Raw genomic sequence first — 56893 nt, 5'->3', positions numbered from 1 at the left:
TGCTTGCCAGATTATGCCTGCGGGGCGACACCCGCTCGGTCACAGCTGCAGGGGCTGCTGCTCGGGCAGCTCTACCGGCTGGATGAGTTCGGGCCCGTCGTTGCGGACGTTGCCGACGGCAGGTGAGACCACGTAGGGCTCCAGCCGTGCCTCCGGAATCTGGTCCAGGATCTTGCGCGCGGTGGCCGGGTCGTCGCTGGAGCAGTCCAGCCAGGCCGCCTGCAGCTCGGGCGGCACCAGCACCGGGTTGCGGTCATGGATCTCGCCGAGCAGGTCGGTGGCCTGCTGGGTGATGATCGTGCAGGACCACAGCCACCGGTTCGGGTCATCGTCTGCCAGCGCCGGGTCGCGCCACAGCTCGTAGAGCCCGGCCATCGCGAGCAACCGGCCGTCCGGGTCGTGCAGGAAGTACGGGACCTTGCCGTGGTCGGTCTTCTGCCACTCGTAGTAACCGGCCGCCGGCAGCAGGCACCGGCGGCGGGCCGCGGCCTTCTTGAACGCCGGCTTCTCGGTCACCGTCTCGATCCGGGCGTTGATCATCCGGGCGCCGCTCTTGGGGTCCTTGGACCAGCTGGGCACCAGACCCCACCGCAGCGTGCGGAGCTGGCGAACCGGCTTGTCCGGCTCGGCCTGCTCGGTGGGCTCCTTCGGGGGCCGCCGCAGGATAGCCCGCACCGGATCGGTGGGTGCGACATTCCAGGACGGCCGCAGCTCTTCGCCGACCACCTCCTCGACGTCGAACTCGGTGAGAAGGTCGGCCGTCGAGGCCGAGCTGACATAGCGTCCGCACATACTGCGATTGTGCCTGAAGGCACTGACAGCGACGCTGCCCGCGGCGGGCCCGGCAGCGAGCGGCCGCGACGGGGATCGGCCCGACAGCGCACTCCCTAAGCTGCACCCATGAACCGGACTGCGCAGACGCCTCGCGGTGACCGATGCCCCGCCTGAAGATCGCGACCCCGGTGGGAGAGTCGGTCGTCGACCTGGACCCGGCAGCCGAGGCCAGGACGGTGCTGGTGATCGGCCACGGCGCCGGCGGCTCGGTCGAGGCGCCCGACATCCTGGCGGTGCGCAAGGCCTGCCTGGCCGCCGGGATCAGCGTCGCGCGGGTGACCCAGCCCTATCGGGTGGCGGGCAAGAAGGCGGTGCCGCCGATCGGCACGCTGGATCAGGCCTGGCGAGCGGTGATCGCCTCGCTCGGCCGGCGCAAGGTGCTCACCGGCCTGGACTTCGTCTATGCCGGCCGCTCGTCCGGCGCCCGGGTCGCCTGCCGGTGCGCCGCCGACGAGCTGACCAGGCCGGCGCCGATCGGGGTGGTGGCATTGGCCTTTCCGCTGCACCCGCCAGGGCGCCCGGACAAGTCACGGCTGCCGGAGCTGGCAGCGACGCCGTGCCCGGTGCTGGTCGTGCAGGGCGTCAACGACCCGTTCGGAATGCCCGGACCAGGACCCGGCCGCACGGTCGAGCAGGTGCCCGGTGACCATGGGCTCAGACGCGAGACCGCCCGGATCGGCCAGCTGGTCGCGGACTGGATCAACACGCTGGGATGACACACGCTGGGAGGGCACCCATGAACGACACAGCCGGCATCGACGAATTCCTCGCCGCCCGCGACCTGCTGTTGAACGCCCGCGGGGACTACGCCACCGCCTACCGGCAGTTCAGCTGGCCTCGACCGGAGCGGTTCAACTGGGCCTTGGACTACTTCGACGGGGTGCTGGCCACCCAGCGGCCCGACCAGGACGCGTTGCGCTTGATCGAGGACGACGGCAGCCGGGCCGGCTACACCTTCGGGCAGCTGTCGCGGAGCTCGTCGCGGCTCGCCGGCTGGCTGGCCGCGAACGGGGTCAGCCGCGGCATGCGGGTGCTGCTGGTGCTGGGCAACCAGGTCGAGCTGTGGGAGTCGATGCTGGCCTGCATGAAGCTGGGCGCGGTGATCATCCCGGCCAGCACGCTGCTGTCACCGGCCGACCTGGCCGACCGGCTGGAGCGTGGCGCTGTCGGAGCGGTCATCAGCCGCTCGGATCTGACGGCCGGTTTCGGCTCGGCTCCGGCCGGCTGCGTCGCGGTGGCGGCGGGCGAGCCGGTCCCCGGGTGGCTGGACTACGCCGAGGCGGCCGGCTTCGACCAGCCGTACCAGCCTGACGTGCCGACGGTCGGGACGGACCCGCTGTTGCTCTACTTCACCTCGGGGACCACCGCCCAGCCCAAGCTTGTGGAGCACACCCATCTCAGCTATCCGGTCGGGCACCTGTCGACGATGTACTGGATCGGGCTGCGCCCCGGCGACGTCCACCTCAACGTCTCGTCGCCGGGCTGGGCCAAGCACGCCTGGTCCTGCTTCTTCGCGCCGTGGAACGCCGGGGCCACCGTGGTGCTGTTCAACTACGCCCGCTTCGATGCCGCCCGGCTGCTGGACGTGCTGGCCGAGGCCGGCGTGAGCACCTTCTGCGCGCCGCCGACGGTGTGGCGGATGCTGGTGCAGCAGGACCTGAGCAGGTGGCAGCTGTCGCTGCGCGAGGTCGTGGGCGCCGGCGAGCCGTTGAACTCCGAGGTGATCGAGCGGGTTCAACGCGCCTGGTCGCTGACCATCAGGGACGGCTTCGGCCAGACCGAGACCACCGCCCAGATCGGCAACCCGCCCGGCGAGCTGGTCAAGCCGGGATCGATGGGCCGGCCGCTGCCCGGCTACCGGGTGGTGCTGGCCGACCCGGTCACCGGCCAGCGGCTGCAAGCTGAGGGAGCATCGCAGCGAGGAACGAGCGAGGAGCGGACCGAAGTGGCAGCTCCAGCTGAGGGAGCATCGCAGCGAGGAACGAGCGACGAGCGGACCGAAGTGGCAGCTCCAGCTGAGGGTGAGATCTGCCTGGACCTGGCCGAGCGTCCGGTGGGGTTGATGGTGGGTTATCGGGACGACGCCGAGCGAAATGACACCGCGATGGCGCACGGGCTCTACCACACCGGCGATGTCGCCACGATCGATTCCGACGGCTACGTCACCTACGTCGGGCGAACCGATGACGTGTTCAAGTCCAGCGACTACCGGATCAGCCCGTTCGAGTTGGAGAGCGTGCTGGTCACGCATCCGGCGGTGGCCGAGGCGGCCGTGGTGCCCGCACCTGACCCGGTCCGGCTGTCGGTGCCCAAGGCCTACGTCACGCTGGCGGCGGGCTACTCGCCCTCGGCCGAGCTGGCCGGGCAGATCCTGGTGTTCTGCCGGGAGCAGCTGGCGCCGTACAAGCGGATCCGCCGGCTGGAGTTCGCCGAGCTGCCCAAGACGATCAGCGGCAAGATCCGCCGGGTGGACCTGCGCCGCGCGGAGGACGGCCGCGGCCAGCAGCGGGCGGCCGGGGAGTACCGCGAGGAGGATCTCAGCTCGTAGCGATCGGCGCGGTGCGCGCCCCGCTCAGCCGGAGCAGCTCGGCCGGGGGCAGCTGCACCTGCAGCCCGCGCTTGCCGGCCGAGACGTACACCGTGTCGAAGCCGGTCACCGACGAGTCCACCAGCACCGGCATCGGGCTCTTGTGCCCGAGCGGGCTGATCCCGCCGATGACGTAGCCGGTGGCTCGTTGGGCCTTGGCGGGGTCGGCCAGCTCGGCGCGCCGGCCACCGGCGGCGCTGGCCAGCGCCTTGAGGTCGAGCCGGCTGGCCACCGGGACGACCGCGCACACCAGCCGCCCGTCGACCGCCGCGATCAGGGTCTTGAACATCCGGCGCGGGTCGATGCCGAGCAGGGCGGCTGCCTCCTCGCCGTAGGAGCCGGCCCGGCTGTCGTGGGCGTAGGGGTGCAGGGTGTAGCTGATCCGGGCCCGGTCCAGCGCGACGGTCGCCGGTGTTCCACCACTCATGATCTCCAAGATCCTGCCATCCGGAGTGGCGCAAGCCCATCCGAAGTGAGCGGAAGCCCATCCGAAGTGAGCGGAAGCCCATCCGGAGTGAGCGGAAGCCCATCCGCGGTGGGTGGAAGTCGAGCGGACAGGAGCGGGGAGGAGAATGGGCGCCATGCGAGAGGTGCACACGTCCAGAGGCTCCGGCGAGCCGATCCGGTTGGGTCAGTTCCTGAAGCTGGCCGACGCGGTCGAGCTGGGCTCGGACGTCAAGTTGCTGCTCGGCGAGGGCAGTGTCAGGGTGAACGGCGAGGTCGAGACGCGACGGGGCCGGCAACTGTCACCTGGAGACGTGGTGAGCGTGCGCGGTGAGCAACTGGTTGTGCACTGACAGTTTGCAGTTGCCCGAAGTCGCCTGATAGCGGATGATCCCCCTGTAAAAGAAAGGCATTCTGCGTACTTAAAGGCCGGTCGCTGTCGACGGGCCACGGGGGATCGGACACGCACTTGACTCACAGTATCGGCTTGCCCTATTCCGGCGGCCTGGCGCGCGGTTGGGGACATTGGGCTCCGCAACTGCTCAGCGTCGCCATTCTGGGCGCCATCGCACTGGGAGTGCGGCCGGTGGCGCCGACGTTGCTGACGCTGCTCACCTCGCTGACGTTGCTGGTGTTCGTGGTGGTCACCTGGCTGTTCATGCGTCAGCACGATCGGCGGCTGTGCGAGCGCTGCGCGGCCTCGATGCCGCTGAACGCCGCCGAGCATGCCGCCCGGTACAGCCGCCGGTTCCGGCTGGCGCACGCCGGCAGCAATCCCTGGGTGATGGTTCCGTACCTGATCGTGCTGGTGGGCTCGAACTTTCTGACCAGCCCGGCCGGCCGGGTCGGCTGGGCGCTGGTCCAGTCCACGATGATCTACCTGATCATGGCCCACTGCAGCCACCGCCGATTGCAGCCCTGGTGCCCGCAATGCTCCGGCGGCGGTGGCGGCGAGCGGGACAACGTGGATGAACCCGACCTTCCGCGCGGAGATCGACTGCTGGTCTGAGCGCAGCCCGGCGCGCGGCGGCCACACCGGCGGGCGGGGATGGAATGGATGCAGCAAGAGTTGGGTTGCACACCACGAACCCCTGAGCCATGGGAGTCGAACCGCCGCCAAGGAGCAAGCCATGCTCGTAGTGGATCGCCCGCCGCCGGGCGTCCTATCTTCGGACACGCCACGCGCGGGCTTCGCCGCACCCGTAAGCTCACAGGTGCCGGTCTCCTTCGGTCCGGCGGTTCAGGCGAGGGGAACTGTGGTGGCTGAGGAGACTGTCGAGGCGCGCCGAGCTCGGTTCGAGCGTGACGCCCTGCCGTTCCTCGATCAGCTGTACGCCGCCGCGATGCGAATGACCCGCAATCCGGCCGACGCAGAGGACCTGGTCCAGGAGACGTTCGTCAAGGCGTTCGCGGCCTTCCACCAGTTCCACGAGGGCACCAACCTCAAGGCCTGGCTGTACCGGATCCTGACGAACTCGTTCATCAACACCTACCGCAAGAAGCAGCGCCAACCGCAGCAGTCCAACTCCGACACGATCGAGGACTGGCAGTTGCACGCGGCCGAATCGCACACCTCCAGCGGGTTGCGCTCGGCCGAGATGGAAGCCCTGGACCACCTGCCCGACTCCGACGTCAAGGACGCCTTGCAGTCCCTGCCCGAGGAGTTCCGGCTCGCGGTGTACCTCGCCGATGTCGAGGGTTTCGCCTACAAAGAGATCGCCGAGATCATGGACACGCCGATCGGCACTGTGATGTCGCGATTGCACCGCGGTCGCAAGCAGCTTCAGGTGTTGCTGGCTGACTACGCGCGTGATCGAGGGCTTGTCAAGACAGGAACCTCGACGTCCCAGAGCGCCGAAGGAGAACACGCATGACCGGCTTCGGTCCCGGTGGCATGGACTGTGAAGAAGTCCTCGCCGACGTCTACCTCTACCTCGATGACGAGACCGACGGCGAGGTGCGGCAGCGGATCCGCACCCACCTCGACGGCTGCGCGCCCTGCCTGCGCCAGTTCGGGCTCGAGCAGGACGTGAAGGTGCTGGTGGCTCGCAGTTGCGGCGGTGACGTGGCGCCGAGCAGTCTCAAGTCCCGGATCCGGATCCGGCTCCAGCAGGCGGCCATCGACGCCAGCCATCTGGAGTACCGCGCCGAGTGACAGCGCCGGCCCGCTGGCCGGACAGCACGACTGACACCAACGCCTGACTCCCGGGTTCTCACCCTGGAGTCAGGCGTTGGTGCTTGATGAGCAGGAGAGGGCCGCTAGCCGCGGACCCCGCCAGGCACCGGCAGGCCGCCGTCGGTGCCCGGCAGGTCGCTCACCTTCTTGGTGCTCTCGGAGTAGTAATCCTCATAGGTGGTCGCGTCGACGCCTTCGGGCGCTTTCATCGCCCGCAGCACGAAGGTCAGCAGCACGGTCACCACGATATTGAGCACCAGGGCGGACAGGGCGATGTAGACCCTGGTGTCGGTGAACGGGAAGGTCGCCAGCGAACCGCCGAAGTGCTCGGTGACAGCCGACTTCTGGTTGTAGGCCGCTACCGTTCCGTAGATCATGCCGACCGCCCAGCCGGCCAGCAGCGCCCACCGGTGCAACCATCGGGTGTAGAGCCCGACCACGATCGCCAGCAGCGTCTGCAGGATCCAGACCCCGCCGAGCAACTGCATGTTGATGGCGTTCTGCTTGTCCAGCAACAGCACGAAGATCAGCGCGCCGAACTTGACCACCAGTGAGGTGATCTTGGCGGCCTGCGCCTCCTGCTTGTGGGTCGCGTGGGGGACCAGGAACTCCTTGTAGATATTGCGGCTGAACATGTTGGCGGCAGCGATCGACATGATCGCCGCCGGCACCAGCGCGCCGATAGCGATAGCCGAATAGGCGATTCCGGCGAACCAGCTCGGGAACTCGTCGCGGAAGAAGTGCGGCACCGCCAGCTGCGGGTTCGGCTTTCCGTCGACTCCGATGACTGAGGTCCCGGATGCGATCGCGGCGTAGCCGAGCAAGGCCAGCATCGCCAGCAGCAGCGAGTAGGCAGGCAGGATCGTGGCGTTGCGGCGGATCACGTTGCGCGACTTGCCCGACAGGACCGCTGTCATCGAGTGCGGGTACATGAACAGCGCCAGCGCTGAACCCAGGGCGAGCGTGGCGTAGGCCCAGTAGTTGTTGCTGGCGGGGATGAACACCCCGGTGTTGACGCCGGCCGGGGTCTTGGTCGCCATCTTGGTTTCGGCCGCGTCGAACAGGGCGCCGTAGCCGACGTGCACCCCGACGTAGACCACGGCCACCGCGATCACCAGGTAGATCAAGCTGTCCTTGACGAAGGCGATGATCGCCGGCGCGCGCAAGCCGGAGGAGTAGGTGTAGGCGGCCAGCACCGCGAAGGCGATCAGCAGCGGCAGGTCGCGGACGAAGGCGTTGCCGCGGCCGCCCAGGCCGATGCTGTCGATGACCGCCTGAATACCCACCAACTGCAACGCGATGTAGGGCATCGTGGCGAGGATGCCGGTCAGCGCGACGGCCAGCGCCAGGAACCGGGAGTCGAACCGGCCCCGAACGAAGTCGGCGGCGGTGACGTAACCCTTGCTGTGCGAGACCGACCACATCCGCGGCATGAAGATGAACACGATCGGATAGATCATGACGGTGTAGGCGACCGCGAAGAACCCGGTGACGGCTCCGGTGGCGAACATCGCGGCCGGCACCGCGATGAACGTGTAGGCGGTGTAGAGGTCACCACCCAGCAGGAACCAGGTGATCACCGTTCCGAAGCTGCGTCCGCCCAGGCCCCACTCGTCCAGGCTGTGCGGGCTGTCGGCCTTTCGCCAGTTGGAGGCCCAGAATCCGCCGATGGTCACGACGATGAAGAAGAACAGCAGGACGCTGAGGGCTACGCCGTCCACCTTGTCGGCGGCCAGGGTCACGGTCTCGCCGGTCGCCAGGGTGCTCATCGGTTGCCTCGCCTGCGGTCACGCTCGATGACGTGAAAGGCGCCCGCGGTGCAGAACCCGCACACGATGACCCAGGCCATCTGGTACCAGTAGAAGAACGGGAAGCCCCACAGCTCGGGATCCTTGCGGGCATAGAGCGGCACCCAGAGCAGGGCGACGATCGGTAGGCCCAGCAGCACGCCGGCGGTGATCATGGTGCCGCGGGACAGGCGGTGCCTGGATGGTTGGGACAAGACAACCTCCTGGGAAGAACCGGTGACGATGTGATGCGGGGACACGTTCGCTTGCCGTTCGTCACGTTAATGGCAGCGGCCTTGCCGCGCGAGAGGTGACGCGTCGGCCGGGTTTCGGGCCGGTTGGCTCATCCAGGGACGGGCTGTGGCACTCTCAGCTCACCATGTCAGCATTGTCGGACCTGCTCGCCAGCCAGACGCAGCTGGACGAGCCCGAGACCGCCCATCTGCAGCAGCTGGTCGCCGAGTGGCAGCTGCTGTCGGATCTGTCCTTCGCCGACCTGCTGCTGTGGGTTCCCACCGCGACCGAGGGCGAGTTCCTGTGCGCTGCCCAGTGCCGGCCCACCACCGGCGCCACCGCCTACCTGCTGGACCGGGTCGGCGAACGGCTGGCCGGTACCCGCGCCGCGGCGCTGCAGGTCGCGCTGACCGAGGCCCGGATCTTCCGGGAGTCAGATCCCGACTGGGAAGGCGATACGCCTATCCGGCGGGAGGCGATTCCGATCCTGTTCAGGGACCGGCCGGTGGCGGTGCTCGGGCGCGACGGCAACCTGACCAGCCTGCGCAGCCCCAGCCAGCTCGAGCTCGCCTACCTGCAGAGCGCGGCCGACCTGGCGTCGATGGTGGCCACCGGCAAGTTCCCGGGCCCACCGAACGAACGCGAGGAAGGCTCGGGGCCACGGGTGGGCGACGGCATGGTGCGCCTGGACGCCGAGGGCAGGGTGCTCTATGCCAGCCCCAACGGCTCGTCGGCGTTCCGTCGGCTCGGTTTCGCCGGCAACCTGTTGGGCGCCGCATTCGCTGACGTGGTCACCGAATTGGCCCGGGATCCGTTCAAGGCGGCTGACCTCAACAAGATGACCGCCGAGGCGTTGGGCGGCATGCATCCGGTGAGCCGAGAACTCGACGGCGACGGCGCGATCGTGCAGTTCCGCGCGATTCCCCTGCATCCCCGCGGTGAATCACTCGGTGCGCTGGTGCTATTACAGGACGTGACCGAGCTGCGCCGTCGCGACCGGCAGATCCTGAGCAAGGACGCCACGATCCGCGAGATCCACCATCGGGTGAAGAACAACCTGCAGACTGTCGCGGCGCTGCTGCGGCTGCAGTCACGCCGAGTAGCCAATACCGAGGCCCGTACTGCGCTGGAGGAATCGATGCGCCGGGTGTCCTCGATCGCGCTGGTGCACGAGACGCTGTCCTCGGCGATCGATGAAGAGGTCGCCTTCGACGAGGTGGTCGGCCGGCTGCTGTCGATGCTGGGCGAGGTGGCAGGCTCCGGCACTCGGGTGCTGGTGCAGCGGATCGGTAGTTTCGGTCAGCTGCCCGCCGAGTTGGCGACACCGTTGGTGATGGTGCTCACAGAACTGGTCGGAAACGCCGTCGAGCACGGCTTCGCCGGCAATCGATGCGGGTCGGTGCGGGTGGTCGGCGAACGTGCTCGAGGGGTACTGGCCGTTCAGATCCTCGACGACGGCGTCGGCCTGCCGGAAAGGTTCTCCATCGACAACAGCGACCGGTTAGGCCTACAGATCGTTCGGACCTTGGTGGAAGCGGAGTTGAACGCGACGCTGGAACTCACCGGCCGCGGTCCGGGTCAGCCTGGCACTGCCGTGACGCTGCGCGTTCCGATCAGCCGGCGGGAGCGGGGCTCGGTGTGAGGAGCAACACAGGCTCGGCGTTGCACATCAGACGGCTGAAGCCCAAAGGCTGGACCCTCGGGCGACGCCAGACCTTCAAGCGGCGCTAGCGAACTCACGAAGCGTTGGACACTCAACCAGCGTGGGTACTCAGGCAGCGCTAGGACATTCGGGCGCGAGCGCGGGCATTGCGGCGCTTGAGGGCACGTCGTTCGTCCTCACTCAGTCCGCCCCAGACGCCGGCGTCCTGGCCGCTCTCCAGTGCCCACGAAAGGCACTCTGACATGACGGGACAGCGACGGCACACGGCCTTCGCTTCTTCGATCTGCATCAATGCCGGACCGGTATTACCGATCGGAAAGAACAGTTCCGGGTCCTCGTCGCGGCATACCGCGCGGTGACGCCAGTCCATGGGGCCGATCTCCTCACTTGGCTTGGAAACTGCTGACAGGCAAGCATGAGCCGCGCAGCAGGTGCTTGTGAATTCTTTCACGAGCTGCCGACTAGTTCAAGGACCACGCGACACGTCAGACGTGTGTCACATGGCTCGTTCTACGATCCATGGTTCAGCGGACGACTAGGTTCCTGGTTCGGTCACGTCCGGTCTCACTTACAAGCCTTGCCCACCTTGCGCAACGGGGCAAGTCCAAAACGCCCTGTTGCCGAAACTGCCTGGCATTCGCACAGCTGAAACACAGCCAAACGCCGTGTTTTGTCGTGATGATCATCAACTGCTGTGGTGCCGGCGTCAAGAGCGAGGTTGCAGACATTTATGCAGACAGCGTTGTGTGAACAGGCGTGCGGACAGCGTTGTGCGAACAGGACGTGCGGGCAGCGCTCTGGCAGACAGTCTTTGCAGACAGGATGGCGCGGACTGCGTTGTGCGGAATTACCTTGCAGACAGGGCTGGGCAGATAGCGCTGTGCAGGCAGGCCTGTGCGGACAGTGACGGTTCACAGCACGAGGCCGGGCCGGCAGGTCTGATCAGACGGCGCTCATCAGAGCGCGCACCCGTCGGCAGCTCCGTCAGACATACACCTCGAGTGCCCGAGGCACGCCCCGGAACCGAACCTGCCGGCGCTCGTCAAGGGCGTCGCCGTCCACCTGAAAGGGCAGTGGCCGGTCCGAGCGCAGCACGAACTCGGCCAGGTCGTGCTCCAGCCGCGAGCCGAAACCCTTGCGGCGGCCGGCGGCCCGGCGAGGCGAGGTGACCATCCGGGTGGCAGCGAACACGATTCCGGCCGCGCCCATCCGGGTCCGGGCGTAGACGTCCAGGCCGGTGTCGAATGAAGCCAGCGGGGTGGGCGAGACCGGCCGCTCACCCAAGTACGTCCATGGATCGCAGTTGGTCACCAGCGCCAGGTGGATACCCGACATGGTGCTGCCGTCGGCGAATTCCAAGGTGATCGCGGGATGGCGCCGGTCCTGCTCGAAGTACGTCCGGACCGCGGTGCGCACGTAGAGCGCGTGGGTCGACGTGCGCCCACGCCTGCGGTGGGCTTCGACGGCGGCGACCACCGCGGCGTCATAGCCGAGGCCGGCGGCGAACACGAACCAGCGGTCATCGGCCTGGCCCAGGCCGATGTGCCGAAGCCGGTCGGTGCGCATCGCGTCGATCAGCACCGAGGTGGCTTCGACCGGCTCGTTGGGCAGGCCCAGGGCCCGGGCGACGACGTTGGTCGAACCGCCGGGCACGATCCCGAGCCGGGGGACGCCGGGATGCACGCCGTCGGTGAGCAACCCGTTGACCACCTCGTTGACGGTGCCGTCCCCGCCGAGAGCCACCACGACATCGACGCCGTCACGCATCGCCCGGCAGGCCAGCGCCGCGGCATGACCCCGGTTCGCCGTCTCCTCGACCTCGAGCTTGGCATCGACGGACAGCGCGTGCACCAGGACGTCGCGCTGGCGCACCGTGGTGGCGGTGGCTCGGGGGTTGGTGACGACCAGGACTCGCACAACCTGACCCTACCGTCGAGGCGGGCTCATCCAGCGCTACCGGAGTGCTCAGCTCGACCGCGGCCTGCCCGCGTCCAACCGGCGGCAGAGTGCTCGCATACGCTGCTGACATGCCCGACACCGCAGCCGAGCCGGCCACCGGCCCGCCTCCCGGCGGTGTCCAGGCGGCCGCCGCGATCGTGCTGCTGGAGGCCGCCGCGCTGGCTATCACCGCGCTGGTGCTGCTGGTGCTCGCCTTCACGCGGACCACGACCCGGCTCTGGGGTGCGGTGGCGATCGTCGGCTTCGCGCTGCTGGGCGCGGCGGTGCTGGCACTGTGCGCCCGCGGGTTGTTGCAGCTGCGTCCGAGCGCCCGATCGCCGGTGATCCTGGTGCAGCTGCTGGCGGTGCCGGTCGGCTACTCGCTGGCTGTCCAGGCCGACCGGCTGCTGATCGGGGCGCCGATCCTGATCATCGCGATCACGGTGGTGGTGCTGTTGATGCTGCCGTCCTCGCGGCAGGCCCTGGACCGCTTCGGGTAGCGAAGGCTGGGCCGCGGCGATCAGCGGTGGTGCAGGTCGGGCAGCCGGTCGCGCAGGGCGGCGAGGGTCTTGGCCAGCAACCGCGAGACGTGCACCTGCGAGACCCCGAGCACCTGGGCGATCTCACTCTGGGTCTTGTTCTCCACGAAGCGCAGCAGCAACGCCTGCCGCTCCCGCTCGGTGAGCCCGGCCAGCACCGGGCGCAGCGCGTGCCGCAGTTCCACATGCTCCAGAGCGGTGTCCGGCTCCACCAGGCCGTCGGCGATGGTCCGGCCGGTCGTGGCGCTGGGCACGTCGATCGGCACCGCCGAGTACGCCCGAGCCGAGTCGGTGGCCTCGATGACCTGCTCCGGGCTCAACCGCAGGTGCCCGGCCAGTTCGGCCACCGTCGGCGCCCTACCCAGGCGATGGGTCAGGTCGTTGATGCCGACGCCGATCTCGGCCTGCAATTCTTGCAGCCGGCGCGGCACCCGGACCATCCAGCCGCGATCGCGGAAATGCCGCTTGATCTCCCCGACGATGCTGGGGGTGGCGAAGGTCGAGAACTCCAGCCCGCGCTCCTGCTCGAACCGGTCGATCGACTGCAGCAGGCCGATGGTGCCGATCTGCAGCAGGTCATCGACCGGCTCACCCCGACCGGTGAACCGGTGGGCCAGATAGCGCACCAGCGGCAGGTGAATCTCGACCAGCGCGTTGCGCACCTGCTGTCGCCGCGGGCTGCCCGGCTGCAGCGTGCCCAGTTCGGCGAACAGCTGATGGGTGCGATCGCGATCCGGCCGGCTTCGCTCGGTCATGGGTCCCGGCTTCGCTCGGTCATAGGTCCTGGCTTCGCTCGGTCATGGGTCCTGGCTTCGCTCGGTCATGGGTCCTGGGGGCCGCGTGCCTTGCTCAGGGTGAGCGACAACCGCTGACCCGACTCGGTCAGCGCGACGGAATCGGTGAGGGCGGCCAACACCAGCCAGGCGAAGCTCGACCGGTCCGGCTGACCGGCGCCACCGGCCGGCACGGGCACCGACACCTCGGCGCGCAGGTTGGTGGCCTCGCCGCCGAAGACCGCCGACAGCTGCGCGCCGGGGCTGGCGTGGGGCAGCAGCAGCGCGCCGGCCTCGTCCACCGCGATCCGCAGGTCATCGATCTCGTCCAGGGTGAAGCCACGCCTGGCCGCCAGCGAGGCGATCACCGTGCGCAGCACCGACAGGTAAGCGGGATCGGCCGGCACCGTCAGCTCGACGATGTCGGTGGCGTTCAGCCGGTCCTCAGCGGTCACCGGCCGCCGCCGCCGGGCTCAGAGTGCTGTCGATGTTCCAGCGCAGCACCACCGGCCGCTCGTGCTCGTAGCCGAGGCTGCAGACGGCGCCGGTGCCCAGCCAGAACTGCCGTCCCGAGGTCACCGGATGACCGAGCCAGCGAGCGGCCAGGCACCGGATCGCGTGCCCGTGCGAGAAGACCAGCACCGGCCCGGTCCGGCCGCTGGACTGCAGCCGGTCGGTGATCGTGCCGAGCAACCGGTCGAACCTCGCGCTGACCGCCGCGGCGTCCTCGCCGCCGGGGATCGGGCCGGACCACACCGACCAGTCCGGCCACTGTCGCCGGATCTCGGCCGAGGTCAGCCCTTCCAGATCGCCGTAGTCCCACTCAGCGGCGTCGGGGACGCGCTCCTGCACTTCGAAGCCGGCCAGCTCCGCCGTCCGCCAGGCACGTTGGCGGGGCGAGCTGAGCACCAGTGCCGGCGCTGTCGAGCCCAGCACGGCCCGGATCAACGGGCCGGACGCCCGGGCCTGCCGCTCGCCGAACTCGGTCAAGGCGATGTCGGAGTTGCCGGTGTGCTGGCCGCTGCGGCTCCACTCGGTCTCGCCGTGCCGGACCAGCAGCAGGGCGGGCTGGGTGTTGGGCGCGGGCCAGCGCCGGACGACCGAGGCCGACCCGGTGATCGGGTCGGCCTCGGTCGATTGCTCAGGTGCGGACACCGGTTCGCTCACGCAGCCTTCTTGGTCTCCCAGAAGATGGTGTCGATCTCGGCGATCATGTCCAGCAGCTTCTGGCCCTCGGCCGGGTCGACCGAACTCTTGCCACCGGCCGCGCCGGCCTGCTTGGTGGCCTTGTTGAACAGCTCGTGCAGCTGCGGGTACTTCTCGAAGTGCGGGGGCTTGAAGTAGTCCGTCCACAGCACCCACAGGTGATGCTTGACCAGGTCGGCGCGCTGCTCCTTGATGAGCAGTGCCCGGGTCCGGAAGATCGGGTCCTCGTTGGCCTGGTACTTCTCCTGAATCGCCTTGACCGACTCGGCCTCGATGCGAGCCTGTGCCGGGTCATACACACCGCACGGCAGGTCGCAGTGAGCCGAAGCGGTGATCGAACGGCGCATCAAGCGCATAACTCTCCTCCAGTCGCGACAACAACGCATTCCGGTGGCGGAACGCTCGATTGGACCCTACTCCGCAACCTGCCTAGCCGGGTCAGGCAGCATCAGCGCATGCAGGCTTTGCTTCCCTGGCAGCGGGTGCGCGTCGAGGGCTTGTCGATGACCCCCACCCTGCTGCCGGGGGACTGGCTCCTGGTGCGTCACGGAGCCCCGGTCCGGCCCGGCGCGCTGGTGCTGGCCAGGTTCCGGCGCCGGCCGGAGCTGCTGGTGATCAAGCGGGCGGTGGCCGAGCAGGACGGCGGTTGGCTGCTGGCCAGCGACAACGCCGGCCAGGGCAGCGACTCGCGCCAGTACGGGGTGGCCGACGTGCTGGCCACGGCGGTGCGGGTCTGGCGTCGGAGCGGGCCGGTTCCTGCCGGCAACTGGTGGCGGTCGGCGGCGCGACGCTGGTGGGGAACCGCTCCCCGGGAGTTCAGCCCGCCAGGATAAATCTCGCCCGGATGCGCGAGGAGTATCTAGGTGGGCGGGCAGGCGCATCTGATGAGTAAGCCGGCGTATCAAGCATGTAGCAAGCCGACCATCGGCCCGGCGTTGCCGCACCCTGTAAAGGGTCCCAGCACCGTCTCGCCAGTCGTTCACCGTTATCCGCGATCACTTGGAGCTTGCCGCGTGAGACCTACCTTCGACCCCTCCAGCCCGGTCTTCAAGATCCACCAGGGCGGCAAGCTGGTGGTCTCCAGCACCATGCCGCTGACCGATCGGGAGGCCCTGTCGCTGGCCTACACCCCCGGCGTGGCGCAGGTCTCGGCTGCCATCGCCGTTGATGAGTCGCTGGCCGCCACCTACACCTGGCGCTCGCGGCTGGTGGCGGTGATCAGCGACGGCACCGCGGTGCTGGGCATGGGTGACATCGGCCCGGCCGCCGCGCTGCCGGTGATGGAAGGCAAGTGCGCGCTGTTCGAGCAGTTCGCCGGGCTCAACGCGATTCCGATCGTGCTGGGCACCACCGACCCGGACGAGATCGTCGACACCATCGTCCGGATCGCGCCGTCCTTCGGCGGTGTCAACCTCGAGGACATCTCAGCACCCCGCTGTTTCGAGATCGAGCGCCGGCTGCGTGACCTGCTGCCGATCCCGGTGTTCCACGACGACCAGCACGGCACCGCGATCGTGGTGCTGGCCGCGCTGCGCAATGCCGCCCGGCTGACCGGGCGCGGGCTGGATGAGCTTCGGGTGGTCGTCTCCGGCGCCGGCGCGGCCGGCGTGGCCTGCGCCCGGATCCTGCTCGCGGCCGGCATCGGCGACCTGGCGCTGGCCGACTCCCGGGGCATCGTGCACCGGGGCCGGACCGACCTGAACCCGATCAAGCGCGAGCTGGCCGAGCTGACCAACCGGGGCGGCTTCACCGGCTCCCTGGAGTCCGCGCTGGCCGGCGCCGACGTGTTCCTGGGAGTCAGCGCCGGAGCGGTCGACGAGGCCGCGATCGCCGGCATGGCCAGGAACTCGATCGTCTTCGCCCTGGCCAACCCGACCCCTGAGGTGGAGCCGGAGATCGCCCGCCGGCACGCGGCGGTGGTGGCCACCGGACGCAGCGACCATCCCAACCAGATCAACAACGTGCTGGCGTTTCCCGGGGTCTTCGTCGGCGCTTTCGACGCCGGCGCCCGGCAGATCACCGAGGGGATGAAGCTGGCCGCCGCGGCCGCTCTGGGCTCGGTGGTGGCCGGCGAGCTGCGTCCGGACCACATCGTGCCGGCCCCGTTCGACGAGCGGGTGGTGCCGGCGATCCGGGCGGCGGTGGCCGAGCAGGCCCGCCGCGAAGGGGTGGCCGGCCAACTTGACCAGTAAGTATGATCCCGGCTGGGCCCGGGCCGGCCGGGACCGGCATGCTCAGCGGATGCTCCCGCTCCGACCGGCCGGCCCGATAGTCCGGACCCGGCGCGCCGTGGCGCTGCACTGGGGCCGGCGGCTCGGGCAGCTCTACCTCGGCCTGGTGCTGTACGGGGTGTCGGCGGCGATGCTGGTGCAGGCGGGCCTCGGCCTGGGCCCGTGGGACGTGCTGCACCAGGGCATCGCCTTCGGGCTCGACCGTGAGATCGGCACCGTCAACATCGCGGTCGGGGCGCTGGTGCTGCTGTTGTGGATTCCGCTGCGCCAGCGTCCGGGGCTGGGCACGGTGAGCAACGTGCTGGTGGTCGGCCTGGCGATGAACGCCACGTTGGCGCTGCTGCCGGTGCAGCACGGTCTCGCGGCGCGGGTGGCGATGCTGGTGGCGGCGGTGCTGCTGTGCGGCCTGGCCACCGGCATGTACATCTGCGCCGGCTTCGGTACGGGCCCGCGTGACGGCCTGATGACCGGAATCGCGCGCCGGACCGGCATCTCCATCCGGCTCAGCAGGACCATCGTCGAGCTGGCGGTGCTGCTCACCGGCTGGTTGCTGGGCGGCACGGTGGGAGTGGGCACGGCGCTGTTCGCCGTCACGATCGGACCGGTGGCGCAGCTGTTCCTCCGGCTCTTCGCGCGCTTCGGACTGGACAGCTCGAACGTGATCAGCCCGGCCCATGAGGTGGCTGAGCCGGTGATGGCGCGGCCGGACTAATTGCCTGCCGGCTCGGGTCAGTCATCCTCGTCGTCGGCCCTGGCCAGCCAGGTCGCCAGCCGGTCCACCGCGATCTCGAAGTCGGGGTTGAGGTCGACGAAGGTGCGCAGCCGCTCGGCCAGCCAGGCCAGGCTGACCTCCTCGTCGCCGCGCCGCGATTCCAGCTCCTCGATCCCACGATCAGTGAAGTACATCCGCTACTCCGTCCGTGCGTGGCTTCACTCGCCCGGGTAGCGGACGCCGAGCTCGGCCCGCGCGCCGTCGAGCAGTTCCATGATGGCGATCGTGTCGGCGGCCGGGATCAGCGGGCTCTCGGTCAGCCCAGCCCGCAGGCAGCGGGCGACCTCGGCGATCTCGGGGCCGTAACCGTGGGTGTCGCTGCCCAGCGGGTCATCGATCCGGGACTCCAGCTCGCCCACCATCACGGTCAGGGCGGTCGGGCGGTAGAACCGGCCCTCGGTCCGGATCCAGCCCTCGGTGCCCACCACCAGCCCTCGGATGGGCGCCTTGACCGGGGCCGAGCACCAGAGCTGGGCGTCCCGGCCGTCCGGGTAGCCCCACTGCATCGCCACGGTGGCGTCGCTGCCGGTGGGCGCCAGCGCTCCGGTGACGGCCACCGACTCGGGCCGGCCGAGAAAGATCCAGCCGAAGGTGACGGGGTAGATGCCCAGATCCAGCAGGGCGCCGCCGCCGTTGGCCAGGTCATAGAGCCGATGGCCGGGATCGAAGGTCCGTCCCAGGCCCAGCTCGGCCCGCACCGACACCAGCTCGCCGATGGCTGACCCGGACACCAGCTCCTGGGCCTTGCGGATCAGCGGGTTGGTGCGCATCCACATGGCTTCCATGGCGAACACCCCCGCGGCGGCGGCCGCCGCGAACACCTCGCGGGTGTCGGCGGCGTTGAGGCAGACCGGCTTCTCGATCAGCACCGCCTTGCCGGCCGCGATCGCCAGCAGCGCCTGCTCGTGATGGCCGGGGTGGGTGGTGGCGATGTAGACGACGTCCAGGTCAGGGTCGGCAACCAGTTCGTGGTAGCTGCCGTAGGAGCGGGGCGCGCCGTGCCTGGCCGCGAAGTCGGCGGCCCGGTCGGCCTGCCGGGCGCCGACCGCGGCCAGCACGTTGCCCGGGGTGCGAGCCAGGTCGGCGGCGAACTTGCCGGCAATGCCGCCTGCGCCGAGGATGCCCCAGCGGATGACGGCATCATCGGTTGCGGGTTGACCCATGAGCCCAACCTAGCGCGCGTGGGATGCGCCGCTGCCGGCGGTGCTGACCGTCAGCGGCGGTAGTGCTGGCCGTCAGCGGCGGCGCGGACCGTCAGCGGCGGCGCTGGCCGTCAGCGGCGGCAGTGCTGGCCGTCAGCCCAACGCCGTCGCCACGACCTCGCGCTGCTGCTTGTCGTGCACGCTGGCCGAGCCGACCGCCGGGGACGCCGAAGCCTTGCGCGAGGCGCGGTAGAGCTGCCGGGTGTCGCCGTGGGCAGCTAGACGCTCGGGAAGGTTCAGCGCGATGAACGGGTAGGCGCCCTGGTTGGCCGGCTCCTCCTGCGCCCAGATCAGCTGGGCCTGCGGGTACTTGGCCAGCTCGGCGGCGATCTCGTCACCGGGCAGCGGGTAGAGCTGCTCCAGGCGCACGATCGCCAGGTCGGACCGGCCGGCCTCGGTGCGTGCCGCCAGCAGGTCGTAGTAGACCTTGCCGCTGCACAGCACCACCCGGCTGACCTGGTCCGGCGCCGCCGAGGAGTCTCCGATCACCGACCGGAAGCCGCCGTCGGTGAACTCCTCCAGCTGGCTGACCGCGGCCTTGAGCCGCAGCAGCGACTTGGGGGTGAACGCGATCAGCGGCCGGCGGATGTCGGACAGCGCCTGCCGGCGCAGCAGGTGGAAGTAGTTGGCCGGCGAGGAGCACATCGCCACCGTCATGTTGTTCTCCGCCGCCAGCTGCAGGAACCGTTCCGGACGGCCGGTGGAGTGGTCCGGACCCTGACCCTCGTAGCCGTGCGGCAGCAGCAGCGTCACCGAGGAGCGCTGGCCCCACTTGGCCTCGCCCGAGGCGATGAACTCGTCGATGATGGTCTGCGCGCCGTTGGCGAAGTCGCCGAACTGGGCTTCCCAGACCACCATGGCGTCGGGGTTGGCCACCGAGTAGCCGTACTCGAAGCCCATCGCGGCGTACTCCGACAGCAGCGAGTCATAGGCCCGGAACGGGGCCTTGGCGCCCGGGATGTGCCGCAGCGGGGTGTACTCCTCGCCGTTGGCCCGGTCGATCAGCACCGCATGCCGCTGGGTGAAGGTGCCGCGGCGGGAATCCTGGCCGGCCAGCCGCACCGGGTGGCCGTCGACGGTCAGCGAGCCCAGGGCCAGCAGCTCGGCGGTGGCCCAGTCCACGTCGCCGCCGGTGGTCTGGGCCACCCGGCGGTCGATCTGCGGCTTGAGCCGGGGGTGGATGCTGAATCCGGCCGGGTGGTTGGCGTAGAGGTCGCCGATGGTCTTGATCAGCTCGGCCGAGATGGCCGTCGAGGTGTGCGGCTGGGTGGGCGACTCCTCCATCACGGGCTCGGGCCGTGGCTTGCCGGTGGCGTCCCTGGTCTCCAGGAACACTTTCTCCAGCTGGGACTGGAAGTCCTTGAGCGCCTCTTCGGCGTCGGTGATGGTGATGTCGCCGCGGCCGATCAGGGCCTCGGTGTAGAGCTTTCGGACGCTGCGCTTGCTGTCGATGATGTCGTACATCAGCGGCTGGGTGAACGAGGGGTTGTCGGCCTCGTTGTGCCCGCGGCGCCGGTAGCACACCATGTCGATGATGACGTCCTTCTTGAACTTCACCCGGTAGGCCACTGCCAGCTTGGCCACCCGCACGCAGGCTTCGGGGTCATCGCCGTTGACGTGGAAGATCGGCGCCGAGATCATCCGGGCGATGTCGGTGCAGTACAGGCTGGAGCGGGACTGCGCCGGCGAGGTGGTGAAGCCGACCTGGTTGTTCACCACCACGTGCACGGTGCCGCCGGTGCGGTAGCCGCGAAGCTGTGACAGGTTCAAGGTCTCGGCCACCACGCCCTGGCCGGCGAAGGCGGCGTCGCCGTGCATCAGCAGCGGCAGCACCGTGAAGCCGTCCTCGCCCTTGTCGAGGATGTCCTGCTTGGCGCGGACGATTCCCTCGAGCACCGGGTTGACGGCCTCCAGGTGCGAGGGGTTGGCGGTCAGCTCGACCGCGACCTTGGTCCCGTCGGGGCTGACGTAGGTGCCGTGCGCGCCGAGGTGGTATTTGACGTCACCGGAGCCCTGCGCGGTGCCCGGGTCGATGTTGCCCTCGAACTCGTTGAAGATCTTGGCGTAGGGCTTGCCCACGATGTTGGCGAGCACGTTGAGCCGGCCGCGGTGCGGCATGCCGATGACGACCTCGTCCAGCGAGTAGCTGGCCGCCTCGGCCAGCACCGCGTCCAGCAGCGCGATGACGGTCTCGCCACCTTCGAGGCTGAAGCGCTTCTGGCCGACGTACTTGGTCTGCAGGAAGGTCTCGAACGCCTCGGCGACGTTGAGCCGGGACAGGATGTGCTTCTGCTCCTCCCGGGTCGGGGCGTCGTTCTTGATCTCGATGTTCTGCTGGATCCAGGCGCGCTCCTCGGGGTCGATGATGTGCATGTACTCCACACCGACCCGGCGGCAGTAGGCGTCACGCAGCACCCCGAGGATGTCGCGCAGCTTCATCAGCTTGTTGCCGGCGAAGCCGCCGACCGCGAACTCCCGGTCCAGGTCCCACAGGGTCAGGCCGTGCTTGGTGATATCGAGGTCCGGGTGGGTCCGGATCTTGAACTCCAGCGGATCGGTGTCGGCCATCAGGTGGCCCGAGGTCCGGTAGGCGTTGATCAGCTCGATCACCCGGGCGCCCTTGTCGATCTGGCCCTCGTGGCTGAACTCGCGGTCGGTCAGCCAGATCGCCGGCTCGTACGGGATGCGCAGGGCGGCGAAGATGTCGTAGTAGAAGCTGTCCTCGCCGAGCAGCAGCTGGTGCACCCGGCGCAGGAACTCACCCGACTGGGCGCCCTGGATGATCCGGTGGTCATAGGTCGAGGTGAGCGTCATGGTGCGCGAGATGCCCATGTCGTTCAGGGCGTCGGGGTTCATGCCGCTGAACTCGGCGGGGTACTCCATCGCGCCGACGCCGATGATCGCGCCCTGGCCCTGCATCAGTCGCGGCACCGAGTGGTTGGTGCCGATCGTTCCGGGGTTGGTCAGGCTGACGGTGGTGCCGGCGAAGTCCTCGGCGGTCAGCTTGCCGGTGCGGGCGCGGCGGATGATGTCTTCGTAGGCGCCCCAGAAGGCCGCGAAGTCCATCTTCTCGGCGTTCTTGATCGAGGCGACCACCAGTGAGCGGCCGCCGTCCTTGCCCGGCAGGTCGATCGCCAGGCCCAGGTTGACGTGCTCGGGCTGCACCACGACCGGCTTGCCCTCGGCGTTGACCGCGAAGAAGTTGTTCATCTCCGGGTAGTCATGCAGCGCCCGCACCACGGCGTAACCGATCAGGTGGGTGAAGCTGACCTTGCCGCCGCGGGCCCGGCGCAGGTGGTTGTTGATGATGATCCGGTTGTCGGCGAGCAGCTTGGCCGGCACGGCCCGGACGCTGGTCGCGGTCGGGATCTCCAGCGAGGCCTGCATGTTGGTGACGACTTTGGCCGGCGCGCCGCGCAGCACGGTGACGTGACCTTCGGCCGGGGCGTTCGGCGCGACCGACGGGGTGGTCCAGGAGGCCTTGGCGGGCTGAGCGGCGGCGGGCTGGGCGGCGGCCGGCTCGGTCGCGGGCTTGGCGGCGGCGGGCTCGGTCGCGGGCTTGGCGTCGGCCGGCTTGGCGTCGGCCGGCTTGGCGGGGGCCGGTTTGGCGGGGGGCTCACTGGCTGCCGGCTGACCGGTGGCCTGGTCGCCGGGCGCCTGCTCGCTGGAAGGCGGCGTCGGTGCCGGGTTCTGCGGGACGCTCACCGCTGCCGAGGTCTCGGTCTTGCCCATGGCGGTACGGCCGCTGCCGTCCGAGGCGGCGCCACTGCCGTCTGAGGCGGCCGCGTCTTCGTCCGAGGCAGCCCGGTCTCCGCCCGCGGCGGTGCGGCCACTGCCGTCCGAGGCGGTTGCGTCTTCGTCCGAGGCGGCCGTGTCCCGATGGCTGCCGACGGTGGCGCGGTTGCCGTCGTGTCCGTTGCTGGTGGCCGCGTCGGTCTCGGCGGCCTCAGGCAGCGGGGCCAGGAGAGCCTCGGTCTCGTCGTCGCCGTAGCTGCTGCCCGGCGGCGAATGCCGGACAGACCCGGCCGGGCCGGCCGTGGGCCGGTAGTCGGCGAAGAAGTCGTGCCAGGCCGCGTCCACCGCCGCCGGATCGGTCAGGTAACGCTCGTACATCTCCTCGACCAGCCACTCGTTCGCGCCGAAGTCGGGGCGGGTTGATTCACTGCCAGTCGAGGACTGCGCGGTCACGTCGTCGTCACCTTCTCGGAGTCTGCGAAAGCCTGCGGATGGGGAGCGCTCGCCGGGTAGCAGCTACCACCCTGGCAGGGCACGACCTGATAAACCAGGGTACGCGTGGACCTCCGGAAGGCGCAGCGCCGCCCGCCCATCCGATGACCTGAGATCGGTGCGATTCCTCACAGCTTGCCCATTTCGGGCCGCTCAGCTGATATCGCGGCTCAGGTTGATCCTGCCTCCGATGATCAGCAGCGCCAGCGTCCAGGCCAGGAACAGCAGGCCGCCGGCAGCCGGGGCCAGCAGGTTCACGTCACCGGGCAAGCCCTCCGCATTGCCGTTGGAGAGAAAGGCCTGCACGGCGCCCCCGGGGGTGTAGGCGTAGACCTTGCGCACCCAGGGCGTGAAGTTGAGAACCGGGTCGAGGATGAAGAAGTACACGATTCCGAAGACCATCGCGGCGGCCTGATTGCGCAGCACCGCGCCCAGTCCGAGGCCGAACATGCCGGTCATCACCAGCGTCGCGAACGCCTTCGCCACGCCACCGGGCACGCCCTGCCCGAACTCGACCGGCACTCCGACGCTGGACAGCCAGATGATCGCGATCGCGAAGTTCAGCGCCACGCAAATGAGGGCGTAGATGACTGCGAAGACGGCGTAGGAGGCGGCCTTGCCGGCCAGCAGCTGCCACCGGTTCGGAGTCGCCAGCAACGTGGGGGTGATCGTCTTGTGCCGAAACTCGGTGGTCAGGCCCAGCAACCCCAGTACCAGCAGCGCGACTCCGGCGCCCTCGGACTGGGTGAAGACGGAGTAGTAGTCGACCGGCGCGCCGTTGTCGTGGTCGTTGATCGCCGTCACCACCATTCCGATGGTGCCCAGCGCGGTGAAGGCGGCGGCCAGCAGCACCATCCAGAACCAGACCTGGGTGCTGCGGATCTTGAGGACTTCGGAGCGGACCAGGTTGATCATCGCTGACCTCCCTGGAATCGGTCCTGGAATCGGTGCGGGGTATTGCCGGGCGGTTCCAGCTCCGCGCCGCGGTGCTCACCCTCGGTCAGGCTGAAGAACAGCCGCTCGAGGTCGAACTCCTCCAGCCGGAGTTCGTGCAGCTCCACGTTGTGGACGAAGGCCAGGTTGCCGACCCGGTCGAGCCGGTCGGTGCGGACCCGCAGCGCGCCGTCGGGCTCGGTGGTGCCGCCGAAACCAGCCTGCGCCAGCGCCTGCTGCAACGGGCCCAGCGCCGGTCCGCGCACCACGGTGGTGGCTGTTCCGGCCGACAGCTCGTTGAGGGTGCCGGCCCTGACCAGCTTGCCGCGGTTGAGGATCACCGCCCGGTCCGCCACTTCTTGCACCTCGGCCAGCTGGTGGCTCGACACCAGGACGGTGCGGCCCTCGCCGGCCAGGTGCCGGAAGAACCCGCGCAGCCAGCGGATGCCTTCGGGGTCCAGGCCGTTGGCCGGCTCGTCCAGGATCAGCACCCGCGGATCGCCGAGCAGCGTGCCGGCCAGGCCCAGCCGCTGCCGCATGCCCATCGAGTAACCCTTGGTCTTCTTCTTGCCGACGTGGCCCAGCCCCACCAGGTCCAGCACCTCGTCGGCCCGGCGCGCGGGCAGGCCGGCGGCCGCGCAGTAGATCCGCAGGTGCTGCAGGCCGGTGTGGGCCGGATGGAAGCTGGCTGCCTCCAGCGCGGCGCCGACGGTCTGCAACGGCCGGGGCAGCGACTCGTAGGTCACCCCGTTGATGGTCGCGGTGCCTGACGTCGGCCGCACCAGCCCCAGCAGCATCCGCAGGGTGGTGGTCTTGCCCGCCCCGTTGGGGCCGAGAAAGCCGGTCACCGAGCCGGGCTCGACCGTGAAGCTGAGCGAGTCCACCGCCCGCTGGGTGCCGAAGACCTTGGTCAGGTTGTCCACGACGATCCGGCCGTCGCCTCGTTGGGCGGCGGGGCTGGCTGAGTGCTCGGACACCGTCATAGCCACATCAGATCATCAAGCGGCGCTCGGGTGTGGCAGTCCCCCCGCCGCGTGTCTCAACGGGTTGCCAGCAGCCCCGCCAGCAAGCCGGCCAGTTCGGCCGGTGATTCCACCGCGCAGTCGGCGGCCCGGCGCAACTCGGCCAGCTCGCCGACCGCGATCGTCAGGCCGGGCCGGCCGGTGTCCGCCGCCCAGGCCGACACCGCGGCCAGCGCCGGCAGGTCCCCGTAATCGTCGCCGGCGAACAGCGCTGCCGTGGTGCTCGGGGTCAGCAGCTGCCGCAGCGCGGTGGCCTTGGACAGGTGGGGAATCCTGATCTCGAGCACCAGCTTGCCCGGATGCAGTTCCAGGCCCTGCTCGGCGACCAGCGGCGGCAGCCGGTCGCCGAGCTCGATGAGCGCCCGCTCCGGGTCAGCGGCCTGCCGGGTGTGCACCACCAACGACAGCCGCTTGTCCTCCAGCCACACCCCGTCGCCGGCCTGGCGTAGCAGCGGGGGCAGGCTGGTGCGCAGCGCCGCCAGTCCGGCCGGCTCGGCACGGGTCCGCAGCTTGCCGTGCTGCCAGGTCTCCGCGCCGTGCAGGCCGCTGACGACCACGTCCGCGATGGCGTGCAGGCCGCCGAGTTCGAGCACCGTGGCAGCGTCGCGGCCGGTGACTATCGCGATCTGCGCTCCGGCGTCCGCCAGCCTGGCCAGGGTGTCGATGACACCGGGCACCGGCCGTGAGGTGCTGGGATCGCTGACGATCGACGCCAGGGTGCCGTCGAAGTCCAGCGCGATCAGCGCGCCGGGCAACCGGGTGGCGATCGCGGCGAGCCGGTCCGGTTGGGGGTGCGTGTCTGGCGACGGGTGCGTGTCTGGCGACGGGTGCGTGTCTGGCGACGGGTGCGTGTCTGGCGACGGGTGCGTGTCTGGCGACGGGTGCGTGTCTGGCGACGGGTGCATGCCTGGCAACGGGTGCGTGTCTGGCGACGGGTGCATGCCTGGCAACGGTAGTGCGGGCGCTCAGCTCCGTTCGCCGAGCAGTAGGCAGGAGTCGCCGAACTCGTGCCAGAGGTAGCCCGCCCGTACGGCCTCGTCGTAGGCCCGCTGGGTGAGCCGGGGGCCGGCGATTGACTCCACCAGCAGCAGGTGGGAGGCGTCCGGATTGTGCAGGCCGGTGATCAGCCCGGTCACCACCCGCGCCGGATGCTCGGGGCCGATGACCAGCTCGGTCCAGCCGCTGGCTGGGCTCAGCCAGCCGTCGGGACCGGCCGCGGACTCCAGCGCCCGGGTGACCGTGGTGCCCACCGCGACCACCCGACCACCGCCGAGTCGGGTGGCGTTCACCAGCCGGGCGGTGGCGGCCGGCACCTCGAAACGTTCGGCCTGCGGCGGCTCGCCGGCGTCCTGCGAGGACACCCCGGTGTGCAGCGTGATCGGCGCGAACGCGATTCCCCGGCTGATCAGGTCAGTGACCAGTTCGGGGGTGAACGGGCGGCCGGCGCTCGGCATCTCCGCGCTGCCGGGGTGCTGGGCGAAGACGGTCTGGTAGTCCGAGAGGGGCCAGTGCCCGCGCAGGTAGCCGTAGCTGATCGGGCGTCCGTGGCGCAGCAGGTAGTCGGCGAAGGGCAGTCCTCCGGTCACCTTTGCGCGCCACAACCGGTTGCCCTGGCCGGTCGGCGACGCGGCGTGCTCGGGATAGGGCGCCAGCAACCGCAGCCGAACCCCGGCCGGCAACCGGAACACCTCATCCGGGTGGGCGGTGAGCAGCGGCAGTGCCGCGTCCGGCGCGGTGCGCAGCTCGACCACCCAGCTGCCGTCGGCCAGCGGGCTGGCCACGTGCAACACCACCGGCCAACCGCCGTCGCCGACCGCGTCGATCTCGCCGGCGATGGTCTTGGAGGTGTTGACGACGACCAGGTCGCCGGGTTCGAGGTGGCGGCCCAGTTCCCGGAACCGGCTGTGGGTCAGCCGGACGCCGTCGATGTCACCGGCATCGGCGTCGCCGGCGTCCGGGCCGCCGGCGTCGGGGTTGCCGGCGCTTCGCACGGCTCCGGCGTCGGGGTTGACGACGCTCCGCACGGCTTCGGCGTCCGGGCCGCCGGCGCTCCGCACGGCTTCGGCGTCGGGGTTGCCGGCGCTCGGCCCGGCTTCGGCTACCAGCAGCCGCACGCCGTCCCGGCTGAGGCCGCGGTGCTCGGGCGGTTCGGTCGCGGTCAGGTTCTCGGGCAGCTCGAACCGGGTGCGCGGGGCGTAGGCGTGCATCGTCATCGTGAGGCTCCTTCGGCGAAGTCGGCCAACGCAGGCTCGGCGGCTTCGGCTAGTGCGATGGGTTCAGTCGGTCGGGCGGCTTCGGCTGGTTGGGTGGCGTCGGCTGGTCGGGTGGCGTCGGCTGGTTGGGTGGCGTCAGCTGATCCGGCGGCTAGCTCCGGATCGGCGCTGGTGTAGCGACCGCTGGGCGGGCGGGTGTCGATCAGCCGCAGCAACGCGGGCAGCACCGACTCGGGCGTCGGCCGGTCGCTGATGTCCTCGCCGGGGAAGGCGGCCTGGTGCATCTCGGTGCGCATGTCGCCCGGGTCGAAGCTGTACCAGCGAAGCTGCGGGTTCTCCGCGGCCAAGGTGGCGCTCAGATGGTCCAGGGCTGCTTTGGCGCTGCCGTATCCGCCCCATCCGGGGTAGTGCGCCACTGCGGCGTCGGAGGAGAGGTTGACCACCGCGCCGCCGGCTGCCGTGAGCGCCGGCAGGCTGAGCTGGATCAGGGCCAGTGGCGCCACCACGTTCACCTGCAGGATTTCGGTGAGGCGGTCCGGCGCCAGATCGGCGAGCGGTGGCAGCGGGGTCGGGCCCAGGGTGCTGGCGTTGTTCACCAGCAGGTCCAGCGAGCCGAATTCGGCGGCGGCCTCGGCCAGCCGGCGGCGGTGTTCATCGTCGCTGACGTCGCCGGCGACCGCGCGCAGCTGGCAGGACCCGCTCAGCTCATCGGCCAGCTGGAACAGCCGATCGGGACCACGGGCGTCAATGACAAGGTTCCAGCCTCGTCGGGCCAGGCCGGCGGCCAGTGCTCGTCCGAGACCGGCAGACGCTCCGGTGATCACGGCAGTGGGCATTTCTCCTCCAGAACTAGGGGTATGGCACCATCCTTAAAGTTGAAGTGCGCTTTAAGTCAAGTACCATCGGAGGATGAACTCGACACAGTTGCTGACGGTGTCCGAGGTGGCCAGCCGAAGCGGCTTCGCGGCCTCGGCGCTTCGGTACTACGAGCGTGAAGGCTTGATCCGGGCCAGCCGGACCAGCGGCGGCCAGCGCCGCTTCGAACGCGGCGTGCTGCGCAGGCTGGCCTTCATCAGAGCGGCTCGCAACGTCGGTCTGAGCCTGGAGGAGATCCGGGCGGAGCTGGCCGAACTGCCCGACCTCCGAACGCCGACCAGGGCCGACTGGGGACGGATTTCGCGCGATTGGCGCCAACGGCTGAACGAGCAGATCGAGGCACTGCAGGCGCTACGCGACGGGCTGCAGTCCTGCATCGGCTGTGGCTGCCTGTCGTTACGATCCTGTGCGATGTCCAACCCCGGCGATGTCATGGCCGCAGGCGGCGCCGGCGCGGCATACCTGCCGTCGCTGCTGCGCCGAGCACCCGATGGAGGCGATGAATGATGCCGGCACTCAGCGGCCGCGGTCCGGAGTTCCTGGAGTTCTGGACCGAACGCCGGCTCGCCACCCTCAGCACGGTTCGCCCGGACGGCACCCCGCACACCGTTCCGGTCGGGGTGACGCTGGACGTCGAGGCCGGCCTGGCGCGGGTGATCACCTCAGGCGATTCGCACAAGGCGCGCCAGGTGCTGGCCGCCGGGCCGGCCGGCGCGGCGGTGGCCCTCTGCCAGGTCGATGGCCGGCGCTGGTCGACATTGGAAGGGCGGGCGATCGTCAGGGCCGACGCCGACTCGGTAGCCGACGCGGAGCGACGTTACGCCGAGCGCTATCGCCAGCCGCGGGTCAACCCCCGCCGGGTTGTTCTCGAAGTAGCCATCAACCGGGTGCTGGGAAACCTCTGAACGACAACACCAAGCGGCAAAAGGCTGAACGGCAAAGGCTGAACGCCAAACAGCCGAACAGCCGAACGGCCGAACGGCCGAACGGCCGAACAGCCGAACAGCCAAACAGCCAAAGGCAGATTGCGTGTCAGCTGGTGGCGGTCAGCTCGGTGAGCGCGGTGACCGTCCGCCAGTTCCGGGTGGTGGCCGCAGTGCCCAGCCGGGATTCGAGGAAGCTGTTGGTGAGCTTGGTGCGGCCGTAGCCGTCCGGGCAGTGCAAGTAGATCTGCTTGCCCGCTAGGGAGAAAGCGGCGGTCTCGCCAGCCGGAATCTGCAGCCGCTGAGCCTGGTCCGCGGCGGGTGCCTCGGCGAGGAAGGTGACGTGCAGCTTCGTCGGGTCCGACTCGCGATCCAGGTAGGGGTTACCAGCCAGCACCTCGGCCAGCTCCCTGCCGGTCCGCAGCAGCACCTTCGAGGACACCCCCAACTTGGCCAGGCCGTACTCGATCGACTGCGCGAGGTCGGCGACATCGTTGGTGGCGTGGCCGAAGACGGCGTTGCCGCTTTGCAGGTAGGTACGCACGTCCTGCCCGCCGAGGTCGGTCAGCAACGCCCGCAGGTCGGGCATCGCCAGCTTGTTCTTGCCGACGTTGACCCCGCGCAGCAACGCGGCGTAGGTCCTCATTGCCGGCAGCTCCCGGATTCCGGCGGGCCTGCGCAGGCCCAGGTGCCCGCGAGGACGTCGGCGATCGGCATGGCTGGCGCTCCTTCGCATGTCTCAGGGCAGACGATGCGCTGCCATTTTAGGACGCGGCGCTCAGCCGGTGAGTTCCTGCTCCAACCAGGTCTTGCCCCGGGTGCGGGCAGTCAGCCGGACACCGCCGAGCCGGCCGGTCATCAGGTCGGCCTGCGCCTGCGCGGCGGCTACCGCCTCAGAGCCGACGTCTTGCAGGAACCGCACCACGATCTCGCCGTTGCGGTCGTGCGCCCAGCCGCCGACGATGGCGCCGTTCCACCAGAGCGACGGGCCGATGTTGCCGAAGCCGTCGAAGAGGTAGGGCCCGTGCTCGCCGAGGAACCACTCACGCTGATGCCAGCCCATCGGCGTGGAGTCCAGCGCCGGCAACAGCGCCGCCCACGGCTGGGACTCGGGCGCGGGCTCCAGGTCCTCGGGCAGCAGGTAGCCGGTGCCGTCGTCGAGTTCGACCGGCACCGCGCCCAGCGCGGCGAGCACCCGCCTGACCTGGGTCTTGGTCCAGCCCGCCCACCAGCCCAGGTCGTGCGCGGTACCCGGACCGAAGGCGGTCAACCAGCGGCGGCCGAGTTCCACCTCGGCCTGCTGGGTGTCCCACTCGGCCAGGCCGCCCGGTGACCACCGCTCCAGTGACGACCAGTTGTACTGGTGCGAGGTCCAGGACCCCCGCGGCCGGCCGCGCACCACTTTGCCTTCGGCGGCAAGCAGGAACAGCATCCGGCTGGCCACGTTCTGCCGGCCCTGGTTGCCGCCGGCGCCGATCGCGATCTCGGCGCCGAGCCGCGGGTCCTCGGCGGCCAGTTCGGCCGCGGTGGCTTCTCCGCGGTCGGCCAGCGCACGCAACGTGACCTGCTCGGCCTCAGCGAGCCAACGCCGGACGTCCTCAGCGCCTTCGGCTACCCCGGTGGCTGTCAGCATCGACTCGAGCTTTCGGCGCTCGCGGGCAGCCACCGCGCGTGAGCAGGCGGCCTGCAGCACCGGAGCCACCTCGAGGCTGGTGACGAAGACGGTGCGGCGCATGGCCAGCAGCCTGATCAGGCTGCGCTCCTCATACAGTGCCTGGTGGACGGCGGCCAGGTCGCCGTCCTTCATCCGCGCCCAGGCCGCCAGGTAGACCGAGGACGGGTCGGTGCCGTGCAGGGCGACGAGGTCAGAAGCCACCTCGACCGGGCTGTCGGACAGCGCTTCGGCGACCAACCGGTGCCGCCAGCCCAGCCGGGCCCGGCGCTGGGCCGTGGTCACCGCGATCATGGCCGCTCCCGGCTGCCTGCCGTCACCGCCGACCAGGGACCGGCTCAGATCACCACGCCGGGACCGCCCACGTCGTCGACCACCGGCAACCCGGCGGCCTCCCAGGCTGCCATCCCGCCGCTGAGGTTGACGGCGTCGAAGCCGGCCCGGGTCAACGCCTCGGACACGGCCGCTGACCGGCCGCCGACGTGGCAGACGCAGATCACCGTGATGTCGGTCGGGACCTCGGCGACCCGTCCGGCCAGCTCGGACATGGCCAGGTGGCGGGCCTGCGGGGCGTGCCCGGCGTCCCATTCGTGTTGCTCGCGGACATCGAGCAGCACGGCCTCATCACCGTCCAGCAGCGCGACGGCCTCGGTGGCTGAGATCTCAGGCGTGGAGTCAGGGTGCACCAGAGCAGGCTAGCCGGTGCGCCGGGCTCAAGCTCTACCGACGATGGCGCCGGCCCGGTCGATGACCACCACGTCGAGGGCGACCGGGGCCTCGCCGATCACCTGCTCGGCGGTCTGCCGTGCCCGGGCGGCCACCAGGTCACCGATCGGCAACCCGTTGCGCTGGGAGATCTGCAGCACCTCCAGGGCGGTGTTGGCCGCGAGCATCTGCTCGGCCACCGACGCGTCGGCCCCGGCTGAGCGGGCCAGTTCGGCGAGGAAGCGGTAGTTAACCTGGGAGCGGCCGGAGTGCAGGTCCAGGTGCCCGTCGGCCAGTTTTGCCAGCTTGCCGATACCGCCGGCGATGGTGAGCCGGGGAACCGGGTGCCGCCTGACGTACTTGAGCACCGCGCCGGCGAAGTCGCCCATGTCCAGCAGGGCGTCCTCGGGCAGGCCGTACAGCTGTGCCGCCACCCGCTCGGAGGTGCTGCCGGTGCAGCCGGCCAGGTGCTGCCGGCCGGCCGCCCGGGCCACGTCGATGCCGCGGTGGATGCTGTCTATCCAGGCGGCGCACGAGTACGGCACCACGATGCCGGTGGTGCCCAGGATCGAGATGCCGCCCAGGATGCCCAGCCGCGGGTTCCAGGTGTGCTTGGCGATCTCCTCGCCGCCTGCCACCGAGATCTCGATGACCAGGTCGGGGACCGCGCCGCCGGCCAGCTCGGTGACGGCGGCGGTCATCAACTGCCGGGGCACCGGGTTGATGGCCGGCTCGCCGACGGCCAGCGGCAGGCCGGCCTTGGTCACCGTCCCGACGCCTGGACCTGCCAGAAAGGTGACGCCCGAGCCGGACGGTCCGGGCCGGATGGTGGCGGTGATCAGCGCGCCGTGCGTGACGTCCGGGTCATCACCGGCGTCCTTGACGATCGAGGCGCTGGCCCAGCCGTCGCCGAGCTGCTCGCGGGCGAGCGCGAACGCCGGCTGCTGGCCCTTGGGCAGCGTGATCCGCACCGGGTCTGGAAAGCTGCCGGTGAGCAGCGCGGTGTAGGCGGCGGTGGTCGCCGCGGTGGCGCAGGCGCCGGTGGTCCAGCCGTAGCGCAAGCCGGTGGGTGTGGTCATCGCGCCTTAGCATGCCTGAGACGGCGCTCGCCGACGAAGCCGGAATGAGGTGATCAGCGTGGCGCGGGTGCTGATCCTGGGTGGAACGGCCGAAGCCAGGGCGCTTGCCACGGCCCTGGCCGGTGTGCCCGGGGTACGACCGATCTCGTCGCTGGCCGGCCGGGTGGCCGAGCCGGCGTTGCCGGCCGGTGAGGTGCGGATCGGTGGTTTCGGCGGGGCTGCCGGGCTGACCGGCTGGCTGGTCGCCGAGCGGATCGCGGCCGTGGTCGATGCCACTCATCCGTTCGCCGCGACCATCAGCTGGTCCGCGGTCCAGGCGGCGGCTGCGGCCGGGGTGCCGATCCTGGCGCTGCGCCGGCCGGGCTGGACCGAGCGTCCGGGCGATGACTGGCGCCGGCAGCCGTCGCCGGAGGCCGCGGCCCGAGCGCTGGACGACTTGGCGCGGGACGGTTCGGCGCGGGACGGTTCGGCGCGGGACGGTTCGGCGCTGGACGGCCGGGCGCGGGACGACTTGGCGCTGGACGGCCGGGCGCGTGACGATTCGGCCGAGCGGGTGTTTCTGACCACCGGCCGGACCGGGTTGGCGCCGTTTGCCGCGCTGGACCGGCACTGGTTCCTGATCCGCAGCATCGAGGCGCCGCGGCCGCCTCTGCCGAGCCGGCATCAGCTGTTGCTGGCGCGCGGGCCGTTCAGCGTGACGCAGGAGATCGCGCTGATGCGCGAGCACCGGATCCAGGTGCTGGTGACCAAGGACAGTGGTGGACCGCTGACCGAGGCGAAGTTGGTCGCGGCGCGTGAACTCGGGTTGCCGGTGTTGATGATCCAGCGGCCGCCGCTGCCCGACATCGCCGCGGTGCCGACGGTGCCGGCAGCCCGGGACTGGGTCACCGCGCTGGTGGCAGGCTCGGCTCAGCCGGGGTAGTGGCGGGGGGTGTAGACGGTGGGTCGACCATCCGTCCGGTAGCGCAGCCGGGTCTGGGACGAGCCGATGATCAGCAGGCAGCGCATGTCGATCTGCTCGGGGTCGAGCTCTGCCAACCGCAGCACCCGAACCGTCTCGGCCGGCCCGCCGACGTCACGCCCGATCACCACCGGGGTGTCGGGGGACCGGTGCTCCAGCAGCAGGTTGCGGGCCTTCTCGACCTGCCAGGTGCGCGACTTCGACGCCGGGTTGTAGATCGCCAGCACCAGGTCCGCGCGGGCGACGGCCGCCAGCCGCTCGGCGATCACCTCCCAGGGCTTGAGCCGGTCCGACAGCGACAGCACGCAGAAGTCGTGCCCGAGCGGCGCTCCGACCCGGCTGGCGACCGCCTGCGCCGCGGTCAGGCCGGGGCAGATCCGGACGTCGACGTCACGCCACTGCTCGTCGTCGGCCATCTCCAGCACGGCACTGGCCATCGCGAACACGCCGGGGTCACCGGAGGACACCACCACCACCCGGGCGCCGCGCTTGGCCAAGTCCAGGGCGAAGGCGGCCCGTTCGGACTCCACCTGGTTGTCCGAGGCGTGCCGGCGCTGGCGCGGGTTGACCGGCACCCGGTTGAGGTAGGTGGTGTAGCCGACCAGCTCGTCGGCGGCGGCCAGTTCGGCCTGCGCCTCGGGAGTCAGCCAGTCCCGGCCGGCCGGGCCCAGGCCGACCACCACCACCTCGCCGCGCTGCCGGGCGCGGGCAGCATCGGGGCGCGGGGCGGGGATGGCGTCACCGCCACGGCTGGGCAGCAGCGCCAGCGAGAAGTAGGGCACGCTCGCCGGATCGACCTCGGCCAGCGGCAGGATGCGCTGCTGGCTGGTGCTGGCGCGCTCGACGTACCAGGCCTCGTCCAGCCGGCCGGCGGCGGCGAAGGCCTGCTGGACCTTGTCGAAGGTGCGTCCGAGCTTCATCACCACGGCCGGATCGGTGCCGTTCAGCCGTTCGGCGAGCACCTCGGCGGGCAGGGTGCCCGGCAGCACGGTGAGGATCTCCTCGTGCTCGACCAGCGGCCGGCCCATCGCTGCGGAGGCTCCGCTGATCGAGGTGACTCCGGGCACCACCTCGCACGGGTAGCGGTGCGCCAGCCGCTTGTGCAGGTGCATGTACGAGCCGAAGAACATCGGGTCGCCCTCGGCGATCACGACGACGTCGCGGCCGGCATCCAGGTGGGCGGCCAGCCGCTCGGTGGCGGCGGTGTAGAAGTCATCCATCGCGCCGGCGTAGCCGCCGGGGTGCTCGGTGGTCTCGGTGGTGACCGGATAGATCAGCGGTTCCTCGATCTGGCCCGGCCGCAGGTAGGGCTCAGCGACCGAGCGGGCGATGCTGCGCCCGTGCCGCGCGCTGTGAAAGGCGATCACGTCGGCGGCGCCGATCAACCGGGCGGCTTTGACCGTGACCAGCTCCGGATCGCCGGGTCCCAGACCGACGCCGGTGAGCCGGCCTGTGACGGGGGCGGTCGATTGGTCGGTGACGAGGTCGGCCGACCGGCGTGTGACGGGGGCGGTCGATTGGTCGGTGACGAGGTCGGCCGACCGGTCGGTGGCGGGGCCGGTCGACCGGTCGGTGGCGGGGTCGGCTGACCGGTCGGTGGCGGGGTCGGTCGACGAATCGGTGGGGCCGGGGGTCGCAGGCAGCTCGCTCACTCTTCCTCGCTGGCGATGGCGTTGATCGCGGCGGCGGTGACGGCAGAGCCGCCGCGCCGGCCACGGACGATGAGGTACTCGGTGGCGCCGGTCCTGGCGCTGAAGTCGGCCAGTGCCTGCTTGGACTCGGCGGCGCCGATGAAGCCGACCGGAATGCCGATCACAGCCGCCGGACGCCCGGCCCCGGCCTCGATCATCTCCAGCAGCCGGAACAGCGCGGTCGGGGCGTTGCCGATCGCGACCACCGAGCCCGCCAGCTTCGGCCGCCACAGCTCGAGGGCCGCTGCGCTGCGGGTGTTGCCGAGCTCGGCGGCGAGCTGGGGCACCCGAGGATCGCTGAGGGTGCACAGCACCTCATTGCCGGCCGGCAACCGGCGGCGGGTGATTCCGGAGGCGACCATCTGGGCGTCGCACAGGACCGGAGCGCCGGCCAGCAGCGCGTGTCGGGCTGCGGTGACTACGCCGGACGAGTAGTCCAGGTCGTGCACCAGATCGGTCATCCCACAGGCGTGGATCATGCGCACCGCGACCCGTGCCAGGTCGGTGGGTAGCTGCGACAGGTCCGTCTCGGCGCGGATGGTCGCGAAGCTCTGCCGGTAGATCTCGGCGCCGTCGGTGAGGTAGCCGGTCACGAGGCGCCTGCCAGGGCGGGGTCGTTGGCCGGCGTCGACTGGGCGGTCAAAGCGGAAGTAGCAACCGGCCCAGGTAGCGCGGCCGCCCCAGATAGCGCCGCCCCAGGTAGCGCGGCCGCCCCAGATAGCGCCGCCCCAGGTAGCGCAGCCGCCCCAGGTAGCGCAGCCAGTGCCGTGGCCAGTTCAGCCGGAGTGCTGCCGACCCCGACCGAGCGGTCGCCAGAGTTCACCTGATAGCCCGAGCCGGTAGCGATCAGGTCGGTCACGGCGTCCGCCGGCCGGCCGCACCGGCGGGCGCAACCGGACCAGTGCACGCCGATGGCCGGTCGCCCCCCGGCTGCTGTGAGGGCCCGGTGCGTCGTGATGGCGTCGGCTCGGACGTCGGCAAGCGCCGAGGCGCAGCCCGGCCGTCCGGTGCAGGCCGTGACATCACTCAGCGGGTCGAACTCGTCGGTGATCATCCCGAGCCCGGCGCAGGCGGCCAGAAGTTCGGTGACGTCATCGGTGTCCAGGTCTGGCAGGACGATGCTGCGCCACGGGGTCAGGATCAGCTGCGGCCGGAGAAACACCTTGGCCTGATCAGTGGTCAAGCCGCCCAGCGGTATACCGATGACCAGGGCGCTGGCACCGTCGCGCTGCCGGATCGGTCGCCCTGGCACGGGTGCGGCGCCGGGCTCAGGTCCGGGGCTGGATTCATGGGCCGGGCTGGGTTCATGGGCGGGGCTGGGCGTCGGACCGGCTGCGTCGGCGATCCCCAGCCGAGCCGCGACCTGGCCGGGGCCCTCGGTGAGTTCGGCCAGCCGCCAGGCGGTGCCGCCCTGGGCTCGGCGTTCGACCAGAAAGGCCTCCGCGGCCGCGAGCATCAGCTCGACCGCGGCATCGCCGGGGCACTGCGCCCCGACCGGCTGGCCCGCCAGCAGCAACCGCATCGTGTGCGGCGAGGTGGCGGTGACGGCGATGTCAGGCTCGGCGGCCAGGACGTCACCGCGGCCGTCGTCCAGGGCAAACAGGAACCGTCCGGACAGCTCATCCAACGCCGGGCGGGCGCACAGCTCGCGATCGAACTCGGCGATCAGCGGGCGGACGTCCATCTGGCCGACACCGTCCCGGCCGGTCAGCGGCGAGGCGAGCAGGTTGCGCACCCGCTCGTGAGCCAGCGAGGGCAGCAGCCCGGCGTTCTGCAGGCGAGTGGCCAGTGACACCTCATCGCCGATCCCCAGCCCCCGCAGCTGCAGGTTGCCGCGCGAGGTGAGCTCCAACTGGCCGTTGCCGAGCTCGTCAGCGGCAGCGATCAAGGCCTGCCATTGTGGGCCGGTGAGGATCCCGCCGGGGATCCGCACCCGCGCCAGGCCACCGTCGGCTGCCTGATGGATCCGCAGCGCGCCCGGGCAGGAGTCCTGTGGGCTGGTGCGGTGGGCAGCGGGCAGTGGTGGCACGTCCGAGATCGTACGGCCACCAGGACTAACGCCTCACCTGATGACCCCAGCGGGAAGGTGACTGATGGCCCAGTGGCAGGTGGCCCATGACCCAGCGGCAAGGTGACTGATGGCCCAGCGGCAGGTGGCCCATGACCCAGCGGCAGGGATGCCTCATGACCCAGTAGTCAGGGCGACCTATGACCAGCGGGCAAGGTGACCCATAACCAGCGGGCAGGAAGTGACCCAGATCCAAGCAAGGTGATAGACGCTGCCGTTCGAGGGAACCGGCTTACCCCTATCCGGCGAGTTGGCGCCTGGGCGTCCAGCGTTGCGGTGGATGGCCGGTGTACTCGTGGCCGGTGTCGTCGGTCCACCGGTAGCCGCCGTCAGGCAGCCGACGATACTGCCAGCCCATTCCGATCTTGCACAAGTTATGCCGCTTGCATGCCAGCGCGCCGCCGCATCGGCAGGTCTGCCCACCCTCGGAGAACGCGACGATGTGCTCGAACTCGCAGCGGTAACCAGGCTGGCCGCAGGTCGGAAAGCAGCACACGCTGTCTCGGGCCAGCACGAAGTCACGCAGTCGCTGGGCCGGGCGGTAGCTGTCCCGGCCGATGTCCAGCAACGCGCCGGTGTCCGGATCGGTGAGCAGCCGGCGCCACGTTCCCGATTGGTCAGCGGCGTAGCGGCGGGCGGTCTCGGCAGTGATCGGGCCATACCCGGCCAGGTCGGCCGGCTCGTCGTCCAGGCCAAGCAAGGTGTCGGCCGCCACCACAATCTGGATGCTCGGCCGACGCCCCTGCAGTTCGGGAAGCGCGTCGTGCGGCAGCCCGGACAGCACGGCGTCGACCAGCAGATCCGCACGCTTCTGGTCCATCGTCCGATGATCGGCGGCGGGAAGCAGGGTCGCGGCGGCGGTGAGCCGGGTGAAGATCAACTGTCCCTGCGGCGCGTCCAGCAGGACGGGCAGCAGCACCATGCCGTCCTCGCAGGGTTGAAAGCCCACCTTGCGACCGGTGACGGCGTGCTGATGACGCTGCTCGGCGCTGGCCGGATCAAGCCGGACCGCCGCTCGCCGAGCAGCCTGACGCACTTGGCCGACGGTCTGATCAGCTGCCCGAGCCAGTGCCAGCGCCTCGAATTCGGCGACCAGTTGGACAGGCAGCGACCATGCCTGCTCGCAGATCACCTCGGCATGCCGATAGGAGATCTTTCCGGCATGCAGCAGCGCCAAGGTGTCAGGCAACTCTCGGACGAGCAGGCTGGCTGTCTTCAGCTTGGTCTGCGCCGTCCGGATCGGAACTCCCAGGGCCAGTGAGACGGCCTCTTGCGAGAGGTTGAGTTCGCTGGCGTCAGCGATCTCGATCTCGGCGAGCACCCGCTGTTGCACCGACTCGAGCCAGTGCTTCTGCTGCTCGAGCAGGGTGAGCAGGTCGATCCGGGCGCCGGCAGGCAGCCCTCGAAGGTCGACCAGCGCGATCTCGTCAGTGGGACGGTCGGCCGGCGGTAGCTCGAGCAACTGGATCAGTCGCTCTGCGACAGGCAGGGACGGGGCGTGCGACGACTGAACGGCAGGCAACGCGGCAGCGGACGGCAAGACCGCGACGGCCGGCGGCAAGACCGCGACGGACGGCAACACGGCGACGGACGGCAAGACCGCGACACCCGGCGATACCGCGGACACCGGCTGTTCGCTCCAGCCTGGATCGGCACGGTCAGCCGCCGGAGTGGCGGACTTGTCGTGACCGGTAGTGAACACAGTGCTGATTTTAGGAGAGCTCGCACTGATATCGGCGGGGATTTCGTCTTTGTGGATAACCTACATCTGATCGGGAAGGCCTGTGCATAACCGGCGCTTGAGGGTCATTAGGTTCTCCTTGCGGTAGCGCCGCATAACCGGCTCCAAACGAACAGTCGGGCGCGATTAACCCCGCCGACTCGGTCGATCCGGTTAACCTGCGGTGTCACGACACAGACCCACCCGCCGGCCAGACCACACCAAGACCAACACCTCCATCACGGAAACCCAGACCGAAGGAAACAGAACGATGTCCGAGCATGTGTTGATCTTCGGCAACGGCTATTACATTCCCGACCGGCTGCGCACCTGGGCGAGGAACGAGGGCCACAGCGTCAGCTCCAGCGTGATCTGCGATCCGGAGCAGATGGTGAAGATCGATGAACCCGAGAAGCTCGCTCGGATCGTCGTGCTGCCTGCCGACGCCCCTCTGGATGAGTGGGTCGCCTTCGCCCGGCTGGTCCACGAACTCCAACCGGTTACCCGAATCGGCAGCTTCAGCGACCAGGGACAGGTCGCCGCCGCAGCGGCCGGGCAAGCCCTGGGCCTGCCCGCCCACTCGATTGAGACGGTCCGACTGGTCCACGACAAGTACGCCATGCGGCAACGGCTGGCCGAGGCCGGTGTCGAGTCCACCGCCTCGGCCACCGTGCGCGACGTGGCGGAATTGGTGGACTTCGCCGCCGTGCACGGCTATCCGTGTGTGGTGAAGCCGGCCAGCGGCATGGCCAGCGCAGGCGTGTCGGTGATCTCAGAACCGGCCCAGGCCGAGGCCGCCTTCGCCCGGGCCCAGGGGATCAGCCGCGAGCAGGGAACAACGACACCCGTGGTGATGACCACCCCGCCCCCGACTATCGACAATCGCACCGCAGCCACCGACAGCCAGGCCACCGACAGCCAGGCCACCGATAGCCAGGCCACCGATAGCCAGGCCACCGACAGCCAGGCCACCGACAGCCAGGCCATCGACAGCCCGATCCAGGTGATAGTCGAGAAGTTCCTGTCCGGCGTCCAGTACAGCGTGGAGTGCTTCTCCGAGCAGGGCGAGCACCAGGTCGTGACCATCACCCGCAAGTACTCCGATCCGGTCAGCCTGGTGGAACTCGGGCATGTGATGCCCGCTCCGCTGGACCCGGAGCAGCAGGAGGCGGTCGGCGCGCACGTGTGCCGAGCGCTCGGCGCGCTCGGTGTCGAGTTCGGCCCGACCCACACCGAGATCGTCCTGACCGAGTCCGGGCCGCGACTCATCGAGACCCACCTGCGCTTCGGCGGCGACTCCATCTGGGACCTGGTCACCGACGCCACCGGCGTCGACCTGGTCAAGAACCAGTGGCGCCAAATGATCGGCGAGAAGGTGCTACCCGGCATCCGTGAGACGCTGCGCGACCCCGACCGGGCCCCCCGGTGCGAGGCGATCTGGTTCGCCGTCGCCCCACCATCCGGAATCCTGGTGGAGATAGCCGGGGTCGACGGACCGCACCCTGACGGTGTCACCGTCAAGTGGCCGCTTCCGCCCGGAACCCAGCTCAACGGCCTGCAGAGCTCGCACTCGCGGCTGGCCCAGGCCCGCGCCCACGCCGACACCGCGGCCGAGGCGCTCGCGCTGGCGCAGCAGGCCATCGAGCGGCTGGAGATCATCGTCCGGGTTCCCAGCATCGTGCCCGAAGTGATGTGACCCGCGGGCCGGCGCGGACCGGCCAACCAGGCGCGGACCGGCCAGCTACAGTTAGCCCCGCCTAGCGGCCATGCTGGAGGAAGCCGGTGCGATCCCGGCGCGGTCCCGCCACTGTGACTCCGTTCCCTCGGAGAAGCCAGACACTCCACCGGCCGCTACCTACACGCCAGGGGCGCGGACCCCGGGGAGGACCACTGTGATCCTGCTGCTCTCGACCTCGGACACCGACCTGCTCAGCGCCCGAGCCAGCGGCGCCGACTACCGGCTGGCCAATCCGGCCCGTACCGAGGTCGAGGACCTGCCCGCGCTGCTGGCCGGCGTGGAGCTGACCGTGGTGCGCATCCTGGGCGGTTACCGCATGTGGGAGGCCGGCATCGACGCGCTGCTGGCCAGTGGCCGGCCGGTGGTGGTGCTGGGCGGCGAGCAGCAACCGGACGCCGACCTGATGAAGCTGTCCACCGTGCCCTACGGGGTGTCGGCCGAGGCGCACTCTTACCTGGCCGAGGGCGGCCCCCACAACCTGGGTCAGCTGCACCGGTTCCTGTCCGACACCGTCCTGCTGACCGGCCACGGCTTCGAGCCGCCGGCCAGCACCCCGATGTGGGGGGTGTTGGAGCGGGAGGGTCTGGAGCGAACCCCGGCCAACAGCGACGCCCCCACGGTCGCCGTCCTCTACTACCGCGCGCACCACGTCGCAGGCAACACCGCGTTCGTGCACGCCCTGTGCCAGGCCATCGAGGGCAAGGGCGGCCGCGCGCTGCCGGTGTTCTGCGCCTCGCTGCGCGCGGCCGAGCCGGAGCTGCTGAGCACGCTGGCCGGCGCCGACGCCCTGGTCGTGACGGTGCTGGCCGCCGGTGGGACGAAACCGGCCACCGCCTCGGCCGGCGGCGATGACGAGGCATGGGACGTCGGCGCGTTGGCGGCGCTGGACGTCCCGATCCTGCAGGGGCTGTGCCTGACCAGCTCGCGGGACAGCTGGCTGGCCAACGGCGACGGCCTGTCGCCCCTGGACGCCGCCACCCAGGTCGCGATCCCCGAGTTCGACGGCCGGTTGATCACGGTGCCGTTCTCGTTCAAGGAGGTCGACGCCGACGGGCTGACGGTTTACGTCGCCGATCCGGAGCGGGCCGACCGGGTCGCCGGGATCGCGGTCCGGCACGCCCGGCTGCGCCACATCCCGCCGGCTGAGCGCAAGGTCGCGGTGATGCTTTCGGCTTATCCCACCAAGCATTCCCGGATCGGCAACGCGGTCGGGCTGGACACCCCAGCCAGCGTCGTCCGGCTGCTGACCGCGATGCGCGAGCAGGGCTATGACATCGGCCCGCTCGACGGCCCGGACGCCTTGCCCGGCGTGAGCGCGCTGGACGGTGACGCGCTGATCCACGCGCTGATCGCGGCCGGCGGCCAGGACCAGGACTGGCTGACCGCCGAGCAGTTGGCGCACAACCCGGTGCGCATCACGGCCGCGGCCTACCAGGTTTGGTACGACAACCTGCCGGCCGACCTTCGCCAGGGCATCGAGCAGCACTGGGGCCCCGCTCCCGGCAACCTGTTCGTCGACTTCAGCAAGGACCAGCAAGGCGAAATCGTGCTCGCCGGATTGCGTGCCGGCAACGTGGTGGTGATGGTGCAACCGCCCCGGGGCTTCGGTGAGAACCCGGTGGCGATCTATCACGATCCCGACCTGCCGCCCAGCCACCACTACTTCGCGGCCTATCGCTGGCTGGCCGAGGAGTTCGGCGCGCACGCCATCGTGCACGTCGGCAAGCACGGCAACCTGGAATGGCTGCCCGGCAAGGGCGCCGGCATGTCGGCCTCCTGCGCGACCGACGCCGCGCTCGGCGAGCTGCCGCTGATCTATCCCTTCCTGGTGAACGATCCGGGGGAGGGCACCCAGGCCAAGCGCCGGGCGCACGCGACCCTGATCGATCACCTGATTCCGCCGATGGCACGGGCCGAGAGCTACGGCGACATCACCAGGCTGGAACAGTTGCTCGACGAGCACGCCAGCATCGCGGCGATGGATCCGGCCAAGCTGCCGGCCATCCGCGCCCAGATCTGGACGCTGATCCAGGCCGCCAAGCTCGATCACGACCTGGGCCTGGCCGACCGGCCGCACGATGCCGAGTTCGACGAGTTCATCCTGCACGTCGACGGCTGGCTGTGCGAGATCAAGGACGTCCAGATCCGCGACGGCCTGCACATCCTGGGTCAGGCGCCGCAGGGCGAGGCCCGGGTCAACCTGGTGCTGGCGATGCTGCGCGCCAAGCAGGTCTGGGGCGGGCAGGCCGCGGCGTTGCCGGGGCTGCGCGAGGCGTTGGGGCTGTCAGAACAGGGCGATGAGGCGCGAACCGACGTCGACGAGGCCGAGAGCCTGGCACACCGGCTGGTGACCGCGATGGAGGAGCGGGACTGGCGGGTCGAGGCCGCCGGTGAGGCGACAGCGGAGATCCTCGGCGCCGGCGACGACCGGGTGACGCTGGTCAGCGAGGTGCTGGCCTTCGCCGCGTCCGAGGTGGCGCCCCGGCTGGCCCGCACCACTGACGAGCTGACCAACCTGCTGCACGCCCTGGACGGCGGCTACGTGCCGGCCGGTCCGAGCGGTTCACCGTTGCGTGGACTGATCAATGTGCTCCCCACCGGACGCAACTTCTACTCCGTAGACCCGAAGGCGATCCCGAGCCGGCTGGCCTGGGAGACCGGCCAGGCGATGGCCGAGTCGCTGCTGGCCCGCTACCGCGCCGACACCGGGAACTGGCCGCGCTCGGTAGGGCTGTCGGCCTGGGGGACCTCGGCGATGCGCACCGCAGGCGACGACGTGGCCGAGATCCTGGCGCTGCTCGGGGTGCGCCCGGTCTGGGACGAGGCGTCGCGGCGGGTCTCCGGCCTGGAACTGATCAGCCTGGCCGAGCTCGACCGGCCCCGGATCGACGTGACCGTCCGGATCTCCGGCTTCTTCCGCGACGCCTTCCCGCACGTGGTGGCGCTGCTGGACGACGCCGTCCAACTGGTCGCCGAGCAGGACGAGCCGCACGAGATGAACTTCATCCGGGCACACGCGCAGGCCGATCTGGCCAGCCACGGGGACCAGCGCCGGGCCACGCTGCGGGTGTTCGGATCCAAGCCCGGGGCCTACGGCGCCGGACTATTGCCCTTGCTGGAAAGCAGGAACTGGCGCGATGACGCCGACCTGGCCGAGGTCTACGCGGCCTGGGGTGGCTTCGCCTACGGTCGCGGCGTGGATGGCATCCAGGCGCGCCCGGACATGGAGAACGCCTACCGCCGGATCAGCATCGCGGCCAAGAACGTCGACAGCCGCGAGCACGACATCGCCGACTCCGATGACTACTTCCAGTACCACGGCGGCATGGTGGCCACCGTGCGGGCCCTGACCGGCTCCGCGCCGGCTGCCTACATCGGTGACAGCACCAACCCGGACGCGGTCCGCACCCGGACGTTGTCCGAGGAGACGGCAAGGATCTTCCGGGCCCGGGTGGTCAACCCGCGCTGGCTGGACGCGATGCAGCGGCACGGCTACAAGGGCGCCTTCGAGCTGGCGGCCACCGTGGACTACCTGTTCGGCTATGACGCCACCGCCGGAGTGGTCGCCGACTGGATGTATGAGAAGCTCGCCCAGACCTACGTGCTGGACCCTCAGTTGCAGAAGTTCTTCGCCGAGTCCAACCCCTGGGCGCTGCACGGCATCGCCGAACGGCTGCTGGAAGCCGCCCAGCGCCAGATGTGGGAACACCCCGACCCCGACACCCTGGCCGCCCTGCAGCAGGCCTACCTCGACACCGAGGGCGACCTGGAAGGCGGCCAGGCCTGAACCGACCTGGAAGGCGGCCAGGCCTGAACCGACCTGGCAGGCGGCCAGGCATGAGCCGGCAGCTGCCCGGTCAGCGCCCGGCGCGGTGGAAGTGAGGCCGCGTCACCGCGCCAGCAGCCGGGCCAGCGCGGGGTCGGCCAGCAGCAGATCGGTGAGCAGGTCCTGCGCGATCCGCGCCGAGCCCACCAGCGGATGGAGCGCGAACGCTCGCAGCGCGAGCTCGTAGGACCCGGTCCTGATCGCCTCGATGGCGGCGCGTTCGGCGGCCCGCACCGAGGCGATCAGCCCTAACTGGTGCAGCTCCAGCGCGGGCGCGGGCGCCGGCCGGGCGCCGGTGGAATCGACCCGGCACACCGCCTCGATCACCAGGTCGGCCGGCAGCCCGGGCAAGGTGTCACCGTTGGCCACGTTGACGATCAGGCTGGTCGCCGGCCCGCCCGACAGGGCCCGCATCAACTCCAGCGCGACCTCCTCATAGCCACCCCCGGCCAGATCCTGCTCGTCGCGGGGTTGCTCCGGCGAGCGCGCCTCAGCCAGGTAGCTCTCCTCCCGGCGCCGCCTGGCCGCCTCCCACAGCGTCGCAGCCGCCGCCGGGTCAGCCGCCGCGGTCGCGTAGAAATCCTGTTGCTCCCGCTGCAGAAACTCGCCCCGGGTCGGGCCGGCGGCCAGCGCGGCGAGGACGTCGGCGGTGTTGTAGTAGTAGTGCAGGTACTCGTTCGGCACAGCGCCCAGCGCCCGCAGCAGCGGCGCTCCGAACAGCCGGCCCTCCTCGAAGGACTCGATCAGCGCGTCGGAGCCGAGCAGGTCCGGCAGCAGGTCCCGGCCGTCCCGGCGTAGGGACCGCAGCCAGCCGAGATGATTGATGCCGGCGTAGTCGGGCGCCACCCGGCCGGTCCGCAGCTCGGCCTCGGGCACGTCCAGCGCCCGGCAGACCCGCCGGATCAGCCCCACCGGCGAGTCGCAGATTCCGATCACCCGGTCACCCAGCACCGCCCGGCTGGCCTCGGTAATCATGCCGGCCGGGTTGGTGAAGTTGATCAGCCAGGCCCGCGGCGCGAGGTCGGCGACCGTCCGGGCCAGGTCCAGCGCGACCGGCAGGGTCCGCAGCCCGTAGGCCAGGCCGCCGGCTCCGACCGTTTCCTGTCCCAGCACGCCGGCCGACAGCGCCCGGCGCTCGTCGGCGACCCGGCCGGCCGCCCCACCGACCCGGATCGCGGAGAACACGAAGTCCGCGTCCGGCAGAGCCCGCGCCGGCGAGGTCTCCAGCCTGAGCCGGATCGCCGGATCGGGCTCGAGCACCCGGCCGATGGTGGCCAGCCGGGCGGCATCGAGGTCACAGAGCACCAGTTCGGTGATTCCGAGCTCCGGGCGGCGTCGCAGCGCCCGGTGGACCAGCGGCACCCTAAAGCCGCCGCCGCCCACGATCACCAGCCGCATGGGGCAATACCCTAATAAGAGGTGGCAATACCCCTCTGAGGTGGCACTCTCATACCGTGGCCGAGCCGGACTTCGACGTGATCATGCAGGGCACGGTGTTCTTCGACGTGGTGCTCACCGGCCTGCCTGCCCTGCCCGCCCAGGGCACCGAGATGCTGGCCGAGGGAATGGGCTCCTGTCCCGGCGGGGTGGCGAACCTGGCGATCGCGGCCAGCCGGTTGGGGCTGCGTACCAGCCTGGCGGCTGTCTTCGGCGATGACGTCTACGGCGACTTCCTGTGGCGGACGCTGGCCGAGCAGGAGCACGTCGACCTGTCCCGCTCACGCCGGTTGGCGCACTGGCACTCGCCGGTGACCGTGTCGATGGCGGTGCACCGCGACCGGGCGATGGTGACCCACAGCCACCCGTCACCGATCCCGGCCAGTGACCTGCTGGCGGATCCGCCGTCCGCGGCCGCCGGCGTGGTGCACCTGGGCCAGGAGCCGGAGTCCTGGGTGAGCACCGCCGCCGAGCGGGGGATGCTGCTGTTCGGTGACGTGGGATGGGACCCGAGCCAGCAGTGGTCACCGGCCGTGCTGGAGCAGCTCGAGCAGCTGCACGCCTTCCTGCCCAACAGCACCGAGGCGATGGCCTACACCCGCACCGACGACCCACGGGCCGCCCTGCTCCAGCTGGCCGATTCGGTGCCGGTCGTGGTGGTGACCTGCGGCGGGCAGGGATCGATCGCGATCGACTCGGTGACCGGTGAGGAGGAGTGGGTTCCCTCGCTGCCGGTGAACGAGGTCGACGCCACCGGCGCCGGGGATGTGTTCGCGGCGGCTTTCGTGCTGGCGACGCTGCGGGACTGGCCGTTGCGCAACCGGCTGGCCTTCGCCAACCTGTGCGCGGCGCTGTCGGTGCAGCAGGTCGGCGGCTCGCTGGCCGCTCCGGGCTGGGGTGACATCTCCGACTGGCTGACCGCGGTGCTGAGCCAGGCAGCGGCCGGCTCCCGGGCCGCCAACGTGCTGGCCCACAGCTACGCCTTTCTGACCGAGTCGATCCCGGCGGGGCCGGCTCCGACGGTTCGCCGGGCCAGCGCGACGATCGCCCGCACGTCAGACGCCTGACCCTGCTCAGATCGCGGGACGGCCGCTCAGACCGCCCAGGGTGCCGACCGCGCAGACCGTGGATGGCCGCTCAGACCGCCGACCGCGTGGGCGCCGGGGCGCTTTCGACGAGCCCCAACCGGACCGCGGTCAGCAGCGCCTGGGCCTTGCTGTTGGCTCCGAGCTTGTCGTACAGGCGTGCGACGTAGGTCTTGGCGGTCGAGGCGCTGATGTGCAGCCGAACCGCCAGGTCCGGCACCGAGAGCCCGGCCAGCAGCAGGCTGAGCACCTGGCGTTCACGCTCGCTGAGCACCGGTAGCGCCGGGGCGAGCTGGCGCCGTCGCAGGGCGGCCGCCAATCCCCGGGAGCTGAAGGAGGACGCGGCGACCGCGGCATGCCGGATGGCGCCGAGGATCTCCGGTGATGACGCCCGCTTCGACACGAACGCGGAGGCGCCGGTCTCCAGGGCGCGGAACAGCACATCGTCCTCGCCGCGCGCGGTGAAGATCACGATGCCCAGGCCTTCGAAGCGGTCGCGCAACTCGGCGGCCAGTTCCAGGCCGGGACGGTCGGGCAGGGACAGCCCGATCGTGACCACGTCGGGCCGCAATGCGCCGATCAGGCCGATCGCCTCGGCGGCGGTGCCGGCCTCGGCGACGGTGTGCAGGTCGGGCTGGCCGTTCACCATCAGCGCCAGTCCGAGCCGGGTGACCGGGTGACTGTCGACGATGATCAACCGGGCTGCCGACGAGGCATGTTCTTGCACATGTGGGGCACGTCGGGCAGCAACGGTTGACTCAACCGCTGTGCTGATCTCCATAGCCCCCCGTTAAGGCCGTACTTCTATTTAACGCCGCTCTTATGAAAGCACACTCCAGCCTTATTTGGTGCCTAAAGTTCTGCTCAAGGCTCACGCGATACGCCTGTTATGCCTGGTCTCGATTACACAACGCGACCTGCTGAACACCCCCCGCGCGCGGCTGTCATCCGATCAGTGGACGTCAGGTCTGTCCGATCGCCCGCTGTGTCATCCAGCCGGAATCCGTCACGCTCACTTCACACGATGTGAGCAGTGCCAACGGGGGGAGGGTGACGTGACGATCGTCTGCGAGTCCGACCCGCTGGCGGCACAGGTGCTGGCGGCGGCCATCGGCGGCGAGCTGCAGATCGTGTCGACGCTGGGCAAGGTCTCGGTGCTGCTGGCGAATGTGACCGGCCGTTGCCCGGTGGTGATCGGCGCCTCGGTCCCCATCGACGAGGCGCTGCGATTCACCGCGCAGGTCACCGTGGAGCATCCGGCGGCACTGGTGATCCTGATCCGGGATCGGCCGACCGACGCCGAGATCACGCGCGCCCTGGCCGCCGGCGCGCACACGGTGCTCGACGTCGCCGCTCACGACAAGATCGCCCATGCGTGTTCGGCCGTGACCGCGCCGCAGGCCGAGGGCAAGATCTTCGCGGTGTTCGCCGCCAAGGGCGGCTGTGGCAAGACCACCCTGGCGACCAATCTGGCGATCGCCCTTCAGGGTGAGGGCCAGCGACGGGTGTGCCTGCTGGACCTCGATCTGGAATCCGGCGACGTCGCCTCGGTGCTGGACCTGGACACCAGCCGGACGCTGACCTATCTCACCGGCAAGCGCGAGGTCGGCGAGCTGGTGGACTCCGGCGAGCTGGTGACCGTGTCCCCGCAAACCGGCCTGGACTGCATCCTTGCGCCGGTGACGCCCGGTGACGCCGAGCGGATCAGGCCGGCGAAACTCGGCCGGCTGCTGCGCGCCCTGGTCAGCCGGTACGACGTCATCGTCGTCGACCTGCCGGCGCGATTCTCACCCGCGGTGCTGGCAACGCTGGACCACGCCCATCACCACGTCGTGGTGGCCACGCCCGAGCGCCCGGCGTTGAAGAACCTGCGCGTGACCCTCGACATCCTGGACCTGCTGGGCTACTCGCGAGCTGCCCGTGCGGTGCTGTTCAACCGCTCGGACACCCGGGCCGCGATCTCGGCGGCGGAGGTGGCCGCGGTCGTACGCGGGCCGATCGCCGCGCACGTGCCCTCCAGCAGCGATGTCGCGGCATCGATCAACCGGGGGGTGCCGTTGATGGCCGCGCACCCACGGCATCCCGTCAGCGTGGCGATTCAGCGGTTCGCTGACAGCTACGCGGCCGTCCTGCCCACGTCAGCTGGCGTCCGGGCAGCTCAAGACCGCGACAGCCGCCTTGGCTGCTCGCCTCACCAAGGGGGAAGCAATGCTGGAACAACTGCGTAAGGCGCGCGAGGAAGAGAGCGGATTCACGCTCATCGAGCTCCTCATCGTGATCGTCATCCTGGGCGTGCTGGCCGGGATCGTCGTCTTCGCCGTCGGCGGCATCACCGACCGCGGCAACGTCTCGGCGTGCAAGTCCGACGTCAAGAACGTCGAGGTCGCCTCCGAGGCCTACTTCGCCAAGAACGGCAGCTACGCCGCCAACATGCCCGCGCTGGTGACCGCCAGGCTGTTGCGCGAGGTGCCCTCGACCACCAACGGCTACACCGTCACCTACGACAACACCAACGGCAACGTCGGCGCAAACGGCCTGACCGGCTGCCCGTCCTAGCACCGAGGCAGGGTCGCCCCACGGGGCGGCCCTGCCTCAGCCGGGTCACCCACTCAGCACGTCCTTGTGAAAGGCACTTCTCCATGCTCGGTCATCACATCGGCAGCCGGATCGACGCGCTGCTGGAGGCGCTCTGGCAGGCCGGCGGCACCGACCTGCTGCTGACGGCTGGGCTGGCGCCGCAATTCCGCGTGCACGGCGAGCTGCGTCCGGTGCCCGACGAGCCCAAGCTCAGCGCGGTCGACACCGAGGCGCTGCTGGCCGAAGTGCTCAGCCCTTCCCAGTTCAGCGCCTTCGCCGGCCTGCACGAGTACGACTTCTCCTTCAGCTGGCGCGACCAGGCCCGGATCCGAGGCAACGCCTTCAGCCAGCGGGACCAGACCACGGTGGCGTTGCGGATGATCCCGCGCCAGGTGCCGACCATGGAGCAGCTGGGGCTGCCACCGGTGCTGGAGAGCTTCACCCGCCAGCATCAGGGCCTGGTGCTGGTCACCGGTCCCACCGGTTCCGGCAAGTCCACCACCCTGGCCGCGATGATCGACCGGATCAACACCCAGCGCGCCTGTCACATCCTCACCATCGAGGATCCGATCGAGTACGTGCACGAGCACAAGCGCTCGGCGATCAGCCAGCGCGAGGTCGGCTCGGACACCGCGTCGTTCCCCGACGCCCTGCGGGCCGCCCTGCGGGAGGACCCGGATGTGCTGCTGGTCGGTGAGATGCGCGACCTGGAGTCGATCCGGTTCGCGCTCACCATCGCCGAGACCGGCCACCTGGTGTTCGCCACCCTGCACACCAACGACACCGCGCAGGCGCTGTCGCGGATCATCGACGTCTTTCCGGGCGAGCAGCAGGCACAGGTTCGGGTCCAGCTCGCCGCGGCGCTGACCGGGATCGTCTACCAGCGCCTGCTGCCCCGGACCGGTGGCGGCATGATCGCCGCCTACGAGGTGCTGGTGGCCACCTCGCCGGCGCGTGGCCTGATCAAGGAGGGCAAGACCCACCAACTCCGAAACGTCCTGCTCACCGGCCAGCGCGACGGGATGGTGACCTTCGAGCAGTCGCTGTCGGCGCTGGTGCAGCAGAACCAGATCAGCTACGACGACGCCCTGGCACGCAGCCTGTATCCCAAGGACATCATCACCGTGCCGCGTCCGCGAGTGGGTGTGACGGTATGAAGCTTCGGGGCCGTCACCACGCCGACGAGGTCGCGCCGGAGCCGGCGCCCTCGCCGGCCGCCGCCCAACCACCGGCCGACTTCGAGGTGCGCGAGGGTGGCCGCCGGCTGGGCGAGCTGATCGTCGATGCCCGGCTGGCGACCCAGGCCCAGGTGGTGGCGGCGCTGGAAGAGGCGCAGCACGGAGCCACCAAGCGGCTGGGCAGGCTGCTGCTCGACCGCGGGATCATCACCGAGCGCGACCTGACCCGGATGATCGCCGAGCAGAGTTCGGTGTCGGCCGTCGACCTGCGCAGCGTGACGCCGGACCCCGAGGTGGCCGGCCTGATCACCGCCGACAGCGCCCGCGCCCTCTCGGCGCTGCCGCTGTCCATCGACGAGGGCATCGTGCTGGTGGCGGTCGCCGACCCGAGCGAGACCACCATCGTCAGCCTGCGCGCGCTGCTGGGCCAGGACGTCCAGGTCACCGTGGCCGGCCAGTCGGATTTGCTGCGGGCCATCGACAACACCTACCGCGCGATCACCGGGGTCAGCTCGCAGGTCAAGCTGTTCGAGGCCCGCGACGGCCTGCGGCGCGACACCGTCCGGATGGACACGCCCACCACCGCCGACGAAGCGCCGGTCGTGCGGGTGGTGCAGATGATGATCGCCCAGGGGGTACGGGACCGGGCCTCCGACATCCACATCGAGCCGCAGGACGACCGGGTCCGGGTGCGCTACCGCATCGACGGCGCGCTGCATGACGTGCTGGACCTGCCGGGCTCGATGGGCCCGGCGATGGTCAGCCGGATCAAGATCCTGGCCGGGATGAACATCGTCGAGCGACGGCGCGCCCAGGACGGTCAGATCGGCACCGAGATCGAGGGCCGCGCGGTCGACATCCGGGTCTCGACGACAGCAGTGGTGGGCGGCGAGAAGGTCGTGCTGCGGTTGCTGGACAAGAGCCGGCCGCTGTTCAAGCTGGAGCAACTCGGCATGCCGGCGGCGATGGCGCGGCGCTACGCCGCGATGCTGCGCGCGCCCTACGGCATGGTGATCTGCGCCGGGCCTACCGGCAGCGGAAAGACCACCACGCTCTACGGGTCACTGGCCGAGATCAACAGCCCGGACCGCAACATCATGACTATCGAGGACCCGGTGGAGTACACCTTCTCCTCGATCAACCAGATCCAGATCAACGAGCAGGCCGGGATCACCTTCGCCGGCGGGCTCCGCTCGATCCTGCGCCAGGACCCGGACGTGATCCTGGTGGGGGAGGTGCGTGACGTCGAGACGGCCCGGATCGCGGTCCAGTCAGCGTTGACCGGGCACTTCGTGCTGTCCTCGCTGCACGCCACCGACTCGGTCTCGGCACTGCACCGGCTGATCGACATGGGCATCGAGACCTTCCTGATCGCCTCCTCGGTCACCGCGGTGCTGTCGCAGCGGCTGGTGCGCCGGATCTGCCCGCACTGCCGCGAGCCCTACCAGCCGAGCGCTGAGGAGCTGGCGTTCCTGCGCGCCATCGACGGCGAGGCCCCGGACGACGGGTTCCTGCACGGCGCCGGCTGCAACTTCTGCGCCAGGACCGGTTACCTCGAACGGACCGGCGTCTATGAGATGTTGACGCTGTCCGACGGCATCCGCGAGCTGGTGCTCGAGCGCGCCTCGCACGACGAGCTGCGCAAGCTCGCCCGGGCCGAGGGGATGAGCACCCTGCTGGAAGAAGCCGCCAACCTGGTGCGCGAGGGCGCCACCGACCTCGCCGAGATCATGCGGTCCGTATACGTGATGGGGGTCTGAGGACGTGCCCAGCTTCAGCTACACAGCGACCCTGCCGTCCGGGGAGTCGGCGCGCGGCACCGAGAAGGCGGCCAGCCGGGAGGCTGCCGAGCTGGCCCTGTACGAGCGGGACCTGCGAGACATCCGGGTGGTGCCCAAGACGAGCCTGCTGAAGAGCGAGATCACCGCTCCGCGGGTCAAGCGCGACGAGCTGATGCACCTGTCGCGCCAGCTGGCGGCCTTCGTCCGGGCCGGTCTGCCGCTGATCGACGCGGTGCACACCATCGGCGCCGAGGCCAGCAACAGCTCGGTGCGCCGGATGATGGCCGAGGTGGAGCAGTCGCTGCGAGACGGTGACCGGCTCTCGACCTGCCTGGACCGCCACCCCAAGATCTTTCCGGCGTTCTACCGCGGCATCCTGCGCTCGGCCGAGCTGACCGGGCAGCTGGACACGGTGCTCGACCAGCTGGCCACCTACCTCGAGCGTGACCTGGAGGCCCGGCGCAAGGTCCAGTCCGCGATGATCTATCCGGCCGTGATCGCCGGGATGTCGGTGTTCACCGTCGCGATTCTGGCCGGGTTCGTGCTGCCCCGGTTCAAGGTGTTCTTCAAGAGCCTGGGCGCCGACCTGCCGTTGCCCACCCGGATCCTGCTGGCGATCACCGACTTCCTGATCAACTACTGGTGGGCGATCATCGCCGCCATCGTCGGGCTGGTGCTGGCGTTGGCGCTGGCGCTGCGCACCGAGCGCGGCCGCTACGCCCGCGACCGGTTCGTGCTGGCCGTGCCGGTGCTCGGCACCACCGTCCAGTACGCGCTGGTCGAACGGTTCAGCCGGATCCTGTCCTCGATGGTGAGCGCCGGGGTCAACCTTCCGGAGGCGCTGCGGGTGGCCAGCGAGTCACTGCGCAACCTGGTCTACATCCGGGCGCTGACGCAGGTGGGGGAGTCGATGCTCGAAGGCGACGGGCTGGCCAAGCCACTGGCCCGGACCGGGCTGTTCCCGAGCACCGCGTCGCTGATGATGCAGGTGGGCGAGGAGACCGGCACCCTGGACGCCCAGCTGGAGGCGACTGCCCACTACTACGAGGGCGAACTCGATTACAAGATCAAGAAACTGACCAGCCTGTTCGAGCCGGCCATCATCATCGTGATGGGAGGCATGGTCGGCTTCGTGGCCATCGCGCTGGTGTCGGCGATGTACGGAATCTTCAACCAGGTCAAGGTCTGACATGAGCCTGACATGAGCCTCGACCTCAGATCCGAGGTGGATCGCGACCGCGGCGAGACGCTGCTGGAACTGCTCATCGCACTCGCCATCATGGCGATCGCGGTGGTGGCGGTGGTCGGCGGCCTGGTGGCCAGCATCGCCGTCTCCGACATCCATCGCAAGCAGTCCACGGCCGGAGCCGCGGTGCGCGACTACGCCGAGAACGTCGAGAAGCACGTCGCCGGCGCGGGCTACACCGCGTGCGCGGCGCCGTCGGCGTACGCGCCGGCAACCGTGGGGTTCACGGCTCCGAGTGGCTATGCCGCCTCCGCCGTCTCGGTGCGGTACTGGTCCGGCACCGCCTGGATCGCCGGCCCGTGCACCGACGTCGGGCTGCAGGAGCTGACCGTCCAGGTCGCCAGCTCGGACAACCGGGCGACCGAGCGACTGGTCCTGGTGCTGCGCAAGCCCTGCGGGCAGGGCTCGACATGCTGAGGCAGGACGAGCGCGGCTTCACCCTGGTGGAGCTGGTGCTGGCGGTCGTGATCATGGGAATCATCACGGTTCCACTGGGCAACGTGATCATCAGCTACCTCCGCAACACCGACGCGACCACGGCCCGGCTCAGCGAATCGCACGACGCGCAGATCAGCACCGCCTACTTCTCCGCCGACGTCGCCAGCCTGGGCGTGCGCAGCACGACGTACTCCTCCGACCCGGCCGCGCCCTACCCGCTGACCCAGTCGATCGAGCAGAACGCGCCCGCCACCGGAGGACTTTTCCCTTGCGGCACCGCGGGAACGCCGAACGCGGTGATCCGCTTCGGGTGGGATGACCACACCAACGCCGCCTCGACGGCGCCGACCCTGATGCGGGTGGCCTACGTGTCGATCCCGGACGCGGCCGGCCAGCCGCGGCTGCACCGGCTGGTGTGCGCCGGCTCGGCCACCGTCGTCACCGACACGGTGCTCGCCCATGACCTGGTGTCGGTGTCGGCGTCCTGCGCGTCGGGGTCCGGGCCGACGGCGTGCACCGGCAGTGGAGCCGCGACCCCCCTGGTGGTCAAGCTTTCGCTGACCATTCACAACCCGCAGAGCGCCAGCGCGCCCAACTACCAGATCGAGCTGAGCGGCCAACGGAGGCAGTCATGATGATCAAGACCGCTCGCCGCCGGCTGAACCTGGCCGATGACACCGGGGCGTCGCTGGTGTTCGCGCTGCTCCTGATCACGGTGGTGGCGCTGGTGGTCGGGGTGCTGCTGTCCTTCGGCGACACCAGCGTCCGCACCACCGTGGCGCTGCGCGGCCAGGCCGCTCACCTCTACGGCAGCGACGGCGCCGCCCAGGCCGCGATCACCGCGCTGCGCCGCTCGCCGTTCAACAACAACACCTCCAGCCCGACCCATCCCAAGTGCTTCGGCTCCGGCCCCACCGCCGACACGCTGCTGCTGAACAACTTCTATCCCGGCACCACCGGCGGCGCGGCGTCCTCGGCCGCGGTCACCTGCACGCCGGACCCGAACTCCGGAGCGGCCGGCGGCCTGGTCCCGATCACCACGGCGAACAAGCCGGGCAACGCGATCCTGACGCTGGGAACCAACCCCGGCGAGGACGGGCTGAACATCCAGAACAACAGTCCCACCATTCCGTTCATCGTGCACGGCTCGGTGGTGTCGAACTCCAACATCCGGGTCACCAGGGGCACGCTGGAGTCCAACGTGGGGGTGTACGCGCACACCGGCTGCTCGGGCACCATCGTCAGCAACCCGCCGCCGAACTGCGCCGCCGGCACCGTGGTCGACCCGAACTACTCTTTCGAGCCGGCGTTCGGCTCACCGGCCAACGCGGTGCCGACCTACCGGCCGGTGCCAGCGTCGACGGCGGCCAACTGCCCCGGCGGGGTGATGACGTTCCAGCCCGGCTACTACGACGACGCCGAGGCGCTGTCCTCGCTGATGAGCAACAGCGGCGGTGTATGCAGGAACAGCGTCTGGTGGTTCACGCCGGGCATCTATTACTTCGACTTCCACAACTCGTCCAACCCGCTGCTCGGCGGCAGCGACGTCTGGACGGTGAGCAGCGGGCAATTGGTCGCCGGCACGCCGGTCGACGCCGCCGGCAACGTGCTGGCCAGACCCCTCAGGCCCGCCACCATTCCCGGCGCCTGCCAGAATCCGATCAAGTCGACCTCGGCCGTCGGCGTGCAGTTCCTGTTCGGGGGCGACAGCCAGTTCCGGATGACCGGTGGCGACGCCGAGATCTGCGCCAGCTACCACACCGCCCGGCCGCCGATCGCGGTGTACGGCGTGAAAAGCGGCGCCGAGACCCAGGTGCCGATTGCCACCGTCAAGCCGACCACCGTGGTCAACCCGCCGGCGCCGGCCCTGTTCGACAGCGCCACGGTGACGGCGGCGAACCTGGCTGAGGCCGACACGGTAGGGGCGACGTGGACCAAGACCACCACGGGTAATCAGACGGCCTCGTTCACCCTGGGTGGCTACGCCCCGACGCCGGTCATCCCGGCGGGCTCGGTGCTCAACTCAGCGACCTTGCGGGTGGTGTACCGCAACACCGCCGGTGCCAGCGGCGACCAGCGGACGGTGGTGCTGACCCCGACTGCGGGCGGCGCGGCGATCAGCTCGACGCTGCCCTCGACCGCAAGCACCGTCACGCAGACCGCGCTGGTCAACCTGTACGGCGGCGGCACCAGCCCGCTGGCCGCGGCCGTGCACACCCACGGCTTCACGGGCGCGAGCATGGCGTATTCGTCCAGGCTCGGGCATGCCGGCACCGAGACCATCGACGCCATCCAACTCGACCTCAGCTACACCCCGCCGGCCTTCCGCGCCCAGGACGGAGCCATCCCCGGTGGCAACTGCCTGGCCAGCACCTACACCGGCGGCTCGGCCGGGCAGTGCGCGGTGCTGTCCACCCATACCTCGTACGCCGGTGCGTTCTACATCCAGGGCACCACCTACGTGCCGAAGGCCGTCATCGACCTGTCGTTGAACAACGTCACCTCGCAGGTGATGCGCTTCGGCGTGATCGCCAGATCGCTGTGGGTCAAGGAGACCGGGTCCATCACCTACAGCGGGCCGGTGATCGAGGTGCCGGACAACTCACCCGGCTTCGGCCCCGGCGGCACGGTGGTCTACCTCAACGTCTACCTGTGCCAGGCGGCCGCCAGTTGCTCCGCCGGCACCGGCAAGCTCGGCTTGCGGGCCCGGGTGCTGATCTATGACCCGACCGCCACGCCCAACCCACCGGCCCGTCAGATCACCATCCAGAGCTGGGCAGTGCAGCGCTGAGGCAGCGCCCGGCGAGCGATCCAAAACTCACCATCAGCGCGGTCGCCGTGGCGCCGCACCGGTGATCGTTGGCCGCTGAGCAGGGGAAATTGTCGGCGTGTCGTCCTGCAGGCCGGCCAACGATCGCGGCGCGGCGGTCCCGGGTTTCCAAGCTCGGCCAGGCGGCTCTACGCTATTGCCAACACTTTGCAATAAGCCGCCTAGGACATGCGTCCGCGCCGAACGGGGACTGGCCGTGCACATACCCGATGGGTACCTCTCGCCCTCCACCTGCGCGGTCACCTTCGCCGTCGCGGTTCCGATGCTCGCGGTGGCAGCCC

General features: G+C 70.1%; 54 protein-coding genes and 1 riboswitch (1 of these 55 running past the window's edge). Of the genes, 26 read left to right on the top strand and 28 right to left on the bottom strand.

Annotation, left to right across the window (positions count from 1 at the left end; genetic code table 11):
• Positions 1-39 precede the first annotated feature (39 nt).
• Positions 40-792 (bottom strand): SOS response-associated peptidase, encoded by a 753-nt coding sequence (locus tag VF557_08325; protein HEX8080200.1) that lies wholly within the window; start codon positions 790-792, stop codon positions 40-42.
• Positions 793-935: 143 nt separating this feature from the next.
• On the opposite strand from VF557_08325, the gene VF557_08320 reads away from it, so the two are divergent.
• Positions 936-1550: an alpha/beta family hydrolase gene (locus tag VF557_08320; GenBank protein ID HEX8080199.1), complete on the top strand. Its 615-nt coding sequence runs from the start codon at positions 936-938 to the stop codon at positions 1548-1550.
• Between the two features lie 20 nt (positions 1551-1570).
• Positions 1571-3382, top strand: a complete 1812-nt coding sequence (locus VF557_08315) for an AMP-binding protein (protein HEX8080198.1) — start codon at positions 1571-1573, stop codon at positions 3380-3382.
• On the opposite strand, the gene ybaK is transcribed toward VF557_08315, so the two are convergent.
• A complete protein-coding gene (gene ybaK / locus VF557_08310; GenBank protein ID HEX8080197.1) occupies positions 3372-3848 on the bottom strand; it encodes a Cys-tRNA(Pro) deacylase in 477 nt (158 codons plus the stop codon). The genes VF557_08315 and ybaK overlap by 11 nt on opposite strands.
• A gap of 154 nt (positions 3849-4002) precedes the next feature.
• On the opposite strand from ybaK, the gene VF557_08305 reads away from it, so the two are divergent.
• From VF557_08305 to rsrA, 4 genes are all read left to right on the top strand, one after another.
• Positions 4003-4218 carry an RNA-binding S4 domain-containing protein gene (locus tag VF557_08305; protein ID HEX8080196.1) on the top strand — a complete coding sequence of 72 codons (216 nt, stop codon included), beginning with the start codon at positions 4003-4005 and terminating at the stop codon, positions 4216-4218.
• A gap of 134 nt (positions 4219-4352) precedes the next feature.
• On the top strand, positions 4353-4874 hold the full coding sequence (locus tag VF557_08300) for a hypothetical protein (protein HEX8080195.1): 522 nt from the start codon (positions 4353-4355) through the stop codon (positions 4872-4874).
• A 250-nt stretch (positions 4875-5124) separates the two neighbouring features.
• Entirely contained in the window at positions 5125-5739 is a 615-nt protein-coding gene (locus VF557_08295; protein ID HEX8080194.1) for a sigma-70 family RNA polymerase sigma factor, read from the top strand.
• Positions 5736-6020 (top strand): mycothiol system anti-sigma-R factor, encoded by a 285-nt coding sequence (rsrA, locus tag VF557_08290; GenBank protein HEX8080193.1) that lies wholly within the window; start codon positions 5736-5738, stop codon positions 6018-6020. Before VF557_08295 ends, rsrA begins: the two co-directional genes overlap by 4 nt.
• A gap of 104 nt (positions 6021-6124) precedes the next feature.
• On the opposite strand, the gene VF557_08285 is transcribed toward rsrA, so the two are convergent.
• The gene (locus tag VF557_08285) at positions 6125-7810 is read right to left on the bottom strand and encodes a sodium:solute symporter (GenBank protein HEX8080192.1); all 1686 of its coding nucleotides are present in this window, start codon (positions 7808-7810) and stop codon (positions 6125-6127) included.
• Positions 7807-8043, bottom strand: a complete 237-nt coding sequence (locus tag VF557_08280) for a DUF3311 domain-containing protein (GenBank protein HEX8080191.1) — start codon at positions 8041-8043, stop codon at positions 7807-7809. The genes VF557_08285 and VF557_08280 overlap by 4 nt, the downstream gene beginning before the upstream one ends.
• A gap of 164 nt (positions 8044-8207) precedes the next feature.
• On the opposite strand from VF557_08280, the gene VF557_08275 reads away from it, so the two are divergent.
• Positions 8208-9704, top strand: a complete 1497-nt coding sequence (locus tag VF557_08275; GenBank protein HEX8080190.1) for a PAS domain-containing sensor histidine kinase — start codon at positions 8208-8210, stop codon at positions 9702-9704.
• A gap of 139 nt (positions 9705-9843) precedes the next feature.
• On the opposite strand, the gene VF557_08270 is transcribed toward VF557_08275, so the two are convergent.
• A complete protein-coding gene (locus VF557_08270) occupies positions 9844-10095 on the bottom strand; it encodes a WhiB family transcriptional regulator (protein ID HEX8080189.1) in 252 nt (83 codons plus the stop codon).
• Between the two features lie 614 nt (positions 10096-10709).
• Positions 10710-11642, bottom strand: coding sequence for a diacylglycerol kinase family protein (locus VF557_08265; protein HEX8080188.1), 933 nt, complete (start codon positions 11640-11642; stop codon positions 10710-10712).
• A 110-nt stretch (positions 11643-11752) separates the two neighbouring features.
• Here VF557_08265 and VF557_08260 point away from each other — a divergent pair, with 110 nt between their 5' ends.
• Positions 11753-12163, top strand: coding sequence for a hypothetical protein (locus VF557_08260; protein HEX8080187.1), 411 nt, complete (start codon positions 11753-11755; stop codon positions 12161-12163).
• A gap of 20 nt (positions 12164-12183) precedes the next feature.
• Here VF557_08260 and VF557_08255 read toward each other — a convergent pair whose 3' ends face one another.
• The 4 genes from VF557_08255 to sodN form a co-directional block, all read right to left on the bottom strand.
• Positions 12184-12957 carry a SigB/SigF/SigG family RNA polymerase sigma factor gene (locus VF557_08255; protein HEX8080186.1) on the bottom strand — a complete coding sequence of 258 codons (774 nt, stop codon included), beginning with the start codon at positions 12955-12957 and terminating at the stop codon, positions 12184-12186.
• A 65-nt stretch (positions 12958-13022) separates the two neighbouring features.
• Positions 13023-13430, bottom strand: a complete 408-nt coding sequence (locus VF557_08250; GenBank protein HEX8080185.1) for an ATP-binding protein — start codon at positions 13428-13430, stop codon at positions 13023-13025.
• Positions 13420-14142 carry a histidine phosphatase family protein gene (locus tag VF557_08245; GenBank protein HEX8080184.1) on the bottom strand — a complete coding sequence of 241 codons (723 nt, stop codon included), beginning with the start codon at positions 14140-14142 and terminating at the stop codon, positions 13420-13422. The genes VF557_08250 and VF557_08245 overlap by 11 nt, the downstream gene beginning before the upstream one ends.
• On the bottom strand, positions 14139-14528 hold the full coding sequence (gene sodN, locus VF557_08240) for a superoxide dismutase, Ni (GenBank protein HEX8080183.1): 390 nt from the start codon (positions 14526-14528) through the stop codon (positions 14139-14141). Before sodN ends, VF557_08245 begins: the two co-directional genes overlap by 4 nt.
• 108 nt (positions 14529-14636) lie before the next feature.
• Between sodN and VF557_08235 the strand changes: the two genes are divergently transcribed.
• From VF557_08235 to VF557_08225, 3 genes are all read left to right on the top strand, one after another.
• Positions 14637-15014 (top strand): S24 family peptidase, encoded by a 378-nt coding sequence (locus tag VF557_08235; protein ID HEX8080182.1) that lies wholly within the window; start codon positions 14637-14639, stop codon positions 15012-15014.
• 180 nt (positions 15015-15194) lie between these two features.
• Complete coding sequence (locus VF557_08230) at positions 15195-16373, top strand: NADP-dependent malic enzyme (GenBank protein ID HEX8080181.1); 1179 nt, start codon at positions 15195-15197, stop codon at positions 16371-16373.
• 49 nt (positions 16374-16422) lie between these two features.
• Entirely contained in the window at positions 16423-17124 is a 702-nt protein-coding gene (locus VF557_08225; protein ID HEX8080180.1) for a hypothetical protein, read from the top strand.
• A 17-nt stretch (positions 17125-17141) separates the two neighbouring features.
• On the opposite strand, the gene VF557_08220 is transcribed toward VF557_08225, so the two are convergent.
• From VF557_08220 to VF557_08185, 8 genes are all read right to left on the bottom strand, one after another.
• Positions 17142-17318, bottom strand: coding sequence for a DUF6104 family protein (locus VF557_08220; protein ID HEX8080179.1), 177 nt, complete (start codon positions 17316-17318; stop codon positions 17142-17144).
• Positions 17319-17342: 24 nt separating this feature from the next.
• The gene (locus tag VF557_08215) at positions 17343-18347 is read right to left on the bottom strand and encodes a Gfo/Idh/MocA family oxidoreductase (protein HEX8080178.1); all 1005 of its coding nucleotides are present in this window, start codon (positions 18345-18347) and stop codon (positions 17343-17345) included.
• A gap of 132 nt (positions 18348-18479) precedes the next feature.
• Positions 18480-22574, bottom strand: coding sequence for a multifunctional oxoglutarate decarboxylase/oxoglutarate dehydrogenase thiamine pyrophosphate-binding subunit/dihydrolipoyllysine-residue succinyltransferase subunit (locus VF557_08210; GenBank protein HEX8080177.1), 4095 nt, complete (start codon positions 22572-22574; stop codon positions 18480-18482).
• 192 nt (positions 22575-22766) lie between these two features.
• Positions 22767-23528, bottom strand: coding sequence for a hypothetical protein (locus VF557_08205; protein ID HEX8080176.1), 762 nt, complete (start codon positions 23526-23528; stop codon positions 22767-22769).
• Entirely contained in the window at positions 23525-24523 is a 999-nt protein-coding gene (locus VF557_08200) for an ABC transporter ATP-binding protein (protein HEX8080175.1), read from the bottom strand. The genes VF557_08205 and VF557_08200 overlap by 4 nt, the downstream gene beginning before the upstream one ends.
• Positions 24524-24585: 62 nt before the next feature.
• Positions 24586-25323, bottom strand: coding sequence for a trehalose-phosphatase (otsB, locus tag VF557_08195; GenBank protein ID HEX8080174.1), 738 nt, complete (start codon positions 25321-25323; stop codon positions 24586-24588).
• Positions 25324-25533: 210 nt separating this feature from the next.
• Positions 25534-26781, bottom strand: a complete 1248-nt coding sequence (locus VF557_08190; GenBank protein HEX8080173.1) for an S-adenosylmethionine:tRNA ribosyltransferase-isomerase — start codon at positions 26779-26781, stop codon at positions 25534-25536.
• Positions 26778-27617: an SDR family NAD(P)-dependent oxidoreductase gene (locus tag VF557_08185; GenBank protein ID HEX8080172.1), complete on the bottom strand. Its 840-nt coding sequence runs from the start codon at positions 27615-27617 to the stop codon at positions 26778-26780. Before VF557_08185 ends, VF557_08190 begins: the two co-directional genes overlap by 4 nt.
• Positions 27618-27690: 73 nt before the next feature.
• Between VF557_08185 and soxR the strand changes: the two genes are divergently transcribed.
• Together soxR and VF557_08175 are read left to right on the top strand one after the other, a co-directional pair.
• Positions 27691-28164, top strand: a complete 474-nt coding sequence (soxR, locus tag VF557_08180) for a redox-sensitive transcriptional activator SoxR (protein HEX8080171.1) — start codon at positions 27691-27693, stop codon at positions 28162-28164.
• Positions 28161-28562 carry a TIGR03618 family F420-dependent PPOX class oxidoreductase gene (locus VF557_08175; protein ID HEX8080170.1) on the top strand — a complete coding sequence of 134 codons (402 nt, stop codon included), beginning with the start codon at positions 28161-28163 and terminating at the stop codon, positions 28560-28562. The genes soxR and VF557_08175 overlap by 4 nt, the downstream gene beginning before the upstream one ends.
• A 127-nt stretch (positions 28563-28689) precedes the next feature.
• Here the strand turns inward: VF557_08175 and VF557_08170 are convergent, their stop codons facing one another.
• The 4 genes from VF557_08170 to VF557_08155 form a co-directional block, all read right to left on the bottom strand.
• Positions 28690-29226: a DUF1697 domain-containing protein gene (locus VF557_08170; GenBank protein ID HEX8080169.1), complete on the bottom strand. Its 537-nt coding sequence runs from the start codon at positions 29224-29226 to the stop codon at positions 28690-28692.
• A 132-nt stretch (positions 29227-29358) separates the two neighbouring features.
• Positions 29359-30546, bottom strand: coding sequence for a winged helix DNA-binding domain-containing protein (locus tag VF557_08165; GenBank protein HEX8080168.1), 1188 nt, complete (start codon positions 30544-30546; stop codon positions 29359-29361).
• A 44-nt stretch (positions 30547-30590) separates the two neighbouring features.
• A complete protein-coding gene (locus VF557_08160) occupies positions 30591-30938 on the bottom strand; it encodes a rhodanese-like domain-containing protein (GenBank protein HEX8080167.1) in 348 nt (115 codons plus the stop codon).
• 27 nt (positions 30939-30965) lie between these two features.
• Positions 30966-32036 (bottom strand): cobalt-precorrin-5B (C(1))-methyltransferase, encoded by a 1071-nt coding sequence (locus VF557_08155; protein HEX8080166.1) that lies wholly within the window; start codon positions 32034-32036, stop codon positions 30966-30968.
• A gap of 58 nt (positions 32037-32094) precedes the next feature.
• Between VF557_08155 and VF557_08150 the strand changes: the two genes are divergently transcribed.
• Positions 32095-32958, top strand: a complete 864-nt coding sequence (locus VF557_08150) for a cobalt-precorrin-6A reductase (GenBank protein HEX8080165.1) — start codon at positions 32095-32097, stop codon at positions 32956-32958.
• On the opposite strand, the gene VF557_08145 is transcribed toward VF557_08150, so the two are convergent.
• The 4 genes from VF557_08145 to VF557_08130 all read right to left on the bottom strand — a co-directional run bounded on the left by VF557_08145 (position 32946) and on the right by VF557_08130 (position 38218).
• Positions 32946-34649: a precorrin-2 C(20)-methyltransferase gene (locus tag VF557_08145; GenBank protein ID HEX8080164.1), complete on the bottom strand. Its 1704-nt coding sequence runs from the start codon at positions 34647-34649 to the stop codon at positions 32946-32948. The two genes, VF557_08150 and VF557_08145, sit on opposite strands and share 13 nt — an antisense overlap.
• The gene (locus VF557_08140) at positions 34646-35281 is read right to left on the bottom strand and encodes a precorrin-8X methylmutase (GenBank protein ID HEX8080163.1); all 636 of its coding nucleotides are present in this window, start codon (positions 35279-35281) and stop codon (positions 34646-34648) included. The genes VF557_08145 and VF557_08140 overlap by 4 nt, the downstream gene beginning before the upstream one ends.
• Positions 35278-36717 (bottom strand): precorrin-3B synthase, encoded by a 1440-nt coding sequence (cobG, locus tag VF557_08135; protein ID HEX8080162.1) that lies wholly within the window; start codon positions 36715-36717, stop codon positions 35278-35280. The genes VF557_08140 and cobG overlap by 4 nt, the downstream gene beginning before the upstream one ends.
• 277 nt (positions 36718-36994) lie before the next feature.
• On the bottom strand, positions 36995-38218 hold the full coding sequence (locus tag VF557_08130; GenBank protein HEX8080161.1) for a DUF222 domain-containing protein: 1224 nt from the start codon (positions 38216-38218) through the stop codon (positions 36995-36997).
• Between the two features lie 529 nt (positions 38219-38747).
• On the opposite strand from VF557_08130, the gene VF557_08125 reads away from it, so the two are divergent.
• Together VF557_08125 and cobN are read left to right on the top strand one after the other, a co-directional pair.
• Positions 38748-40172: an ATP-grasp domain-containing protein gene (locus VF557_08125; GenBank protein HEX8080160.1), complete on the top strand. Its 1425-nt coding sequence runs from the start codon at positions 38748-38750 to the stop codon at positions 40170-40172.
• A 76-nt stretch (positions 40173-40248) separates the two neighbouring features.
• Positions 40249-40318: riboswitch (cobalamin riboswitch) on the top strand.
• Positions 40319-40368: 50 nt separating this feature from the next.
• Entirely contained in the window at positions 40369-44001 is a 3633-nt protein-coding gene (gene cobN / locus VF557_08120) for a cobaltochelatase subunit CobN (GenBank protein ID HEX8080159.1), read from the top strand.
• Positions 44002-44103: 102 nt separating this feature from the next.
• Here cobN and VF557_08115 read toward each other — a convergent pair whose 3' ends face one another.
• Positions 44104-45438 (bottom strand): hypothetical protein, encoded by a 1335-nt coding sequence (locus tag VF557_08115; GenBank protein ID HEX8080158.1) that lies wholly within the window; start codon positions 45436-45438, stop codon positions 44104-44106.
• A gap of 56 nt (positions 45439-45494) precedes the next feature.
• Here VF557_08115 and VF557_08110 point away from each other — a divergent pair, with 56 nt between their 5' ends.
• The gene (locus VF557_08110; GenBank protein HEX8080157.1) at positions 45495-46544 is read left to right on the top strand and encodes a PfkB family carbohydrate kinase; all 1050 of its coding nucleotides are present in this window, start codon (positions 45495-45497) and stop codon (positions 46542-46544) included.
• A 70-nt stretch (positions 46545-46614) separates the two neighbouring features.
• Here the strand turns inward: VF557_08110 and VF557_08105 are convergent, their stop codons facing one another.
• Positions 46615-47289, bottom strand: a complete 675-nt coding sequence (locus tag VF557_08105; GenBank protein ID HEX8080156.1) for a response regulator transcription factor — start codon at positions 47287-47289, stop codon at positions 46615-46617.
• Positions 47290-47617: 328 nt separating this feature from the next.
• On the opposite strand from VF557_08105, the gene VF557_08100 reads away from it, so the two are divergent.
• The 9 genes from VF557_08100 to cbiM form a co-directional block, all read left to right on the top strand.
• Positions 47618-48790: a P-loop NTPase gene (locus VF557_08100; protein ID HEX8080155.1), complete on the top strand. Its 1173-nt coding sequence runs from the start codon at positions 47618-47620 to the stop codon at positions 48788-48790.
• Positions 48771-49118, top strand: a complete 348-nt coding sequence (locus tag VF557_08095; protein ID HEX8080154.1) for a prepilin-type N-terminal cleavage/methylation domain-containing protein — start codon at positions 48771-48773, stop codon at positions 49116-49118. The genes VF557_08100 and VF557_08095 overlap by 20 nt, the downstream gene beginning before the upstream one ends.
• Positions 49119-49201: 83 nt before the next feature.
• Positions 49202-50296 (top strand): type IV pilus twitching motility protein PilT, encoded by a 1095-nt coding sequence (locus VF557_08090; protein ID HEX8080153.1) that lies wholly within the window; start codon positions 49202-49204, stop codon positions 50294-50296.
• Positions 50293-52077: a GspE/PulE family protein gene (locus tag VF557_08085; GenBank protein ID HEX8080152.1), complete on the top strand. Its 1785-nt coding sequence runs from the start codon at positions 50293-50295 to the stop codon at positions 52075-52077. The genes VF557_08090 and VF557_08085 overlap by 4 nt, the downstream gene beginning before the upstream one ends.
• Positions 52078-52081: 4 nt before the next feature.
• The gene (locus VF557_08080) at positions 52082-53287 is read left to right on the top strand and encodes a type II secretion system F family protein (GenBank protein HEX8080151.1); all 1206 of its coding nucleotides are present in this window, start codon (positions 52082-52084) and stop codon (positions 53285-53287) included.
• A gap of 12 nt (positions 53288-53299) precedes the next feature.
• A complete protein-coding gene (locus VF557_08075) occupies positions 53300-53761 on the top strand; it encodes a prepilin-type N-terminal cleavage/methylation domain-containing protein (protein HEX8080150.1) in 462 nt (153 codons plus the stop codon).
• Positions 53755-54417 carry a prepilin-type N-terminal cleavage/methylation domain-containing protein gene (locus tag VF557_08070; protein ID HEX8080149.1) on the top strand — a complete coding sequence of 221 codons (663 nt, stop codon included), beginning with the start codon at positions 53755-53757 and terminating at the stop codon, positions 54415-54417. Before VF557_08075 ends, VF557_08070 begins: the two co-directional genes overlap by 7 nt.
• Positions 54414-56573: a hypothetical protein gene (locus VF557_08065; protein ID HEX8080148.1), complete on the top strand. Its 2160-nt coding sequence runs from the start codon at positions 54414-54416 to the stop codon at positions 56571-56573. Before VF557_08070 ends, VF557_08065 begins: the two co-directional genes overlap by 4 nt.
• Positions 56574-56808: 235 nt before the next feature.
• Positions 56809-56893, top strand: the 5' portion of a protein-coding gene (gene cbiM / locus VF557_08060; protein ID HEX8080147.1) for a cobalt transporter CbiM. Its footprint extends 1028 nt past the window's final position; the window shows 85 of its 1113 coding nt (coding positions 1-85); the start codon lies at positions 56809-56811; its stop codon lies off the right edge, out of view.

Source organism: Jatrophihabitans sp. (assembly GCA_036389035.1).
Taxonomy (GTDB): domain Bacteria; phylum Actinomycetota; class Actinomycetes; order Mycobacteriales; family Jatrophihabitantaceae; genus Jatrophihabitans_A.
The sequence above is the reverse complement of the archived record's forward strand: the minus strand, read 5'-3'. Positions and strand labels throughout refer to the sequence as shown.

Coding starts and splice junctions, on each gene's coding strand:
- VF557_08090 (HEX8080153.1), top strand. CDS start 49,202: ATGCTCGGTCATCACATCGGCAGCCGGATCGACGCGCTGCTGGAGGCG.
- VF557_08220 (HEX8080179.1), bottom strand. CDS start 17,318: ATGTACTTCACTGATCGTGGGATCGAGGAGCTGGAATCGCGGCGCGGC.
- VF557_08155 (HEX8080166.1), bottom strand. CDS start 32,036: ATGACCACACCCACCGGCTTGCGCTACGGCTGGACCACCGGCGCCTGC.
- VF557_08190 (HEX8080173.1), bottom strand. CDS start 26,781: ATGACGATGCACGCCTACGCCCCGCGCACCCGGTTCGAGCTGCCCGAG.
- VF557_08260 (HEX8080187.1), top strand. CDS start 11,753: ATGCCCGACACCGCAGCCGAGCCGGCCACCGGCCCGCCTCCCGGCGGT.
- VF557_08215 (HEX8080178.1), bottom strand. CDS start 18,347: ATGGGTCAACCCGCAACCGATGATGCCGTCATCCGCTGGGGCATCCTC.
- soxR (HEX8080171.1), top strand. CDS start 27,691: ATGAACTCGACACAGTTGCTGACGGTGTCCGAGGTGGCCAGCCGAAGC.
- VF557_08085 (HEX8080152.1), top strand. CDS start 50,293: ATGAAGCTTCGGGGCCGTCACCACGCCGACGAGGTCGCGCCGGAGCCG.
- VF557_08320 (HEX8080199.1), top strand. CDS start 936: ATGCCCCGCCTGAAGATCGCGACCCCGGTGGGAGAGTCGGTCGTCGAC.
- rsrA (HEX8080193.1), top strand. CDS start 5,736: ATGACCGGCTTCGGTCCCGGTGGCATGGACTGTGAAGAAGTCCTCGCC.
- sodN (HEX8080183.1), bottom strand. CDS start 14,528: ATGCGCCGTTCGATCACCGCTTCGGCTCACTGCGACCTGCCGTGCGGT.
- VF557_08115 (HEX8080158.1), bottom strand. CDS start 45,438: ATGCGGCTGGTGATCGTGGGCGGCGGCGGCTTTAGGGTGCCGCTGGTC.
- VF557_08070 (HEX8080149.1), top strand. CDS start 53,755: ATGCTGAGGCAGGACGAGCGCGGCTTCACCCTGGTGGAGCTGGTGCTG.
- VF557_08165 (HEX8080168.1), bottom strand. CDS start 30,546: ATGATCGCGGTGACCACGGCCCAGCGCCGGGCCCGGCTGGGCTGGCGG.
- VF557_08095 (HEX8080154.1), top strand. CDS start 48,771: ATGCTGGAACAACTGCGTAAGGCGCGCGAGGAAGAGAGCGGATTCACG.
- VF557_08075 (HEX8080150.1), top strand. CDS start 53,300: ATGAGCCTCGACCTCAGATCCGAGGTGGATCGCGACCGCGGCGAGACG.
- VF557_08235 (HEX8080182.1), top strand. CDS start 14,637: ATGCAGGCTTTGCTTCCCTGGCAGCGGGTGCGCGTCGAGGGCTTGTCG.
- VF557_08315 (HEX8080198.1), top strand. CDS start 1,571: ATGAACGACACAGCCGGCATCGACGAATTCCTCGCCGCCCGCGACCTG.
- VF557_08205 (HEX8080176.1), bottom strand. CDS start 23,528: ATGATCAACCTGGTCCGCTCCGAAGTCCTCAAGATCCGCAGCACCCAG.
- VF557_08270 (HEX8080189.1), bottom strand. CDS start 10,095: ATGGACTGGCGTCACCGCGCGGTATGCCGCGACGAGGACCCGGAACTG.
- VF557_08065 (HEX8080148.1), top strand. CDS start 54,414: ATGATGATCAAGACCGCTCGCCGCCGGCTGAACCTGGCCGATGACACC.
- VF557_08275 (HEX8080190.1), top strand. CDS start 8,208: ATGTCAGCATTGTCGGACCTGCTCGCCAGCCAGACGCAGCTGGACGAG.
- VF557_08305 (HEX8080196.1), top strand. CDS start 4,003: ATGCGAGAGGTGCACACGTCCAGAGGCTCCGGCGAGCCGATCCGGTTG.
- ybaK (HEX8080197.1), bottom strand. CDS start 3,848: ATGAGTGGTGGAACACCGGCGACCGTCGCGCTGGACCGGGCCCGGATC.
- VF557_08185 (HEX8080172.1), bottom strand. CDS start 27,617: ATGCCCACTGCCGTGATCACCGGAGCGTCTGCCGGTCTCGGACGAGCA.
- VF557_08125 (HEX8080160.1), top strand. CDS start 38,748: ATGTCCGAGCATGTGTTGATCTTCGGCAACGGCTATTACATTCCCGAC.
- VF557_08255 (HEX8080186.1), bottom strand. CDS start 12,957: ATGACCGAGCGAAGCCGGCCGGATCGCGATCGCACCCATCAGCTGTTC.
- VF557_08170 (HEX8080169.1), bottom strand. CDS start 29,226: ATGAGGACCTACGCCGCGTTGCTGCGCGGGGTCAACGTCGGCAAGAAC.
- VF557_08175 (HEX8080170.1), top strand. CDS start 28,161: ATGATGCCGGCACTCAGCGGCCGCGGTCCGGAGTTCCTGGAGTTCTGG.
- VF557_08285 (HEX8080192.1), bottom strand. CDS start 7,810: ATGAGCACCCTGGCGACCGGCGAGACCGTGACCCTGGCCGCCGACAAG.
- VF557_08325 (HEX8080200.1), bottom strand. CDS start 792: ATGTGCGGACGCTATGTCAGCTCGGCCTCGACGGCCGACCTTCTCACC.
- VF557_08225 (HEX8080180.1), top strand. CDS start 16,423: ATGCTCCCGCTCCGACCGGCCGGCCCGATAGTCCGGACCCGGCGCGCC.